The organism is Brenneria sp. L4-2C, from assembly GCF_040240335.1.
Classification (GTDB): Bacteria; Pseudomonadota; Gammaproteobacteria; order Enterobacterales; family Enterobacteriaceae; genus Brenneria.
The window spans coordinates 1-48,329 of sequence record NZ_JBEIAC010000025.1 but is presented as its reverse complement, the minus strand read 5'-3'; the positions used below and the strand labels follow the sequence as shown (position 1 = coordinate 48,329).

General features: G+C 56.0%; 34 protein-coding genes and 5 pseudogenes. 23 read left to right on the top strand and 16 right to left on the bottom strand.

Features of this window, described 5'->3' with window-relative positions; genetic code table 11:
• Nucleotides 1-721: 721 nt before the first annotated feature.
• The 10 genes from ABRZ26_RS22615 to ABRZ26_RS22570 all read left to right on the top strand — a co-directional run bounded on the left by ABRZ26_RS22615 (nt 722) and on the right by ABRZ26_RS22570 (nt 12,305).
• Nucleotides 722-1,309 carry a TetR/AcrR family transcriptional regulator gene (locus tag ABRZ26_RS22615; RefSeq protein ID WP_319606349.1) on the top strand — a complete coding sequence of 196 codons (588 nt, stop codon included), beginning with the start codon at nt 722-724 and terminating at the stop codon, nt 1,307-1,309.
• Between the two features lie 585 nt (nt 1,310-1,894).
• On the top strand, nt 1,895-3,361 hold the full coding sequence (locus ABRZ26_RS22610) for an efflux transporter outer membrane subunit (RefSeq protein ID WP_319606348.1): 1,467 nt from the start codon (nt 1,895-1,897) through the stop codon (nt 3,359-3,361).
• The gene (gene emrA / locus ABRZ26_RS22605) at nt 3,358-4,533 is read left to right on the top strand and encodes a multidrug efflux MFS transporter periplasmic adaptor subunit EmrA (RefSeq protein ID WP_319606347.1); all 1,176 of its coding nucleotides are present in this window, start codon (nt 3,358-3,360) and stop codon (nt 4,531-4,533) included. Before ABRZ26_RS22610 ends, emrA begins: the two co-directional genes overlap by 4 nt.
• 17 nt (nt 4,534-4,550) lie before the next feature.
• Nucleotides 4,551-6,080, top strand: coding sequence for a multidrug efflux MFS transporter permease subunit EmrB (emrB, locus tag ABRZ26_RS22600; protein ID WP_319606346.1), 1,530 nt, complete (start codon nt 4,551-4,553; stop codon nt 6,078-6,080).
• A gap of 392 nt (nt 6,081-6,472) precedes the next feature.
• Entirely contained in the window at nt 6,473-6,598 is a 126-nt protein-coding gene (locus ABRZ26_RS22595) for a hypothetical protein (RefSeq protein ID WP_319606345.1), read from the top strand.
• A gap of 175 nt (nt 6,599-6,773) precedes the next feature.
• On the top strand, nt 6,774-7,799 hold the full coding sequence (locus ABRZ26_RS22590; RefSeq protein WP_319606344.1) for a BMP family ABC transporter substrate-binding protein: 1,026 nt from the start codon (nt 6,774-6,776) through the stop codon (nt 7,797-7,799).
• Between the two features lie 57 nt (nt 7,800-7,856).
• Nucleotides 7,857-9,374, top strand: a complete 1,518-nt coding sequence (locus ABRZ26_RS22585; protein ID WP_319606343.1) for an ABC transporter ATP-binding protein — start codon at nt 7,857-7,859, stop codon at nt 9,372-9,374.
• Nucleotides 9,371-10,399 (top strand): ABC transporter permease, encoded by a 1,029-nt coding sequence (locus ABRZ26_RS22580; protein WP_319606342.1) that lies wholly within the window; start codon nt 9,371-9,373, stop codon nt 10,397-10,399. Before ABRZ26_RS22585 ends, ABRZ26_RS22580 begins: the two co-directional genes overlap by 4 nt.
• A complete protein-coding gene (locus tag ABRZ26_RS22575; RefSeq protein WP_319606341.1) occupies nt 10,396-11,316 on the top strand; it encodes an ABC transporter permease in 921 nt (306 codons plus the stop codon). Before ABRZ26_RS22580 ends, ABRZ26_RS22575 begins: the two co-directional genes overlap by 4 nt.
• Nucleotides 11,317-11,345: 29 nt before the next feature.
• The gene (locus ABRZ26_RS22570) at nt 11,346-12,305 is read left to right on the top strand and encodes a nucleoside hydrolase (RefSeq protein ID WP_319606340.1); all 960 of its coding nucleotides are present in this window, start codon (nt 11,346-11,348) and stop codon (nt 12,303-12,305) included.
• A 3-nt stretch (nt 12,306-12,308) separates the two neighbouring features.
• Here the strand turns inward: ABRZ26_RS22570 and ABRZ26_RS22565 are convergent, their stop codons facing one another.
• Nucleotides 12,309-12,941, bottom strand: a complete 633-nt coding sequence (locus ABRZ26_RS22565; RefSeq protein WP_319606339.1) for an NAD(P)H-dependent oxidoreductase — start codon at nt 12,939-12,941, stop codon at nt 12,309-12,311.
• A 115-nt stretch (nt 12,942-13,056) separates the two neighbouring features.
• Between ABRZ26_RS22565 and ABRZ26_RS22560 the strand changes: the two genes are divergently transcribed.
• The gene (locus ABRZ26_RS22560; protein ID WP_319606338.1) at nt 13,057-13,638 is read left to right on the top strand and encodes a TetR/AcrR family transcriptional regulator; all 582 of its coding nucleotides are present in this window, start codon (nt 13,057-13,059) and stop codon (nt 13,636-13,638) included.
• Between the two features lie 19 nt (nt 13,639-13,657).
• Here the strand turns inward: ABRZ26_RS22560 and pbpC are convergent, their stop codons facing one another.
• Nucleotides 13,658-16,024: a penicillin-binding protein 1C gene (pbpC, locus tag ABRZ26_RS22555; RefSeq protein WP_319606350.1), complete on the bottom strand. Its 2,367-nt coding sequence runs from the start codon at nt 16,022-16,024 to the stop codon at nt 13,658-13,660.
• Between the two features lie 59 nt (nt 16,025-16,083).
• On the bottom strand, nt 16,084-22,086 hold the full coding sequence (locus tag ABRZ26_RS22550) for an alpha-2-macroglobulin family protein (protein ID WP_319606337.1): 6,003 nt from the start codon (nt 22,084-22,086) through the stop codon (nt 16,084-16,086).
• Nucleotides 22,087-22,786: 700 nt separating this feature from the next.
• On the opposite strand from ABRZ26_RS22550, the gene ABRZ26_RS22545 reads away from it, so the two are divergent.
• Nucleotides 22,787-24,163 carry a PTS transporter subunit EIIC gene (locus ABRZ26_RS22545; RefSeq protein WP_319606336.1) on the top strand — a complete coding sequence of 459 codons (1,377 nt, stop codon included), beginning with the start codon at nt 22,787-22,789 and terminating at the stop codon, nt 24,161-24,163.
• Nucleotides 24,160-25,578, top strand: a complete 1,419-nt coding sequence (locus tag ABRZ26_RS22540; protein WP_319606335.1) for a glycoside hydrolase family 32 protein — start codon at nt 24,160-24,162, stop codon at nt 25,576-25,578. The genes ABRZ26_RS22545 and ABRZ26_RS22540 overlap by 4 nt, the downstream gene beginning before the upstream one ends.
• 83 nt (nt 25,579-25,661) lie before the next feature.
• On the opposite strand, the gene gss is transcribed toward ABRZ26_RS22540, so the two are convergent.
• On the bottom strand, nt 25,662-27,533 hold the full coding sequence (gss, locus tag ABRZ26_RS22535) for a bifunctional glutathionylspermidine amidase/synthase (protein WP_319606334.1): 1,872 nt from the start codon (nt 27,531-27,533) through the stop codon (nt 25,662-25,664).
• 241 nt (nt 27,534-27,774) lie between these two features.
• On the opposite strand from gss, the gene yghU reads away from it, so the two are divergent.
• The gene (gene yghU, locus ABRZ26_RS22530) at nt 27,775-28,641 is read left to right on the top strand and encodes a glutathione-dependent disulfide-bond oxidoreductase (protein ID WP_319606333.1); all 867 of its coding nucleotides are present in this window, start codon (nt 27,775-27,777) and stop codon (nt 28,639-28,641) included.
• A gap of 113 nt (nt 28,642-28,754) precedes the next feature.
• On the opposite strand, the gene ABRZ26_RS22525 is transcribed toward yghU, so the two are convergent.
• From ABRZ26_RS22525 to ABRZ26_RS22485, 9 genes are all read right to left on the bottom strand, one after another.
• Nucleotides 28,755-29,660: an alpha/beta hydrolase gene (locus tag ABRZ26_RS22525; RefSeq protein WP_319606332.1), complete on the bottom strand. Its 906-nt coding sequence runs from the start codon at nt 29,658-29,660 to the stop codon at nt 28,755-28,757.
• A gap of 688 nt (nt 29,661-30,348) precedes the next feature.
• A complete protein-coding gene (locus ABRZ26_RS22520; RefSeq protein WP_319606331.1) occupies nt 30,349-31,755 on the bottom strand; it encodes an efflux transporter outer membrane subunit in 1,407 nt (468 codons plus the stop codon).
• A gap of 6 nt (nt 31,756-31,761) precedes the next feature.
• Entirely contained in the window at nt 31,762-34,860 is a 3,099-nt protein-coding gene (locus ABRZ26_RS22515; RefSeq protein WP_319606330.1) for a multidrug efflux RND transporter permease subunit, read from the bottom strand.
• Nucleotides 34,857-37,997, bottom strand: a complete 3,141-nt coding sequence (locus ABRZ26_RS22510) for a multidrug efflux RND transporter permease subunit (protein WP_319606329.1) — start codon at nt 37,995-37,997, stop codon at nt 34,857-34,859. Before ABRZ26_RS22510 ends, ABRZ26_RS22515 begins: the two co-directional genes overlap by 4 nt.
• The gene (locus tag ABRZ26_RS22505) at nt 37,994-39,190 is read right to left on the bottom strand and encodes an MdtA/MuxA family multidrug efflux RND transporter periplasmic adaptor subunit (protein ID WP_319606328.1); all 1,197 of its coding nucleotides are present in this window, start codon (nt 39,188-39,190) and stop codon (nt 37,994-37,996) included. Before ABRZ26_RS22505 ends, ABRZ26_RS22510 begins: the two co-directional genes overlap by 4 nt.
• A gap of 205 nt (nt 39,191-39,395) precedes the next feature.
• Entirely contained in the window at nt 39,396-39,929 is a 534-nt protein-coding gene (locus tag ABRZ26_RS22500) for an SEN1982 family lipoprotein (RefSeq protein WP_502881498.1), read from the bottom strand.
• A gap of 20 nt (nt 39,930-39,949) precedes the next feature.
• On the bottom strand, nt 39,950-40,498 hold the full coding sequence (locus tag ABRZ26_RS22495) for a carbapenem self-resistance protein CarG family protein (RefSeq protein ID WP_319606326.1): 549 nt from the start codon (nt 40,496-40,498) through the stop codon (nt 39,950-39,952).
• A complete protein-coding gene (locus tag ABRZ26_RS22490) occupies nt 40,488-41,333 on the bottom strand; it encodes an SUMF1/EgtB/PvdO family nonheme iron enzyme (protein WP_319606325.1) in 846 nt (281 codons plus the stop codon). Before ABRZ26_RS22490 ends, ABRZ26_RS22495 begins: the two co-directional genes overlap by 11 nt.
• 32 nt (nt 41,334-41,365) lie before the next feature.
• Complete coding sequence (locus ABRZ26_RS22485; RefSeq protein WP_319606324.1) at nt 41,366-41,587, bottom strand: hypothetical protein; 222 nt, start codon at nt 41,585-41,587, stop codon at nt 41,366-41,368.
• Nucleotides 41,588-41,845: 258 nt separating this feature from the next.
• Here ABRZ26_RS22485 and ABRZ26_RS22480 point away from each other — a divergent pair.
• The 4 genes and pseudogenes from ABRZ26_RS22480 to ABRZ26_RS22465 form a co-directional block, all read left to right on the top strand.
• A pseudogene (locus ABRZ26_RS22480) lies at nt 41,846-42,044 on the top strand (IS4 family transposase); the annotation flags it as partial.
• A gap of 2 nt (nt 42,045-42,046) precedes the next feature.
• A pseudogene (locus ABRZ26_RS22475) lies at nt 42,047-42,220 on the top strand (IS4 family transposase); the annotation flags it as partial.
• Nucleotides 42,215-42,844 carry an RHS repeat-associated core domain-containing protein gene (locus ABRZ26_RS22470; RefSeq protein ID WP_502881497.1) on the top strand — a complete coding sequence of 210 codons (630 nt, stop codon included), beginning with the start codon at nt 42,215-42,217 and terminating at the stop codon, nt 42,842-42,844. The pseudogene ABRZ26_RS22475 and the gene ABRZ26_RS22470, both read left to right, overlap by 6 nt.
• Nucleotides 42,845-43,141: 297 nt before the next feature.
• Nucleotides 43,142-43,426, top strand: a complete 285-nt coding sequence (locus tag ABRZ26_RS22465) for a DUF7710 domain-containing protein (RefSeq protein WP_319606323.1) — start codon at nt 43,142-43,144, stop codon at nt 43,424-43,426.
• Between the two features lie 57 nt (nt 43,427-43,483).
• Here ABRZ26_RS22465 and ABRZ26_RS22460 read toward each other — a convergent pair whose 3' ends face one another.
• A complete protein-coding gene (locus ABRZ26_RS22460) occupies nt 43,484-43,897 on the bottom strand; it encodes a SymE family type I addiction module toxin (protein WP_319606322.1) in 414 nt (137 codons plus the stop codon).
• Between ABRZ26_RS22460 and ABRZ26_RS22455 the strand changes: the two are divergent.
• Nucleotides 43,885-44,353, top strand: a pseudogene (locus tag ABRZ26_RS22455) (RHS repeat-associated core domain-containing protein); the annotation flags it as partial. The gene ABRZ26_RS22460 and the pseudogene ABRZ26_RS22455 overlap by 13 nt on opposite strands.
• A 786-nt stretch (nt 44,354-45,139) precedes the next feature.
• Here ABRZ26_RS22455 and ABRZ26_RS25125 read toward each other — a convergent pair.
• On the bottom strand, nt 45,140-45,313 hold the full coding sequence (locus tag ABRZ26_RS25125) for a SymE family type I addiction module toxin (RefSeq protein WP_502881496.1): 174 nt from the start codon (nt 45,311-45,313) through the stop codon (nt 45,140-45,142).
• A 475-nt stretch (nt 45,314-45,788) separates the two neighbouring features.
• Between ABRZ26_RS25125 and ABRZ26_RS22450 the strand changes: the two genes are divergently transcribed.
• Complete coding sequence (locus tag ABRZ26_RS22450) at nt 45,789-46,247, top strand: hypothetical protein (RefSeq protein ID WP_319606321.1); 459 nt, start codon at nt 45,789-45,791, stop codon at nt 46,245-46,247.
• An 84-nt stretch (nt 46,248-46,331) separates the two neighbouring features.
• On the opposite strand, the gene ABRZ26_RS22445 is transcribed toward ABRZ26_RS22450, so the two are convergent.
• A complete protein-coding gene (locus ABRZ26_RS22445) occupies nt 46,332-46,538 on the bottom strand; it encodes a SymE family type I addiction module toxin (RefSeq protein ID WP_413556395.1) in 207 nt (68 codons plus the stop codon).
• A gap of 122 nt (nt 46,539-46,660) precedes the next feature.
• Here ABRZ26_RS22445 and ABRZ26_RS22440 point away from each other — a divergent pair.
• The 3 genes and pseudogenes from ABRZ26_RS22440 to ABRZ26_RS25120 all read left to right on the top strand — a co-directional run.
• Nucleotides 46,661-47,167, top strand: a pseudogene (locus ABRZ26_RS22440) (DNA/RNA non-specific endonuclease); the annotation flags it as partial.
• A 2-nt stretch (nt 47,168-47,169) separates the two neighbouring features.
• Entirely contained in the window at nt 47,170-47,700 is a 531-nt protein-coding gene (locus tag ABRZ26_RS22435; RefSeq protein WP_319606320.1) for an SMI1/KNR4 family protein, read from the top strand.
• Nucleotides 47,701-47,998: 298 nt separating this feature from the next.
• Nucleotides 47,999-48,103, top strand: a pseudogene (locus ABRZ26_RS25120) (RHS repeat-associated core domain-containing protein); the annotation flags it as partial.
• Between the last annotated feature and the right edge of the window lie 226 nt (nt 48,104-48,329).

Below are 48,329 nucleotides of genomic sequence, written 5' to 3'. Positions count from 1 at the left end.
TGTTGTAAGGCGGCAGTAATTTAGCCAGTGCTGCTGATTTTCGTTCGGGTGAAATGCGTTTCATGGTGTTTCCCCACCGCCCCATTAGCGTTTTTGATGGGGGTGACATCTATCCTGACAGAGGGGGTAAGTAATGTCATTACAATTTAAATTTACAGGCATCATAGGGAATCGAACCGAAGGAACAAACCGGGATTTTTTTATCATATACATCCCATCATTCTGATCTATCTATGAAAATACGGGTCAACCTACGGGTCTTGACAACAGCTACGGTTAAAATTTATGCTGTATTTCAACTTAATAGAAAGCTGAATGATTCCGAGTCCGGCACCATAATTTAGTTTCAGGATGTCCTTATGCGTCCGAGAACATTGAAAAAATCAGTAAGTTGATAAGAATCTGGAGTACCAATGGGTACTACCAGATTTTTTTATATCCGTAGTTTTTGGGGCTTAATTAGGGGCCGTCGGTTCGATCAACGATGGAGCGCCCTCAATGCCACCGATACAACCATCCGCAGCGCCAAGCCACTCGATAAACCTTACAAACTCAGCGACGCGCAAGGTTTATACCTGCTGATTAAACCTAACGACCCCAGGCTCTGCCTCCTTATACTAATATTCATTTTGATGATAAAGTTTCAACTACAACGTTGCTGTTTAATTCAGCATGCTTTCAATATTTCTGCCATGCAGCAGATTAAAAAGAGGGGTAACCAATGGCCTGGGATACCGAGGGTACGAAACGAAAAATTTTGAACGCGGCAGTCGTTCAGTTTGCGGAGCTGGGGCCTGATGGAACAACCGTTGAGTTGATTGCGAAAACCGCAGGCGTTAACAAAGAAAGAATTTATAAATATTTTGGCGACAAACAATCCTTGTTCATGACCGTCCTGAGCGAAGAGCTGGCAAAAGTCGCGCAGGCGGTGGCGATTAAGTCATTGACTGTTGAAGATATCGGTGAATATGCCGGCCGGGCTTATGATTATCATCTTGAACATCCGGAGCTCAACAGGCTTCTGCGCTGGGAAGGGTTGGTGCTGGATGGAAAAGTACCCGATGAAGATGTGCGGCGTCAATTTTATACAGTCAAAACGCAGGCCATCAAGGATGCCCAGGAAGCCGGGATACTTACCCGTGATGTTGATGCCGATCACCTGGCTTTCCTGATTATGGGGCTGGCCGGCTGGTGGGCGGCGTTACCACAAGTGGCGCGTATGTTTGCGGGAGCGGATGATGCTCGCGAACATGTCCGACGCAGAGCGTCTGTCGTGCTGGCGGCGCGTCGTCTGGCGCTGGCGCCCTAGATTAACCTTGGGCAGGTTCCTCAAGGCGTGAAGATCGCGCCAAAGAGAGCCAGACCTGCCTCCCCCAACGCCCAGAAGCGTGCGGCTTTTTCGCCGACGCCGATGTTGTAACTCATAACAAGAATGCGGGCGCCGTGACCCTGACGCGATCGCCCCGCCGTTCACATCCCCGCTTAACCTCTTTATTTTCAGCCGAAATCTGTGCCGCAAAGCACTTATTAGCCTCTATCAGATCAAGGTTCTCCCTGCCCCAGCCTGCACGCGCCAGTGCCAATCAAGTCATAGGGACCGGGCCTATGCCGCCGGCAATAACAAGATCCGCATTCCCGTTTTCGATGGGCTGCATCGGCTTAATGGATAGTCTTCAGGCCTGAGCCGCACACTTTTCTGTTCAAAGGGAGTTGTCATTTATTGAAAATAGCACTAAATTAAACTCCAACGTTGTAGTTGTTTTTTAATAAAGGAATTGAAACATGAAGATCAGCATTGTCATTTGCGGCTACCGGATGGTCATTTCAAGGCGGTGACGCCCTAGAAACCTGCGCGGCATCGCGTAAATTTTTTAATCTTCTTTCAGGTAACCCTATGCCACTCCAAATTTGCCGGAGGCTTACGCCGCTGTTTGCCGTTTTAATTTTGGCCGGCTGCGCCTCCGATAATCATATTGCTCCCCAGTCGTCGCTGCTCGATACGCGACAGCTTCATCTGCATCAGGAGAAAGTCAGTTCTCTGTCCATCAGCCCGCAGTGGTGGCGCGGTCTAAATGACCCGCAGCTCGATGAGTTGATGACCACGGCGTTGCAAAACTCGCCATCATTACGTCAGGCGGCCGCCCGGGTGCGTGAAGCGCAGAGCGTGATGGAAAAGGCCGATGCGGCCAACGGCCCTTATCTGGATTTGAACGGGTCAATGCGGCGTGAACGCGTGGCGAAAAACACCATTCCGCCGTTCCTGAGCCGCTATCCTGACGCGCCGATTTACGACAACAGCAACAGCCTCGGGCTGAATCTGAGCTATGAATTTGACTGGTGGGGTAAATACCGCAATCAGGCGAATGCCGCGCAAGCACAGGTGGATTCCTCCCGCGCTGAACAGGCGGAAGCCGCGCTGACGCTGACCTGTTCGGTGGCGTCGGCCTATTATCAATTGCAGGCCAATCTGGCGTTGCAGGATGTCCTGCGAAACCAGGTGGATAACCATCGGCGTCTGGCGGATTTGCGTCAGGCGCAATATCAGGCCGGCGTGTACGGAATTGAAATCCCCCAACAAACCCGGGCTCAGGCCGACGGCGCCAAACAGCAGCTCATCGTGCTGTCGTCACAGAGCGAACAACTGAGACATCAGCTTTCCGCACTGGCCGGACGCGGCCCGGATGCGATGAACGGGCTGCGCGCCGTTACGCCGCCATCGGCTGACGCGCTGGCGCCGAAAGGCGAATTGACGCTGGATTTACTGGGCCAACGTCCTGACATTACCGCGCAGCGCGATCTGGTGGAATCCTATTCCCAACGCGTCAGCGCCGCGAAAAAAGCGTTTTATCCCAGCCTGGCTATCAGCGCCTTTGGCGGTCTGACGACCACCAACAGCCCGAATCTTCTGGAAGCCGCCAGTAAAGCCTGGAACATCGCGCCGGCCATTTCGCTGCCGATTTTCCACGCGGGGGCCTTGCGCGCCCAACTGGGCGCAGAGTCCGCGTTATTCGACCAGTCCGTCGAGTCGTATAACCAGACCATCCTGAACGCCATCCAGCAAACGGCGGATGCCATAACCCTTTCGAAAAGCAGTGCCGAACAATTGCAGCAGGCCTCTTTCGCCGCGAAATCGCTCGAAGAGGCGTATCGCGTTTCGGAAGCAAGATACCGCGTCGGCATCATCGGAAGGGATGAACGCTTAAGCAGCCAGTTAGCGTTTCAACAGCAGCAGCAGGCGCAACTTCGCGCCGGCAGTCAGTTGATGCAGGCGAAAATCCGTCTCATCCAAGCGCTTGGGGGCGGCTATCAGGCCCCTGCCGCGGACAAAAATCATAATAGACACATGTGGAGAAGATCATGAGCGCCAATGCCGAAACTCAGGCGACACCGCAAACGCCGAAGAGTAAAAAGAAAACGCGGAAAGTCGCGATGCTGTCGTTAACCGGGATTTTCATCATTATCGCCATCGCCTGCCTGTTTTACTGGCTGCTGGTTTTACGTCATTTCGAGTCTACTGATGATGCCTATGTCGCCGGTAATCAGATTCAGATTATGGCCCAGGTGTCGGGCAGCGTGACCAACGTTAATTTCGACAGCACCGACCTGGTGAAAGCAGGCGACGTGCTGGTGTCGGTCGATGCGACCGATGCACAACAGGCTTTAGAACGCGCTAAAACGGCGCTGGCAAACAGCGTGCGTCAAACACATCAGTTGATCATTAACGGCAAACAGTATCAGGCGAATATCGCGCTGCGTCAGACGCAATGGCAACAGGCGCAAACCGACCTGAAACGCCGCCTTGTGCTGGGGAATGTTGATGCGATTGGTCGTGAAGAGCTGCAACACGCCCGCGATGCCGTGGAAACGGCCAAAGCGCAATACGATGTCGCCGTTCAGCAATACAACGCCAATCAGGCGATGGTGCTGAATACGCCGGTTGCTCAGCAGCCGCTGGTTTTACAGGCCGCCGCTCAGGTTCGTGATGCCTGGCTCGCTCTGCAACGCACCAAAGTCCGCAGTCCGATTGATGGCTATGTGTCGCGCCGCGCCGTACAGATTGGGCAGCGGATCACGCCGTCCACGACGTTGATAGCCGTGGTCCCCGCCCGCCACATTTGGATTGACGCCAACTTTAAAGAAACGCAGTTGGAAAATATACGCATCGGTCAGACGGCCACCGTCGTCAGCGATATGTATGGCGAAAACGTAAAATATTCCGGCAAAGTGGTCGGTATGGACATGGGTACCGGCGGCGCGTTCTCACTGTTGCCTGCTCAGAACGCCACCGGTAACTGGATCAAAGTGGTTCAGCGTCTGCCGGTACGTATTGAGCTCAACGATCGGGAAGTGGCGGAACATCCGCTGCGCATCGGTTTGTCCGCGCGAGTCACGGTCGATACCCAAAACCGGGATGGTCTGGTGCTGGCGAATACCGTCCGTACGGAACCGCTGTATCGGACATCCGCTCTGACGCTGGATCTGGCGCCGGTCAATGCCATCATTGCAGACGTTATTCATGCCAATGCAGGCTAAAATCTTTGGAGGCCGCTGTGGCAAATAAACCGCTGGTAGGCGCCCCGCTGGCCTGGATGACGGTGGCGTTGTCTATGGCCACCTTTATGCAGGTTCTGGACTCGACGATCGCCAACGTGGCGATCCCGACCATTGCCGGGAATCTTGGCGCCTCGAACTCTCAGGGTACCTGGGTCATCACGTCGTTCGGGGTGGCAAACGCCATCTCAATCCCGATCACCGGCTGGCTGGCGAAACGCATCGGCGAGGTGAAACTATTCCTGTGGTCGACCGGGCTGTTTGCCCTCGCCTCCTGGCTGTGTGGTATCTCCAACAGCCTGGGAATGCTGATTTTCTTTCGTGTGGTACAGGGTGTGGTGGCCGGTCCGCTGATCCCGCTTTCGCAAAGTCTGTTGCTGAATAACTATCCGCCGGCCAGGCGAAGTACCGCGCTTGCGCTCTGGTCGATGACGGTGATCGTCGCCCCGATTTGCGGGCCGATCCTCGGCGGATACATCAGTGATAACTATCATTGGGGCTGGATCTTCTTTATCAACGTGCCGATCGGCATGGCGGTGGTATTCCTGACGCTGAAAACGCTGAAGGGCCGCGAAACCGCGACGCAGATCCGTCCGATCGACCGTGTCGGCTTAATGCTCCTCGTTCTGGGCATCGGCGCATTGCAGGTGATGCTCGATCAGGGTAAGGAGCTCGACTGGTTTAACTCGAGCGAAATTATCGTGTTGGCCATCGTGGCGGCGGTCGCGCTTTGCTTCCTGGTGGTCTGGGAACTGACGGACGACCACCCGATAGTCGATCTATCGTTGTTTAAATCGCGAAATTTTACCATCGGCGTGCTATGTATCAGCCTGGCCTTCATGCTCTATGTCAGCTCGCTGGTGTTGCTGCCGCAGCTATTGCAGGTGGCCTATGGTTATACCGCCACCTGGGCGGGTCTGGCCTCGGCGCCGGTCGGGATATTGCCGATTCTGATATCGCCGATTATCGGCCGCTTTGCGCACCGTCTGGATATGCGCAGGCTGGTGACGTTCAGCTTTATTATGTACGCCTACTGCTTCTTCTGGCGTGCGTATACGTTCGAACCGGCGATGGATTTCGGCGCGTCTGCGTGGCCGCAGTTTATTCAGGGTTTCGCCGTGGGCTGCTTCTTCATGCCGCTGACCACCATTATTTTTTCCGGCTTAGCGCCGGAACGAATGGCGGGAGCATCCAGTCTGTCGAACTTCATCCGTATTCTGATGGGGTCGATTGGCACGTCGATCACCACGACGATGTGGTCAAACCGTGAGTCGCTGCATCATACGCAGCTCACGGAAAACATCATGCCGTTTAATCCGGCGGCGACGCAGATCTACCAGCAACTCGAAGGCAAGGGCATGAGTCACCAGCAGGCATCCGGCTGGATAGCGCGAGAAATCACCAATCAGGGGCTGATTATTTCGGCCAACGAGATCTTCTGGTTATCCGGCGGGGCGTTCCTGGTACTGCTGATATTAATCTGGTTCGCTCGTCCGCCGTTCAGCAGCGGCGGAGGCGGCGCTCGCTGATGCCGGCTGTCTGAAAGCAAAAGGGGCGGCTTTGACGCTGCCCCAAGCTTACAATTCCATATGCTTTTCAGGTCATACGACTTCTTCGAGCATATTGCGCAATTCCGTCATAGCATCAAGAATTTTTGCCATCTGTCTTTTTCCTATTCGCTCTTCAAGTTTCCTTGCAAACGCGGCGTGTTGCGGATTGATTTTACTAACGGCCTCGTACCCCTTCTCTGTCGGATGGAGCATTAAGCGCTCTGAAACGTTCCTCGTCTTCGATTTATATATACAAAAATGGCATTAGCTTTTGAGTAGTATTTTCTTTACATTACGTTAACTCATGACATGATTATGTTTTTCATAATTCTTTACTTTTTCAGGTTTCTTAATGAACGGCAGGACCATGAATGTTGTTATCTATTGACGCCCAATCCACGTTACAACCGTTCATTGCTTATCGCCCCGCGACAACCTGGCGCGGCGCGGAACGGGTGCGTATCCCTGCCCCGGTGAAAAATCCTGCCTGCCGCTAATGTTCATCGCTGCGGCCGTTAAAATGGAATTGATCGTGAAAAACCACATAAAAAATATGAGATGCCGTTATTAAAACCTCGTATGCCTTCTTGAAACGACAGACAAGCTTTTCGTTCTGATTATCGTCATTTATCCCAATTGAAAACAGAGCCTTAAAGGAAGGGAGTATTACTCGTGAATAACAAAAAAAGAAGCCTCGGGATTAGCGCGGCGCTTGCTTTCATCACTTGTTTTTTCAACGGGCCAAGTCTGGCCTCGCCGGCGGAACCCGTCATCATTTACGTCTCCCCTCAGGCTCTGGGCGTTAATGATTTTCTGAAGCTTGGCGGCGTTGGCGTGCAACGTGTGGCAAAAGAGTCCGGCGGCGTTGCCAAAATATTTGAAAGCACCGATCCGACAACCCGACGTCAAAACCTGGAAGCGGCGGCCAAAGAGGCCGACATCGTGGTTTCCGTCAGTTTTGAATTCAACGACATTATCCCCGACGTGGCCGCCCGGCATCCGAATGTGAAATTCCTGCATATCGACAGTTGCCCGTCCAAAGCATTGCCGAATGTTTATTGTGCGGTCTTCCGTGAGCATGAGGCTAATTTCCTTGCGGGCGCGGTGGCCGCATGGACCAGCGAAACCGGCAAAGTCGGCGCTATCGGCGCCCTCGATATCCCTTTCGTTCATCGCTATAACGATGCGTTCCTGGCCGGGGCGAAGCATGCCAAACCGGAGATCAAAACCGCCGCGAATATGTGGATCGGCGGGGACAATCCCTTCTCCGATCCGGCGCGCGGGCTACAGCGCGCCAATGCCATGCTTGCCGATAACGTGGATAGAGTGCTTGCGGCATCATCGGGTTCAAACGGCGGTATCTTCAAAGCGATACATGACTTTCCGGGCGCCGCTGCGTTCGGCGTCGACACCAACCAGTGCAAACAGGCGCCTGGGGCGGTGATGGATAACGTTGAAAAATTTACCGATGTCGCTATTGAGCAGGGCGTGAAAGATATCCTGTCCGGCAAACGGGAGCCGTTCGTTACGCTCGGCCTGGCGGAAGGCGGCATGACGCTAACCGGCCTGCGGCCGGACGTCGACAAGTCGCAATGCCTGATCGCCAACTATCCGGACGTCATCGAAAAGGTTCGCGCGCTGCAAAATGACATTATCGCCGGAAAAGTCGTCGTTTCCGATCCGATGCAACAGCAATGAGTGAAGGGTGCTTAACGTTAAGCCGAGAGCATAACCATTTTTCCAGGGCTAAAACGCATGCAAACTATTGAGCTCGAAGCGCGCGGTATCGTCAAACGCTTCGGCAGCCAGTTGGCCAATGACCATATCGACCTGAGCGTGTTGCGCGGAGAGGTTCATGCCGTGATGGGCGAAAACGGCGCCGGCAAATCGACATTGATGTCGATCCTTTATGGCATGCTGCCGCCCGATGAAGGCAGCATTATCCTGCGCGGCGAAAAGGTGAAATACCGCTCGGCCCTGGATGCCATCGATCGGGGGATGGGCATGGTGCATCAGGCATTCAAACTGTTCGATTCCCTCTCCGTCTGGGAAAACGTGGTTTACGGCTGCGAGCCGCGGCGTTCGGGCTTTATCAGCCGTAAAACGGCGGTGGAGCAAGTGTCGGCGCTGGCCGCGCGCTATCGCTTGCAGATTGATCCGCTGGCGCGCGTCGGCGCCTTATCCATCGGCGTGCGCCAGCGGGTGGAAATCCTCAAGGCGCTTTATCGCAATGCGCAGATCCTCATTCTGGACGAACCGACGGCGGTGCTGACGCCTCAGGAGCGGGACGGCTTATTCGACGTTATCCGTCATCTCACCGCGGATGACAGGACGGTCTTATTCGTCACCCACAAGCTGTATGAAGTAATGGAAATCACCGATCGCGTCACGGTGCTGCGCAATGGCAGCGTGGCCGATCGTATGCTGACCAGTCAAACCAGCGCGGACGAAATTATCCGCGCGATGACCGGTCGCGCCGTCGCCGCCTCCGTGGTAAAGACGCCCGCCGCGCCCGGCGAGGTAGTGCTGGATGTTAAAGATCTGGTGGTCGGCGCCGGAACCCGGCCGACGGTCGACCATCTGAGCCTGGAAGTCCGGGCGGGCGAAATCGTCGGTATCGCCGGCGTCGCCGGCAACGGACAGAATGAACTGATCGAAGCCTTGACCGGTCTTTCCCGACCGGCTGCGGGTAGCGTGAACATCGCCGGTACGGACGTGACGGCAAGCGATGTCGCCAGTCATCGTCGGGCGGGTCTTGCTTATGTCCCTGAGGATCGCGCCGTCACCGGTACGGCTAAATCCGCACCGGCCGCCGATAACCTGATTATGGGACATCAGCGGAAATCGCCTTTCTCATCCGGCTTTCTTATTAACCGCCAGGCGGTGGCCGAACATGCCCGCGCATTGATAGCCCGTTTCAGCGTCAAGATCGGCGGCGATACGGTTCCGGTCGGCACGCTTTCCGGCGGCAATCTGCAAAAACTGGTGATCGCCCGTGAACTCACGCATAAAGCGCCGCTTTTGATTGCTGAACAGCCGACGCGCGGCGTTGACGTCGGCGCGATTGAATTTATCCATGGCGAACTCATTGCCGAGCGCGATCGCGGCGCGGCGATCCTGCTGGTGTCGGCCGAGCTGAGTGAGATCCTGGCGCTCGCCGACCGTATTCTGGTCATGTATGAAGGGCGTATCCTTGCCAATCTCGCGCTTCAGGACGCCACGGAAGAGAGGCTTGGCCTGCTGATGGCCGGCCGGCAAACGGAGGCGGCATGAGCGCGATAATATCGACAATATCCCGCCTTCCCCGTCCGCCGGCCATTCTCCTGGCCATCCTTTTCGGCGTGGTCAGCGGCGGACTGCTGATTTTGCTGTCCGGCGGCGATCCGATCGCCGCCTATTGGCAAATCGTTGTCGGCGCCCTTGCGCCGGCGAACTGGCCCAACACCCTGAACTGGGCCGTACCGCTGGTCGGCATGACGCTGGCCGCCGCCATTCCACTACGCGGCGGCATGGTTAATCTTGGCGGAGACGGGCAGCTTGCCATCGGCGGTCTCGTCGCCGCCATCGTCCCGCTCTATCTGCCTGGCCCCGGCCTGCTGATTACGCTAATCGCCGTTCTGCTGGCGATGCTCGCCGCCGGTCTGTATGCCGCCGCGGCGGCCATCGGCGAAATTCGTTTCGGCATTCCGATGATTATCCTGAGCCTGCTTTTGTCCTATCCGGCCATCGGCATTACCTCCTATCTGGTGGGTTTTGTGCTGCGCGATACCACGACGGGTCTTGCCCAGACGGCGCTTGTTCCCGAAGCCGCCCGGCTGATAAGTCTCTATGGCCCGCTTAATATCGGCATCCTGCTGCTGGCGGCGGTCATTGCGCTGGTGCTGTTCTTCGATCGCCGGAGCATCGGCGGCTACGAATTACGCCTGCGCGGCCTTAATGCCCGCTTCACGGCGTACGGCGGCGTGAACAGCGCTCGTCAGATGCTGACCGCGATGTTCGCCAGCGGCGCCATTGCCGGTTTGGTCGGGGCGATCATTGTGCTCGGAACGCTTTTCCGCTTCCAGGAAGGGGCGCTGCTGTCGCCCGGTTATACCTGGTCGGGTCTGATGGCGGCGCTGCTCGTCGGCGGCGAACCGCTGGGCGCCATCGCGGCGGGTCTGTTTTTTGCGGCGCTTCAGACCGGTGGATTTGCCATGCAGCGAGAAACACAGATACCGCGCGTGTTAACCATGATTTTGCAGGCGGTCATCATCTTATTTCTGGCCATTCGCCACGGCGTAGGCAGGCGAAACTCATGATGGAATTATTCAGTCCCTTCTTAATTAATTCGACCGTACAGGCGATTACCCCCATCCTGTTTGCTTCTCTGGCGGGTACGCTTTGCGGCCGCGTCGGCGTGTTCAACATCGCGATGGAAGGCCAACTGCTGGTGGGCGCTTTCACGGCAATCGCCGGCAGCTATTACACCGGCTCCGCCTGGGGCGGGGTCATTATCGCCCTTGTCGGCACAATGACTTTCTCTTTGATCCTGGCTTATGGCGTCACGGTATTCCGCGGCGACCCGGTGGTCATCTGCATCGGTATGAACCTGCTGGCCTCGGGTATGACGGCGTATCTTCTGCGCCAGATGTTCGGGGTGAGCGGCGTATTAAGCGATCCGGGGATTGTCGCGCTCGACAAAATTCGCATCGCGGCATTCAATTCCATTCCCTGGCTCGGCGCGATTTTTTCCCGGCAGACGGCGCTCACCTACCTCGCCTGGATTGTGACCGCGCTGGTGGCGATCGTCCTGTACAAAACCGCCATCGGTTTGCGGCTGCGCGGCGTCGGCGAAGATGCCGGGGCGGCAGAAAGTATGGGCGTGAACGTCAGGCGCTATAAGATCGTTACCGTGCTGATCGCCGGCGCGCTGTCGGGACTCGGCGGCGCGCAGCTTTCTCTCGGCACCGTCGGTATTTTCTCTGAAGACATGAGCGCCGGCCGCGGCTGGATCGCGGTCGTCGCCTGCATGCTTGGCCGCGATAATCCGCTTTACGCCGCGCTCGCCTGTGTGCTGTTCGGCGTTGCGGATGCGCTGTCTATCAAATTGCAGAGTCAGGGTCTGCCCAATCAGCTTACCGACGTTCTGCCCTACGTGGTCACGCTGCTGGCGTTAATCCTTTCCTATCGCAAGAAAAGCGGCGGGCTGGCCGGAAAACTCAGCGCGCAGCCCTGAGCCGCCGACAATAAATATGGAGACCTGACATGGCACCCACTCGTGTGATCCTGGATGTTGATACCGGTATTGATGACGCCATGGCGATCTTTTACGCCGTGCGCCATCCCAACATTAAGCTTGAGGCGCTGACGACTATCTACGGCAACACCGAGGTCGACATCGCCACGGAAAACACGCTCAAAATACTTGAGCTGCTCGGACGTCCCGACATTCCCGTGGCGAAAGGCGCCGGCCGTTCGCTGTTAAAACCGTTCAGGCGCGAGGCTGATTATGTGCATGGCGCCAACGGCATTGGGGATGTGGCATTGCCGGCGCCGTCGATCGCGCCGGTGAATGAGCACGCGACGGATCTGATCATCCGTCTGGTCAAGGAAAACCCCGGCGAAATCACCCTGTGTCCGGTCGGGCCGATGACCAATGTCGCGCTTGCCCTCGCCAAAGCGCCGGAAATCGCCGGGCTTTGCAAACAGATCGTCATCATGGGCTCGACATTGTTCCATCCGGGCATTCATGGCGTCAAAAATCCGATGGTCGACGCCAACCTGCATAACGATCCGGAAGCCGCGCACATCGTGTTAAATTCAGGCGCCAAAATCGTGCTGATCGGGATGGACGTCACGATGAAGACCCTGCTCTCTTCAGCGATGATCGACGAGATCCGCGCCAGGGGCGACCATGCCGCCCGGACCATGATGCGGATCGTCGATTTTTACGTCAATTCCTACAACCAGATGCATCCCGACAATGACGGCTGCCCGCTTCACGATCCGCTTGCCGTTGCGGTCTGCGAGGATCCCGGCTACGTCTCTCTCGAACCGTTATACGCCCATATCGAACTGCACGGCGAATGGTCGAGGGGACAGGTCATTCCCGATCGTCGGCCGGTTTCCCGCCACCTGTTTAATGCCCATGTGGCAATGGATGTGGATGCGACGCGCTTCCAGACCAAGTTCCTGGAAGTGATGCTGAACGAAGCGACGCCTTAGCGACTAAATAATCGGCCGCGCACCACAAACACGGCCGGACGCGTGGTGCGTCTGAAAAAGACGCCCACCGATATGACGTGCGGTGTTTAGAAAGGCGTCCGGCGTTTTCAGCTCCGGCATCAGCAGGATTTCAGATGTCGCCACCGGCGCGCCGCAATAGTCGAAAATCCCGTGAACTATCTGTGCATTAAACGCGTCGAAATAGCCATGTTTTTCGAATGTCCTTTGGTTGGCGCCGCCCAGCGCAATAATATGTACCGGCAAATGTCCCAGCTTTTTTATCACGCTGCCGTCAGGCGTGTCTTCATAAGCCCAGCCGTTCGAAAAAACGCGATCGATCCAACCTTTCAGCAATCCCGGCATTGACCACCAGTAAATCGGGAAGACCAGCACCAACGCATCCGCATTATCAATACGCGACTGCTGCGCAACGACATCAGGCGGCGTCTTGCCGGTTTGCTGAAAAGCGTCCATATCAGGCGCAGAAAAAACCGGATCAAACCCCTCCTGCGCAATATCCGCGATTTCATACGTATTTTGCGGGCTTGATTTTGCGATCCCTTGCGCAATTTCGGCTGCGACACTGTGAGTCAGTGAGGTATTAACAGGGTGAGAAACAACGATTAATGCATGCATTGCGTATACTCCCATTGCCGTGAAACGGTGTCAGCGTTAGTCTTATATACTAACAGTAAGATACCAATAGTAAGTTACCTTTAGTATATAACCAGGTCAACAGGAAATGCCGGCCATGTCCAAACCACGCGCACGACAGCGTTTAGCCAGAGAAGAACGTTATGTACAACTGATGGAAGTCGCATGGCGGATCATTCGGGAAGAAGGAACGGACGCGCTTACGCTGGGGTATTTAGCGCAGCAGGCAGGCGTGACGAAACCGGTGGTTTATGATCATTTCACGAATCGTTCCGGACTTCTTGCCGCGCTTTATAAAGAATACGATCGGCGCCAGACGGCGCTGATGGATGAAATCATCCGTAATACAGAGCCAGAATTAGAGAAACTGGCATCGGTTATTGCCAACTCATACATTGAATGTGTACTGCTCCAGGGACATGAAATGCCTAATGTCATGGCGGCGCTCAACGGAACCCCTGAACTTGAGCAGATCAGACAAGAGTATGCCGCAACGTTTACAGAGAAATGTCGCGCGCTGTTTGCACCTTTCTGCGCCGGTCGAACACTACATGAAGCCGCGCTATGGGCCATGCTCGGTTCCGCCGAAGGGTTATCTTACGCCGCGGTTACAGGCGTCATTACCGAACAACAAGCCAAGGACGAACTGCTGCGAGTGATTATCTCGATGGTGCGATAATGCGGCCGCTGACCCGCCGCTAGTCGACGATTTCTATGCGAATCAACCGGCTGTCGGCGCGTCCGCGATCGTCCACGGCGCGGATCCGATACTGCCCGTTATCGATCGGCCGCCAGTCGATGGTCGATTTGCTGGCGGAACTGCCGAGATAAATATCATCCACAAACCAGTACACCGTTTTGCTGTCGGCATCCGTCACCGCGTTGAAGGAAATCCGCTCGCGTCCCTGCTGCGACTGCCGCAGCGTGTAAACGGTATTTTTTAGTGGCGACGTGATGCGCGGCGGATTGCCGCCGATCTCCACGCCGCCGTCTTTGCAGCGATTAACCGGCGGCTTACGTTTCGGCAGACCGGCCTGCGCAAACACGTTCGCCAGATCAGAGGGCCAGAATTCGAACACCTCGGTGCGGATCGCATCTTCATCGTAAGGCGGACAAGCCACTTCGCCGGTTTGTTTGTCCAGCCGCACCGGGCGATAAACCGTATCGACCTTGATCGGCGACTTGCCGGGAATAAACCAGGTTTTGCCCCGTTGCCGGCACCACGGCGTCGGCAAATCGCCGCTGGCAAGACAGATATCCACCCGCTTGAGCCGTTTCGGCAACGGATATTTCGGCGCCTGTAGCGTCGGATAACTGGCCTGTAGGCTGTCGATAAGATTGAAAAACAGCGGTGCGGCCGCATCGACGCCGACAAACGCGTTATTGCCGCTGCCGTCGAAATTCCCCACCCAAACCACCAGAGCATAAGGGCCGTAAATGCCGACGCTCCAGGCGTCGCGAAATCCCCACGACGTGCCGGTCTTCCAGTATACCGGCAGCGCGGAACGGGCCTGCGCCAGCGTATCCCCGGGACGACGATGCCGGCTCAGCATATCCAGCGTCATAAAGCTGGCTTCTTCACTGAGCAAACGCACCGGCTGCGGCGTCGGATCGTTTTTTTGCATGCGCAGCGGTTGCAGCACACCGCGGTTCGCCAGCAGCGCATACAGCCTGGCCAGTTCCTGCATCGTCACTTCGCCGCCGCCCAGCACCAGCGACAGGCCGTAGTGATTCTCACTGGACAGGTTGGCGACGCCGGACAGGCGCAGGAACTGATAGAAGGTCGGCTGACGCAGCTGCGCGGCGATAGAAACGGCGGGGATATTGCGGCTGAAGTTCAGCGCGTCCGTCGCGGTGACCGGCCCGAGAAAGCGGCGGTCGAAGTTCTCCGGCGCGTAGGCGCCGAACACCGAGGGTACGTCGCGCAGGATGGTCATCGGGTGCAGCACCCCCTGCTCCATGCCCAGCGCATAGATAAAGGGTTTCAGCGCCGAGCCCGGCGAGCGCTTGGCGTTGGTGCCGTTCACCTGTCCTGAAATCGCGCGGTTGTAATAATCGGCCGATCCCATCAATGCCCGCACGCCCATATCGCGGGTATCGACCAGCAATACCGCCGCATTGTGAATGCCGTGGCGGCGGTTGCGGGTGATAAAGGCGTTCACCTGACGCTCGACGAGCTGCTGCAAACCGGCGTCCAGCGTGGTGTCGATGCGGGTATCGATTCGCGCCAGCTGTTGATTTTGCAAACGCAGTTGCTCAATAAAATGCGGCGCGATATACGGCATGCCTTCCGGCTGACGCAGCGCCAGCGGCAGTTTGAACAAAGCAAGCTGGCCGCCGTCCGCCCCGTAGCGCGCCCGCCAGCGCAGGAACAGGCGATTACGCGCCTGCGTCAGCGCCGCGCTCAACACGCCGAGATTGCCGTCGATGCGATAACTCGGCGACTGCGGCAACACCGCCAGCGTCAGCGCTTCCGGCAGCGTCAGATCCTGCGGCGCTTTGTTGAAATAAATCAGGCTGGCCGCGCCGATGCTTTCAATATTACGGCCATAGGGCGCGTAGTTCAGATAGGCCTCAAGAATATCGCGTTTGGAGTAGCTCAGTTCCAGCTGTATCGCCCGCAGAACCTGCATCAGCTTGCCCGACGGCGTGCGGGTATTCAGGCGCCAATACATGCGCGCCAGCTGCATGGTGATGGTGGAGCCGCCCATCATTCGCCCGCCGGCGATATAGCTATGCCAGAAGCCGCGCAGCAGGCTGAACGGATTGAAACCGGGATGGTAATAAAACCAGCGGTCTTCATGCAAAATCAGGCCGTTGACCGCCAGCGGCGAAACCCTCTCCAGCGGCGTCCACAGGCGATAGCGGTCGTCGCTGGCCAGCGTGATGCGCATCAGCGCGCCGTGCCGATCGTAATAAACCGACGAAAAGGGTTGGCCTTGAGAAAGGGGCGGATGGGGCCACAGGCGACACGCCAGCGCCGCCAGCGCCAGTAACAAGACGGCCATGGCGATATTTTGCAGCAGGCGTTTCGCCGCGTTGAAAAATGCCGGCGCGCTACGCATCTTAAGACTCTGCACAGGTTACGCCCCGCCGTTTTCGGCGGAGCGCGGACGGCGGGTGATTATTTTTTCGCAACGGGCGCTTCATCGGCAGGCACGACCACCAGTTTTTGCTTGCTGACGGACAGCGCCTGAACCTCGCGATCGTACATGGCCTCGCCGTACGCCGGCGGGATCGCGAAGCTGCCGGTGTTGGTGGCCTTGATTTGATACACGAACGTCTGCACGTCGGTGCCGGCGCTGCCGTAAATGATCACCCGATCTTCGCGAATATCGCTGTAATCCGGCGCCCAGGTGGAACCGGCCGCCGCCAGCGGCGATAGCCACGCGCCAGACGCCTGCGCATCGCTCTCTTCATCGCCGTCGTCGGATTCCGGCGCCGGCGGCGTTTGCTGCACCACCTCGAATCCGCCCGGCAGCAGGTCGACGATCGCCAGATTGCTCAGCCCTTGCGTCGAATTCGCGCGCACTTTCAGATGTACGTTAATCTTCTGCCCCAACGTCGCCTGCGTAACCGGTTTGCCCTGCTCGTCGGTGTAATCGCGGGTGATCTCCAATCCGCGGGAGACGGCCTGCTCCGGCGGCGCCAGATCGTAACCGGCCTGCGTCACCACATACCAGGCCGGCGCGTCATTGCCGTTGTCGAAACGGATTGATTTGGCGTCCGCGGTGAAATCGCCTTTGGCGAACAGCCCCTGCAAGGTGGAAATCAGCTGCGGATCGACATTGGCGGTTTTAGCGACCTGGGTGATTTTCAGCCCGTCCGGCGCGGCGGATTGCGCCGCGATCTGCGTGGAATAACTCTCCAGCGCCAGAATGCTCATGGCCGAGGAATACGTGGTGTAGCGTTCCTCTTTCAGCGCCCTGAGCATATTTTCCAGCACCTGCGGCGGAATGGCGGACGTTTTTTCCGGGAAGTGACGCGTAATCAGATACAAACGCGTCGCGTCCTGCGCCAGCGGATCGAAGTAGTTTTGCGTCCACCAGGCTTTGTCATACGCCTGACTCATCTGTTTCCAGGTCGGCTGCAACAGCGCGTTGGCTTCATCGTCCATTTTCAGCAACCGGTACGACGACGCCAGATACAACGCGCCGAGATCGGTTGTCCAGCTATCCGGATACTGCCGCTGCAAGGCGTTTTGCACCGAGGCCAGCGCGCTGGTGGTGATTTCGCCCTGACGGGTCAGCAGATACACCGCCCATGCGCGCAGGCGCAGCGTATACAAATCATCGGACGGATTGGCCGCCAGCTCGCGCAGCGCCGCATTCGCCTCGTCCAGCATACCGACCGGCAATGTAAAGCCTGCGGCATTGGCTTCCAGCAGATATTGCACCGTGTAAGGGGTAACGAAAGGATCGGCTTCCGGCGACGAACGCCACAGGCCGATCGCGCCGCGATCGTTCTGGCGCGAACGCAGCACCGCCAGCATATCTTTCAGCTGTTTGGCGCTTTCCGTCGGGTTCAGATCGCCGCGCATTTCCGGGTGCGCGCCTGCCAGCATCAGCGGCACCGAGCGGCTGACGATCTGTTCGGAACAGTAGTAGGGATAATCCGCCAGATACTGCGACAGCCCGCCGGCCAGCACCAGCGGCGAGTTGGAAACGGCGGCCTTACGCACCGCATAGGCATCAAACATCCGACGCAGGTTATCGACGTTCTGGCTGCGGTTCATACGGCCCATAACCGACTGGGTACGGAACGGCATCGCCGGACGTACCGACGTGCTGATGGCGCGGCGGCTGGTTTTGTCGCCGTATTTGGCCTCGAACGCCAGCGGCGCATCGCCCAGAATGGATTTGGCGCGCAGGCGGAAATTAATCACCCCTTCGCGTTTTTCCGCCAGCGACAGGTTTTGCACCGCGTTGCCCACCACTTCCAACTGCGGCGGCACGTTCAGCCGTACCGCAATCGCGATGCTTTGACCGTGCAAATCGCTAAGGTTATTGCTGACGCCGACGCTGACGTCGAACTCATCCCCCGGCGCGACCATGGCCGGCACGTTGGGCGTCATGATGAAGTTATCGCGCACGGTCGCCGACGTTTGCGCTTTACCGATTTTGTCCGGGGTGACGGAAATCGCCATGACGCGGATTTTGCCGTTGAAATAATCCGGCACCGGATAATTGAACTGCCGCTCGCCGTTCACCTCAGTAATGCCGGACCAGTACGTCACCGGCTTATCCCGTTTACGTTTAAACGGATTCACGCTGAGATCCAGCCCCTCGCCGCCATCGCCGCCGGGCGCGGCCGTCAGTTGCATCAGCTTGCTGAATTCCGGCAGAATCAGATCGAGGATCTGCGCGCTTTCCACGCCCAGCGCGCGTTTGCGGAAGAAGTAGTCGAGCGGATCTTTCAGCCGATAGCGCGCGACCTGCAAAATGCCCTCGTCGACGGCAAACAGCGCCACCTGCTGCGGGCCGTCGGTCGTCACGGTAATCGGCAGATTTTCCCCCGGTTTAATCACCGGCGGCACGGCGACTCGCAGATCGTTTTGCCGCGCTTTGGTACTGATTTTAAACGGCATTACGCCGTAGCTCAGCGGGCTCATAAAGATTTCATCGGAGTTCACGTCGCGCACAAACTGCACGTTGATATAGCCGTTGCCTTCCATACCGGCCGGAATACGGATTTTCTGCACCGAACTGGTGGTATCGGTGTGGAACCACCGCCAGCCGTAAACCTTGTCTTTCTCAATGGTGACAAGCCCGCTGCCGGTATAAGGCGCGTTGATCGAAACTTCGATTTCATCGCCCGGCTGGTATTCGCCCTGATTGAGTTTCAGCTTGAGTTCGGCGTTGCGGTCCAGCGAACGACTGAGGTTGGCGTTGCCGGCGACGCTGTAAGCGATGCGGTTCAGCGCCTTGCCCTGCGCGTCTTCGATCACCAGCACGAAATCGCCCGGCTTATCCGTCGCCAGCGTCAGATCGCCGCCCTGCTCCGCCAGCGACAGCGGCTGTTCGGACAGCGGCACTTCCTTCATCTTCGACTGGTATTTGTAAACGCCGGAATCCTGTTTGGTCAGCACGGAAAAGTATTTCTGCTCGAACAGCGTCACTTTCAAATCCGACAGCGCAATTTGCTTGAGCGACGGATCGACGGCGATGATATTCACACGACGCGCGGCGTCGCGGTTGATGTAGCCGAGATCGCCGTCCGGCTTCACGCCGATCAGATAATCATTCGGCGACACCAGCGCGCGCGCGGTGGCGGCGACGGAACGTCCGCCGCCGGCGACAAAGGCTTCCGACAACAGTTGCAGCTGATAGGTCGCGTCGGCATAGGCGTTAAGATCCAGCGGAATAGCCGCCGCGCCCTGCGCATCGGTGACGCGATCTTCCAGTTCGGTTTCAAAACTGTCCCGGTTCTGCCGGTTCTCGTAAAAGGCGTAATCCGGAAACGCGTCGAATCGCGGGTATGTCGGATGCAACGTCAGTTTCGACGCCACGCGACGATCCTGCGCCGGCGTGCCGAACAGGTTCTGCACATCGATATTCGCCTGTAGCTCGGAAGGTTTCACCCAGCCCTGCTTGCGCTCCGGCGTCAGTTGCAGTTTCACTTTCAACTGATCCGGCTCGAACTCTTTGACGTTGACCGTGGTATAGCCCAACAGCGCGGATGCTTCATTGTCCTTACCGACCAGATAGAGATAAACGGACCACTCGCCGGTGGGTGAATTCTCGTCGGTGGCGTAACTCAGTTCGTTGAAACCCTCGGCATTCAGCGTCAGCGGAATGGTGCTCATCAGCCTGGCGCGCGGATCGTGAATTTCAGCGCGCACCGGCACGCCGGCCAGACCCGTACCCCAATCGGCGGCGCGGGTAATCAGGCCGATGTTAAAGGTATCGCCCGGACGATAAACGCCGCGGTCGGAGAACAGATAGCTGCCCAGCGTGCGCGCATCGTTCGGCGCTTCGTCGCCGCCGACGTCAAAGCGGGAGAAATCCAGACCGCGGTCGTTATAGCGATCGGTCGGCAGGAAGGACACGTCGCCCTCTTTTTCCACCAGGAACATCACCGGCTGGCGTTCATTGACGTAAACGTCCAGCGCCGGGAAACGCGCATGGCCGTCGGCATCGGTGAATTGCGTCAGCAGCGTGACGCCGTTTTTAGCGATAACCGAGACTTTGGCGTTGCCGACCGGCGCGCCGCTGTGGATGGACTGCACAAACAGGTCGCGGGTTTTATCCTGCGACCGCTTGGCGATAATCCCCAAATCCGTGACCACCACGAAGCGCGAATCGCCGATGGACGACGCCTCTTCGCTTTCATCTTCATCCTGATAGCCATCGTTATCGACGGCGGCTTCTTTTTTCTGCGGATCCCATTCCGACAGCGTCAGCAGGAAGATGCCGCGATGCGAACGCGGATCGGTGGATAAATAGCGCGAAAGATCCACGCCGCGATAATTCACTTCACCCGGCTTATCGTTATTCAGCGCCGTCTGATAGTGAAAGCGCTCGGTAAAATATTCGTCATTCAGCCGGTTAAACTGCGCCGATGAATACTCGCCGCGCTTGAACGACACGATATGTTGCAACTGGCTTGGGATCACGCGTTTAACGTCAACGCGCAGCCCCGGCACGTTGCGCGCGGCGACGCTGATTTGCTTATCGCCGTTAACCGATAATAGCGAGCCTTGCGACATAAATTGCAGCAGTTTCGGGTAGTCCGGCACCTGTACGATGCGGTAGAGGGGTTCCGGCATTTTATAGCCGCCGGACGACGTCAGCACATTGTCGATTTTCACCAGCAGCGATCGATGCGCCGGCGCATCAAAGCGGAAACTGAACTGCGGCTGATAGTCGTTTTCCGCCTCGTTCAAGCGGATATTCAGCGGCGTGGACTGCGCCAGCACGTTATTCTCCACGCTGTCCACATCCCAGGAATAAAACTCGTCCGGATCGCGACTGGCGTCCGGGTCGTTCGGATCGTGCTGCGGCAGCAGCCAGACTTTCACCGCCCGGCGGATATCCTGGTCTTTTACCGCGTCGCTGAAACCGATGATCAACGCGCGCTCGCCTTTCGACTCCCCGGCGTCGACCACCTGCGCGCTGGCCTCGCTCACCGTCAGGCTGTACAGCGTCGGCACGGCGACCCAGCCGTCGCGGGATTGCGCGGTCGCGTTGGACGGTACCGACGCTTTTACCCCCTCGCCGATGGCGAGATGCACCGAACCGCCGTGATCGAGGGATTTCAACGGCTCGGAATGCACCCAGGCGTTGAGCTTCTTCTGATCATAGACCACGGAATAGTTGAGTTTGGTCTCTGATTTGGCTTTCGCCACGTTCAGGCCGAGAGAAATCTGCTTTTCGAAACTGGCGGCGTCCACCGGGGCGTTGAATTTAACGTTAAACACCGCGTGGCGTTTTTGCGGATCCTGCGGGTCCTGATAATACTCGGATTCGCCGATCTGATAATCAAAAGCGGGAACGGTGAAGGAATAACGCGTGGTCGCCAGTTTGATTTGCGGCGCAAGCAGCGCTTCGGGCGTGAATGCCACTTCATATTTGGCGCCCATCGGCAGCGGATTTTTCGGCGTGAAGAGTAAGGTTGTATCGCTGGCCCATTTCCACTGGCCTTCGGCGGCCGGTTTCAGCGAGATCCCTTTCGCGACCGTTTTACCCACGTCCGTCAGCTGCGCGGCGGAACTGCTGAAATAAAAACGCACTTCCGGCGGCGTAATTCTCTGCGCCGCGTAATTCACCGCGTCCGGCGCGCCGACCGACACGCGGGTTTCCTGATACGCCATCGGCGCGGGTTCGATGGGCTGCGGCCGATTCAGCCACCAGTGCCAGCCATAAACCCCTGCGCCGGCGGCGCACAGCAACAGCAAAATCGCCGCGCTGACGGCGAGCGGGTATTTATCCACCCCGCTCTCCAGACGCTGAAAACCGCATTTCAGCCAGCCGCGCATCGCCGTCCACCAGCCCGGCGCGCGCCAGTCGATATTGCCGACGATCGGTTTAACAACGCGGCCAAGCAAACCGAGAACCAGGCCCAGCGCGTGAAACAGGCCTTTTATCAAAATAAAAGGCAGGCGAAGTATAAATTTAAGTAAGTCCATTTGTCGCTGTACACCCGGTCTCTGTGCTTGATAAGCAAAATGATATTGAGTTCGCTGACAAAGTCCGACGAGCGGTGATAGGTTTGTCAGCGGTCTGAGTTAGATTGTTATTAAATACAATATATTGTGCAGAATAGCGGCTGAAAAAAATGCAGAGTTCGCGCCAAAGTGTAGTGAGTCTACCGCTAAAAAGCCATCGCACGATATGCATAACAACCTGTTTTAAATCATGGAACGGCCATTTTTCTCAGCCTGGAAAATCAGCCGCGCCGTCATTTCACCTCGCCCGTCATCGGCCTCGAACCGCCCGCGCGGCCGGACTCGCACACGGTGGACTATCGCCGTTCTACCGGCATCGGCGTGGTCAATCCTCACGTTAACAAACTGTACCGCAAGGCGATTATGTGTTTACATACATCGGTTTAAGATGTTATTTGTGATCGATTTCACTATTTTACAAAAATTAAGTTCACTATTTTATACCCGAAATAATTCGAGTCGCAGAAAGGCGGCGACGCCACGACAAATTCGTGTGGAACGAATTTGACCAGCCAGCGGCTGGCCTGCGGTGAGAGACAGGAAGTCTCTCATAATCCCCGGGAGCTTACTCCAGTAAGTGACTGGGGTGAGTGAGGAAAGCCAACGCACCTGCGGCTCGAAGTATGACGGGTATATAAAGCTAAAGTTTTCGAGGAAGTTCATGGATTACAAGCAGGTAGCCCGGCAGCTCGTTCCGCTGATGGGCGGCAAGGATAATATTGCTTCGGCCATTCACTGCGCCACACGACTTAGGATAGTACTGGAAGACGAATCAAAGCTGGATCTGAATGCAATTGATGCGATCAAAGGGGTAAAAGCAAGTTTTCGCAAGGCAGGACAAGTACAGGTTGTCTTCGACAGCAGTGTGATTAACGACGTTTACGACGCGTTTGCCCACGTTGCGATGATCGATGACTCGACGCAAAAAGAAGAAGCCTCGCAAAACGCCGCCAAAAATCTCAGCTACTTCCAACGCATAGCCAGCACCCTGTCCAACGTTTTTATCCCCATTATCCCTGCGATTATCGCCTCCGGGTTGCTGATGGGACTGATGAGCCTGATCAAAACCTACGGCTGGCTGGATTCGCAAAACGCAGTCTACGTGTTGCTGGAAATGTTCAGTTCCTCCGCCTTTATCATCCTGCCGGTGCTGATTGGCTTTACCGCCGCCCGGGTCTTCGGCGGCAACCCGTTTCTCGGCGCCACCATCGGCGGCATCCTGACGCACCCGACGCTGGCGAATATCTGGGGCGGATTGGGAAGTTTTCATACGCTGGACTTCTACGGTCTGCAAATCGCCATGATCGGCTATCAGGGAACGGTGTTTCCGGTGCTGCTGACCGTCTGGTTTATGAGCTTTCTCGAAAAGCGCCTGCGCCGCATCGTTCCCGATATCGTCGAGATCATTTTCGTTCCCTTCCTGACCCTGATCATTTCCGGTTTTGTCGCACTGCTGGTGATCGGCCCGGCCGGCCGCATGCTCGGCGACGGCATCGCCTATGTGCTGACCACGCTGATTGCGCAGACCGGCTGGATTGCCGGGGTGATTTTCGGCGGCCTCTATTCGGTGGTGGCGATGACCGGCATCCAGAACAGTTTCCATGCCATCGAGGCCGGACTGCTGATTAATCCCAATATCGGCGTCAACTATCTGCTGCCGATTTGGTCGATGGCCAACGTCGCCCAGGGCGGCGCCTGTCTGGCCGTCTGGTTCCGCACCCGCGACAGTAAAATTCGCAAGATCGCCATTCCGGCGGCCTTCTCGGCGATCATCGGTTCGGTTGAGGCGGCGGTATTCGGCGTCAACCTGCGCTTTGTGAAGCCGTTTATCGCCGCCATGGCCGGCGGCGCGATCGGCGGCGCCTGGGTCGTCTACAGCAAGGTTTACGCCACCGGCGTGGGCCTGACCGGTTTGCCGGGGCTGGCCATTATTCAGGCCAGTTCGTTAGTCAATCATTTGATTGGTCTGGCCATGGCTTTCGGCCTGCCATTTTTTATTACTTTATTGTTCAGCTATAACGAAAAGGGCGACCAATGAGAGAAAAACACCTCCTGAAGCAAACGCTGCTCGCGGTGATGAAAGGTCATCAGCGTACCCCATCCGACCACCACCGACCGCTGTGGCATTTGTCCCCGGTGGTGGGATTAATGAACGACCCGAACGGATTTATTCAGTTTAAGCAACGTTACCATCTGTTTTATCAATGGAATCCGCTGGCCTGCAACCATGACGACAAATTCTGGGGCCACTGGAGCTCGGCCGATCTGGTGAACTGGCGGCATGAGCCGGTCGCCCTGCTGCCGAGTGAAAAATTCGATATCGACGGCTGCTTTTCCGGTTCCGCGGTGGACGACAACGGGCAGTTGGTGTTGATCTATACCGGCAACGTGATGCTGCCCGGCGATCGTACCGCCTGGCAGTGCATCGCCCGACAGAATGCGCAGGGCGAGTTCGAAAAACAACCGGTATACGCTCAACCCGAAGGCTACACCGGCCACATCCGCGACCCGAAAGTCTGGCGGCATGAAGATAGCTGGTACATGGTGCTGGCGGCGCAGGATCCGCAACTGCAAGGTAAAGTGCTGCTGCTGAAATCGCCCGACCTGACGAACTGGACGTTGATCGGCGAGATTGCCGGCAGCCAGGTACGGGGCAGCGCGGCATTCGGCTATATGTGGGAGTGTCCGGACCTGTTCCACCTCGACGGCCACGATGTGCTGATCAGTTGCCCGCAGGGCGTCGCCGCCGAAGCGCGCCGCTATCTGAACCAATACCAGTGCGGCTATCTGCTCGGTACGCTGGATTACGCCACCGGCGATTATCCGCACGGCGAGTTCCACGAGTTGGACTGCGGCCACGAATTTTATGCGCCGCAAACCACCCTTGCCGACGATGGCCGCCGCCTGCTGATAGGCTGGATGGGCGTACCCGATCAGGATGAGTTTGAGCAGCCCACCCTGCAACACGGCTGGGTGCATATGATGACCTGCCCGCGCGAACTGAGCGTGCGCGACGGCAAGCTCCGCCAGGTACCGGCGCGCGAACTGCAAACGCTGCGCGGAACCCGCCGGCAGGCCAGCGGAACCGCCGATGCGCTGCCGACGCTGGATGTCCGCAGCGCCGAGATCCAATTACAGGTGGCCGGAAACTTTCAGTCGGAGTTCGGCGAGACCATGCGGCTGACCTGCGATGAGCAGGGCATTACGTTAAGTCGTAAGGGGTTGCGCAACGGCGAGGAAGAGATTCGTTACTGGCAGGGCAAGGTTGAGAAGCTGCAAATCCTCTGCGACAGCTCCAGCCTGGAGATCTTTATTAATGACGGCGTGGGCGTGATGTCCTCCCGCTACTTCCCGGCGGAACAGCCGAAGGTGACGTTTAGCGGCGGCGCGCAAATCGCGCTCGACCACTGGCCGTTGAAGGCAAGCCAAACCGGCGCTGACATTGAGCAGTAAAGCCGCCTCCCCGCACGGGGAAAAAAGCTAGCGGCTTAATCGGCCCGGCAGATGGCGGGAATCGCCCGCCATCTGTCCCCAGACTACCGCTGGTTATCTTTCAGCACGATCAGCGGCTCGATATCACTCTCTTTTTTAATCACCAGCGAATCATCGCCGCGCAGGCAGGTGCCGCCATAATTGCCGCCGACGGTAAAGGTACAGACCTGAATGTACTTGCCGGCGACCTTAGGCAGACACCACAGCTGCTGGTAGATATTTTTCCGATCGACGAACTTGCCGGAAGTCTTATCCAGCACTTCATCATGGTGGCTGACCAGGTCGATGTTGCTGCCGCAGCGTCCGGAAATCGGCTTGATCGCATAACCGGTTTTCGCCAGCTCTTCGTTCACCGTAAAATCGGTATCCAGCAGATAGCGATGATGCGGGAACAACGACCAAAGCACCGGCAGAATCGCTTTATTGCCGGGGATCACCGTCCACAGCGGCTCGAAGACCATCACTTCGGGACGCATCAGCACGTCGATCAGGCGCACTTCATTATCCGGGTGGCCGGTACGGATCGGCACCGCCGCGAACTCGTCCGCGCTGACCTCGCGCACCTGTTCGATAACGGTCTCCCAGGCCCAGGTTTTCCAGACGCAGTTGACCAGCCGGCCATCGCCGTCGATAAGCCGCCCGGCCGCATCCCAGCGCAGCTCGTCCAGCCCGTAGAGGATTTTGCTCTCGAAACCGGCCTGCGTCAGCGCGCGTTGCATAAACCCGGCGTGGTAATTCTCCTCCAGATCCTTGTCCTGCATGATATGGACGAAAGGCCGCGCCAGGCTGTGCTTCCATGCGCCGGTCAGCTCGTCGAGCAACTCATCCGCCGGGTTATGCCCCTTGCCGGGATATCCCTGCCGGAGCCACTGTTCAAGGATCAGTCCGCCTTCGGTGTGGCAGGAGGCGGAGTCGGCATTATATTCATAGACTTTCAGACCGCGCTCGTCCATGCAGAAGTCCATACGCCCGGTGATCATATCGTGTCGGCGCTGCTGCCAGGAGAGCCGTAAACGCGGCCAGAGAATTTTGGGAATATCGAACAGCGCCAGCAACTCGTCATCTTTCATCACCTTGTCCGTGGCGTGCAGATACATCAGATGCAGCTCATTGGTCGCCTTGATCAGCTCCTGCTCGGCGTCTTCGGTGATGGTGAAATATTGATAGGGATCCTGATTGATAATATGGCCGCCGTTCGCCTGCACATAGGCCAATTGCAAGGGATCGCGCTCGTCCAGCCACTTGCCGTCGAACTGGCCCTGCTGGTCCAGCCGCGCGCCGCGAATAACCAACGCCTCGCCGGGGATAACCGGCTGCGGCAGGCTGTGCTCCGTCTCGTCGGTCTGTATCATCCAGCCGAGGATGGCGGTGTCGTCGAAGGTATCATGAATGGTGTAACGGCCGTCTTTCACTGCCAGCTTCAGCTCGCGCGTCCACTGCTGCCCCGGCGGCAACAGCTGATGAACCACATTCTGCTCGGCGACGCGAACTTTATTACCCACCAGTTGAGTAATCACCGCCACATGGCCGGTCTGGCAAAATTCGCCGCCTTTTTGCCAGATCAGCAGCGCGCCGGCTTCCGGCGGCCGCTGAGAGCCGTTGGCAAACGCCTGTAAAGGCAGGATATTGTCATTAACGACCTGGCGCAAAAAGCGCAGAGAGAAGATTTCATACGCCATACCGACATCGGTAAAGACGAAACCATGATTCAAAAACAGAAAACGCCGGGCGAACTCGACGCACTGCCACTTATGCCCCATATATTCGTTGTCGATATAGCTGCGAAACGAGGCGTCGCCCGGCATATTTTGCGGGTCCAAACTTTTGTAATTCGATGAATAAATCGCTACGCCGCCTGGCGCATACCCCAACAAGGTGCCGAATGGGGCGTCACTATCTGTTGTTCCTTTGCTCATTGCCTGACCTCAAATTAACGCTGCCCGGACGGTTGGCTGTAGAAAACCCCTCTATTATCCCGCCCAGGCAATACCCGACAGAGGTGGCTTCATGATAGCACTCATTGCGCAGGGCATTGATGCGAAGCCGAAAAATTCGCTGTCTCCACCGCCGTCAGGCTTCACCCGGCAGGCGCAATTAAACGTCTTCGCCGGCAACTGCTAAACTGCTTCAGTACATCCACCAACAAGGCAGGTCAATATGTCAGAGAACCGCTACCAACCGCCAAAAGTATGGGAGTGGAAGCAAAATGACGGCGGCGCTTTCGCCAACATCAACCGTCCGATCTCGGGAGCAACGCATGAGAAAGCGCTGCCGGTCGGCGCGCATCCGCTCCAGCTTTACTCGCTGGGTACGCCTAACGGCCAAAAGGTGACGATTATGCTGGAGGAGTTGCTGGCGCTCGGCGTCAGCGGCGCGGAGTACGACGCCTGGCTGATTAACATCAGCGAAGGCGATCAGTTCTCCAGCGGTTTTGTCGACGTTAACCCTAACTCCAAAATTCCCGCGCTGCGCGACCATAGCGTCACGCCGCCGATCCGCGTGTTTGAATCCGGCAATATCCTGCTTTATCTGGCGGAGAAGTTCGGCCATTTCCTGCCGCGGGATCCCGCCGGACGCGCCGAAACGCTGAACTGGCTGTTCTGGTTGCAGGGTTCCGCGCCTTTTCTTGGCGGCGGTTTCGGCCATTTTTACAGCTACGCGCCGGTAAAAATCGAATACGCCATCAACCGCTTCGCCATGGAGAGCAAACGCCTGTTGGATGTGCTGGATAAACAGCTGGCGCACGGCAGATATGTGGCGGGCGACGAGTACAGCATCGCAGACATGGCGATCTGGCCGTGGTACGGCAATCTGGTGCTGGGCAACGTCTACAATGCGGCGGAATTCCTTGATGCGGGCAGCTATGCCAACGTGCTGCGCTGGGCGAAGGATATCGGCGATCGTCCGGCGGTAAAACGCGGCCGCATCGTTAATCGCACCCATGGCCCGCTCAACGAGCAGTTGCATGAACGCCACGCCGCCGGCGACTTCGATACCAATACCGAAGATAAACGCCAGGCGTAAGCGCCGTCGGCCGGGTGTTTATCACCCGGTTGCTTTTATCGTGAGAACCTGAAAAGTCGCCGCCCCCTGACAGCGTCGCGCCATAAATTACCCGCGCCGATTCAGGCAGGCGTTCACGCAAACCGCTTGCTTAAAAAATCCATCACCGGGCCGCTGAGCGATGCATCATCAGTATTGACCGAGTACATCTGGCTGAGATGGTTATGCCCATACACCACATGCAGGTCAGGCGTAAAGCCATGCTGCGTGACCAGTCGGGCAAAGAGTTCTCCGGCTTCAACCTGCATCGGTATCGGATCCAGCTCGGTATAACTGATAAACAGCGGAAACGGCGCGGCATCGATCAGCTCGACGGTCGACATATCGGCCCGATCGTTGATGTCCGAACCGAAATAAGCGTCGCCGAAAGGATCGGGGGTGGGGATGCGCAGTTGTCGGCGAGCCAGATATTCCAGTCGCGCGTTATAAATCCCGGAGATCAGCACCGCGCCGGCAATGTTGAGCCCTTCAACGGGATGAAAACGACGAATCAGCGTGGCGGCGGCCACATGCGCGGCGCCGGCGGACTCCCCGGCCAATACGATTTGCTGCGGATCGCCGCCGAATCCGGCGATATGCGCTCGCGTCCATGCCAGCGCCGATGAGACGTCTTGCGCGCCTGTCGGCCATTGGTGCGCCGGCGCCAGACGATAATTGGGGATGACGACGACCATCCCCTGACGCGCATAAAAATAGCCCTGATTGCTGAGCGAAGATTTATCGCCGCGAATGAAACCGCCGCCGTGTACAAAAATCAGCACCGGGCTTTTTTTGTCCGCGCCAGTCGTTGGCAGGTAGATATCCACGTTCTGTCGTTCATCGTCGCCGTAGGCGATATCTTTGTGGACGCTCACGCCTTCCGTGGGTTGGTCTGCAAGCAGCGACATATAGAGCGCTTTCGTCGCCGGCACATCAATCACCGGCCCCAGTTGTTTTATCTGTCTTTCAATCTCTGCCGGAATGCTCGCTTTCGATGGCATGATCCACTCCCTTAATCTTTGGTATCGTTAATAACTTAATAATCATTACAGAAATCATTTTACGGCGATTAACGTTTAACGACAAAGTCTCTCCTGCAAATCCGCCATGCTGGCAGGCATCAGTCGATGACTATACCCCTCCGTCATGCCCGCGCAGGCGGGCATCAGTCAATGGCTATTCACGGTTCCAGAGACTGATTTCCGCCTACTGCCGCGGAAATGACGAGTGTGAAGCCGCGGAAATCACCCCGCCGTCATGCCCGCGCAGGCGGGCATCAATCAATGACTATTCACGGTTCCAGCGGCTGATTTCCGCCTACTGCCGCGGAAATGACGGATGTGGAAGCGCGGGAATTACCCCGCCGTCATGCCCGCGCAGGCGGGCATCAGTCAATGGCTATTCACGGTTCCAGCAGCTGATTTCCGCCTACTGCCGCGGAAATGACGGATATGGAGGTGCGGAAATGACGGGTGTGAAGGCACGGGAATTACCCCGCCGTCATGCCCGCGCAGGCGGGCATCAGTCAATGGCTATTCACGGTTCCAGCGGCTGATTTCCGCCTACTGCCGCGGAAATGACGGATATGGAGCCGCGGAAATGACGGATGTGGAGCCGCGGAAATGACGGGTGTGGAGCCGCGGGGATGGCGGAGTTGGAGTGCTGGGAATAACGGAGTTACGGTTGGCCTCACTGGGTCGATATTCCATCCCAGCCGCCGCCCAGCGCGGCAATCAGCTCAACGCTGGTTACCCACTGCGTGCTTTGCAGCGACAGCAAATTTTGCTGCTGGTTAAGGCTGGTGTTTTCGGTGGCGGCGACATCCAGGTAGTCGATCATCCCTGCTTCGTACTGGTTGCGCGTCACGCGCGCGGAATCTCTGGCGGCGTCGGCGGCGCGCTGCTGCGCGGCAAGCTCATCGCGTAACGTGTTCAATTCGACCAGATAATTCTCAACCTCGGTGAAGCCCTCCAGCACCGCCTGACGATAGCTGGCGACGCTGGCGTCATAGGCGGCGCGCGCCTGTTCGACCTGCGCCGACGTCGCGCCGAAATCCAACAGCGTGCCGCTCAGTTCCGGGCCGAGCGACCAGACGCGATTCGGCAGCGAGATCAGATTATGCAGCGCGGAACTGCTGAAACCGCCGCTGGCGCTTAACGTCAGGTCTGGATAGTAGCCGGCGATGGCCACGCCCACCGCCGCATTCGCCGCCGCCACATTACGTTCGGCGTAGGCGATATCCGGTCGGCGCTGTAGCAGTTCCGCCGGCAGGGCGTTGGGGATCGCCGGCATGGCGGCGGTCAACGGCGCCGCGGCCAGGCTGAATTCCGCCGGCGCTTTGCCGATCAGCAACGCAATCGCATGTTCCAGTTGCGCGCGCTGCCAGACGACGTCCAGCGCCGACGCTCTGGCGCTTTCCAGTTGCAGTTGCGCCTGTGCCAGCGTGCCGCGCGATTCCGCGCCCGCCCGGTACTTATTGTCGATGACCTGCAAATAACGCTCATAGGTCTGTACGCTCTGCTGATACAAGGCGATCTGCTGGTCCATGATGCGCAGTTGGAAATAATCCTGCGCCAGCGCCGACTGCGCGCTCAGCGTGATATTCGCCAGCTCCGCCAGACTGGCCTGCGCGCTGGCCTTGTTCTCTTCCAGCGTGCGCCGGTGTTTTCCCCACAGATCCAGTTCCCAACTGGCGCTGGCCTGCGCCGAGAAGCTGTTGTCGACGCTACGCTGGCCGGCGCTGGTTTTACTGCCGCTGCGAGCGCCGGAACCGGTCGCGCCGACGGTCGGGAGCAGATCGGCGCGCGCCTGCGTCGCCAGCGCTTTCGCCTGGCGATAGCGCGCCTCATATTGCGCGACGTTCTGGTTCGAGATGCTGACCTGACTGAGCAGCGACGAGAGCGTGGCGTCATGGTAAACCGACCACCATTCGCCTTTACCGACCTGATCCTGCGGCGTGGCCGGCCGCCAGCCTTGCGCTTCCTTATACTGCAACGGCACGCTGGTCGTCGGACGCTGATAGTCCGGCCCCACGGCGCAACCGCCGAGCGACAACGCGAGGAAAAGCGGGCTAAACGCGATAGTTTTCAGTTTCATAAGTCGTTATTCAGCATGGCGCAGACGCTGCCACTGACGACGAGTGGCGCGGCTGACGCGATCAAGATAAAGGTACACCACCGGCGTGGTGAACAGCGTAAGTAACTGGCTGAGCGCCAGACCGCCGGCGATCGCCAGACCGAGCGGACTGCGCAGGTCGGCGTCGCCGCCGCTGCCCAGCGCCAACGGCAGCGCGCCGAAAAAAGCCGCCAGCGTGGTCATCATAATCGGGCGAAAGCGCATCAGACACGCCTGAACGATCGCCTGCTGCGGCGACATCCCCTGCTCGCGCTCGGCCATCAGCGCGAAATCGATCATCATAATGGCGTTCTTTTTCACGATGCCGATCAGCAGCAAAATGCCGATCAGCGCGATCACCGTCAGTTCGGTATTGGTCAGCAGCAGCAGCAGCAGCGCGCCGACGCCGGCCGACGGCAATGTCGACAGAATGGTCAGCGGATGAATATAGCTTTCATACAGCATGCCCAGCACGATATAGACCGCCGCCAGCGCGGCCAGAATCAGCCACGGCATGGACGCGGTCAGTTCGCCGAACTCGCGCGCGGTGCCGCTGAATCCGGCCTGTACGTCGCCCGGCAGGCCGATCTTCGCCATGGCGTTTTTAATCAGCGCCTGCGCCTGCTCCAGCGAGACGCCGTCCTGAAGATTGAAGGCGACGGTGCTGGCGGCGGAATGCCCCTGATGCGCCACCGACAGCGGCGCGTTGTCGCTGCTGAAGCGGGTGAACGCGGAGAGCGGCACCCGATCGCCGTCGTCGTTGATCACGAACAGTTCTTTTAGTATATCCGGGTTGCCGGTGAAGCTGTCGTCCAGCGACATCACCACATGATACTGATTAAGCGTATGGTACAGGGTGGCGATCTGCCGCTGGCTAAAGGCGTTGTTCAGCAGGGTGTCGAGCATGCTGACGTTCACGCCCAAGCGCGTGGCTTTATCGCGGTCGATGTCGATCATCACTTCCTGTCCGCCGGTCTGGGAGTCGGAATCCACGCTGGTCAGCTGCGGGATCTGCGCCAGCGCCGCCTGCACCTTCGGCGTCCAGACGCGCAGGGTATCGAGATCGTCCGCCTGGAGCGTGTACTGGTAGCTGGCGTTGGCGCTGCGTCCGCCGATGCGCAAATCCTGCGCCGCCATCAGAAACAGCTGCATACCGGCCAGATGTTGCGCTTTGGCGCTCAGGCGGTTGGCGATTTCGCTCGCCGTCGCGCTGCGCTGGTCGAAATCTTTCAGATGGACGAAGAAATTGGCGCTGTTGCGTGAACCGAACGCGCCGCCGCCCATCGACGCCATCACCCCATCGACGTCCGGATCTTCGGCGATCAGTTTGGCGGCCTGTTCCATCTTGGGCTTCATCGCCTGAAACGAGATGTTCTGGTCGGCGCGCGCCATGCCCATCAGCAGCCCGGTGTCCTGCGTGGGGAAAAAGCCCTTCTGCACCACGGCGTACAGGAAGATGTTGAGCGCCACGGTGAGCAGCAGGCTGAACAGCGTCAGGCGCTGATGCTTCATTACCCATTCCAGCCCGCGGGCGTAGGCCGCCAGCAAGGCGTTGAGCTGATTTTCGATCCACTGGTACAGCGGATGCGGACGCCGCGTCACCGCCGGCTTGCGCTTCAGCAGCCGCGAGCACAGCATCGGCGTCAGGGTCAGCGACACCAGCATCGAGATCAGCAGCGACACCGTCAGCGTCACCGCGAATTCGCGGAACAGCCGTCCCACCACGCTGCCCATCAGCAGGATCGGGATAAACACCGCCACCAGCGACAAGGTCATGGACAGCACGGTGGAGCTGACCTCCCGCGCCCCTCTCAGCGACGCCCGCACCGGGCTGAGTCCCGCTTCGATATAGCGGGTAATGTTTTCCAGCACCACGATGGCGTCGTCCACCACGAAACCGGTGGCGATAATCAGCGCCATCAGCGACAAATTATCGAGACTGTAACCCAGCAGGTACATCACCGCGCAGGTGCCGATCAGCGAGACCGGCAACGCCAGCGCCGGGATAATCATCGCCTGAACATTGCGCAGGAACACGAATACCACGCCGATCACCAGCAGCACCGCGATCAGCAGCGTCTCTTCGGTTTCATACAGCGAAGCGCGCACGGTGGAGGAGCGATCGACCACCAGCTTCAACAGCGTATCCGCCGGCAGTTCCTCCTGAAGCGTCGGCAGCAGCGCCTTGACCGCATCGATGGTCTCCAGCATGTTGGCGCCCGCCTGCCGCGTCACGCCCAGCATCACCGCCGGCTTCCGGTTGTAGTAGCCGGCCTTGTATTTATCTTCTATCGCGTCGTACACCGTCGCCACATCGCTCAGGCGGATCGTGCGGCCATCCTGATAGCTGACCACCAGATTGCGGTACTGCGCCGCCTTGTTCAATTGGCCGTTGGCATCCACCACCCACGACTGGCTGGCGCCGTTCAGGATGCCTTTCGGCAGATTGGTGGTGCTGGCGGCGATGGCGGCGCGTACGGTATCGAGCGAGATGCCGAAGTGGGTCAGCTTCTGCGGTTGCAGATCGATACGCACCGCCGGCAACGCGCTGCCCATCAGCGACACTTCCCCAACCCCTTTCACCTGGGCGATTTTCTGGGCGATCTTGCTGTCCGCCAGATCGTACAGATCGCCGGGGGTACGGGTCTCCGAGGTCAGCGCCAGCATCACGATCGGCGCATCCGACGGGTTGGCTTTGCGGTAGGTGGGCAGCGAGGCCATGCTGCTCGGCAGCATGCTGCGGGAGGCGTTGATCGCCGCCTGCACGTCGCGCGCCGCGCCGTTGATATCGCGGTTCAGTTCAAACTGCAAAATGATATTGGTGCTGCCGGAGGAACTGCTGGACGTCATTTCGGTAATGCCGGCGATCTGCCCCAAAGCCCGCTCCAGCGGCGTCGCCACCGTGGCGGCCATGGTTTCCGGGCTGGCGCCCGCCAGGCTGGCGGATACCATAATGGTGGGGAAATCGACCTGCGGCAGCGGCGCCACCGGCAGCAGACGATACCCCAGCATGCCAAGCAACAGAATCGACAGCGTCAGCAATAGCGTGGCGACCGGACGGAAGATAAACAACCGCACCATATTCATTCCCCGCCCTGCGACGGCTGCCGCGCTTTACGCATGTAGCGTTTGCCGCGCTGCGCCAGACCGTCGAACCACAGATAAATCACCGGCGTGGAGAACAGCGTCAGCACCTGGCTGACGATCAAACCGCCGACGATCACCAGCCCCAGCGGCTGTCGCAGCTCCGCGCCGGAGCCGGACGCCAGCATCAGCGGCAGCGCGCCGAGCAGCGCCGCCATGGTGGTCATCAGGATCGGTCTGAAGCGCAGCAAACAGGCCTGATGGATCGCTTCGCGCGGGCTGAGGCGCTGATGATTCTCCGCCTCAAGCGCAAAGTCGATCATCATAATGGCGTTCTTCTTGACGATGCCGATCAGCAGAATCATGCCGATCAACGCAATCAGACTGAATTCGGTGTCCGCCAGCAGCAGGATCAGCAGCGCGCCCACCGCCGCCGACGGCAGCGTCGACAGAATGGTCACCGGATGAATAAAACTTTCATACAGAATGCCGAGCACCACATACATGGTCAGCAGCGCCGCCAGAATCAGCCACAGCGTGTTGCCGCTGGCGCTCTGGAACGCGGCGGCTTCCCCCTGATAACGCAGGGTAATGCTCGACGGCAGCGCCAGTTGCTTGCCGACGTCGGCGATCGCCTGCTGCGCCTCTTCCAGCGAGTAGCCGTCGTTCAGGTTGAACGATACCGTCACCGCCGGGAACTGGTTCAGCCGCATATGCATCAGCGAGCCGGTGCGCTGGTGAATATCGGCGATCGACGTCAGTTTCACCATGCCGGCGGTTGAAGATGAAGAAGATGAAGCGGAGGACGTGTCGCCGGCGGCCAGCCAGATATCATCGAACGACGCCGGGGACTGCTGATAGTCCGGCGCGACTTCCAGCACCACGCGATACTGATTCGACTGGGTGAAAATGGTCGAGACCAGCCGCTGCCCGAAGGCGTTGTACAGCGCGGTATCAATGTCCGAGGCGGTAATGCCGTAGCGCGCGGCCTTGTCGCGGTTCATCTCGACATAGGAGACCTGTCCCTGATCTTGCAGATTGCTGACCACATCGCTGAACTCCGGCCGGGCCGCCAGCGCCGAGACCAGCGCGGGCGACCATTTCACCAGATTTTCGCTGTCGGCGTCATCCAGCGTGAACTGATACTGGCTCGGCGTGACCTGGTCATTGACCGTCAGATCCTGCGCCGATTGCAGATAGAGCGCGATGCCGGGTACGCTGCGCACCGCCTGTTTCAGCTCGGCGATCACCGCATCGGCGCGATCGTCGCGTTCATCGAACGATTTGAGGTTAATTTGCAGACGGCCGCTGTTCAGGCTGGTGTTGTTGCCGTCGATCCCGACGGTGGAGGAGACGCTCTCTACCGCCGGATTCTGTAAAATCACCTCCGCCAGCGCCTGCTGCCGTTTGGTCATTTCACCAAAAGAGACATCCTGCGACGCCACGCTGATACCCTGAATCAATCCGGTATCCTGCGCGGGGAAAAAGCCTTTGGGGACAACCAGATAAAGCAGCGCCGTCAGCACGAAAGTCCCCAACGCCACCAGCAATGTCAGTTTCTGATGATTAAGCACCACCGTCAGCAGGCGATCGTAGCCATGAACCAGCTTGTCGAAAAACTCGCCGCCCTTGCGCGCAAAGCGCGACTGCTTTTCCGGCGGGATATGGCGCAGCAAATAGGCGCACAGCATCGGCGTCAGGGTCAGCGACACCAGCATCGACACCAATATCGCCACCGCCAGCGTAATGGCGAATTCACGGAACAGCCGCCCGACCACATCGCCCATAAACAGCAGCGGGATCAGCACCGCGATCAGCGAGAAGGTCAGCGAGATGATGGTAAAGCCAATCTGCTGCGAGCCTTTCAGCGCCGCCTGCATCGGCTTTTCGCCCTCTTCCAGCCGACGGGAAATATTCTCCACCACCACGATTGCGTCATCGATGACGAAGCCGGTGGCGATGGTCAGCGCCATCAGCGACAGATTGTTGAGGCTGAAATCGGCCAGATACATCACGCCGAAGGTACCCACCAGCGACAACGGCACGGCCACGCTGGGGATCAGCGTGGCGGCGATATTGCGCAGGAACAGGAAGGTGACCATGATGACCAGCGCGATCGACAGCATCAGCTCGAACTGCACATCGCTGATGGAGGCGCGGATGGTTTGCGTGCGATCCGACAAGATCTCCATTTTCACGCCTTCCGGCAGCGCCGCCTGCAAGGTCGGCAGTTGGGCTTTAATGTTATCCACCACCGAGATCACATTGGCGCCGGGCTGGCGCTGCACGCTGATGACGATAGCCGGACTGCGGTTGGCCCACGCCGACTGATAACTGTTTTCCGGCGCTTCTTCGATCCGGGCGATATCGCGCAGGCGCAGCGCGGCGCCGTTCTGATAGGCCAGGATCAGATTGGCGTACTCCTGCGCGGTACGCAATTGGTCGTTGGCATCAATGGTGACCGAATGATATTTGCCGTCGAACCCGCCCTTCGAACCATTCACGTTACTGTTGCCGATCAGCGTATTGACGTCTTCCAGCGTCAATCCCCGCGCCGCCAGCGCCTTGGGATCCACCTGCACGCGGATCGCCGGCTGATGACCTCCCGCCAGCGTCACCATGCCGACGCCGGAAATCTGCGACAGCTTGAGCGCGATACGCGTGTTCACCAGATCCTGCACTTTGATCAGCGGCAACGTATCCGAACTGGCGGCCAGCGTGATGACCGCGCTGTCCGCCGGATTGACCTTTTTATAGGTCGGCGGATTGGGTAAATCGGCGGGCAACAGACTGTCGGCGGCGTTAATCGCCGCCTGCACTTCCTGCTCCGCGACGTCCAGCGACAGATCGAGCGAAAATTTCAGCGTAATCAATGAGGAACCGCTGCTGCTGTTGGAGGTCATCTGACTCAGCCCGGCCATCTGTCCGAGCTGGCGCTCCAGCGGCCCGGTGACGGACGACGCCATCACATCCGGACTGGCGCCCGGGTAAAGGGTGGTCACCTGAATCGTCGGGTAGTCGACCTGCGGCAGCGCGGAGGTGGAGAGCGCGCGATAGGCGAAAATGCCGGAAATCAGCACCGCCATCATCAGCAAGATAGTGGCGACCGGGCGCTCAATAAAGATGCGTGACGGATTCATTGCGTCCCGGCGCTCCCGCCGGTCTGTTGCTGCTCCGCCGTCACCACGCTGACTTTACTGCCGTTGGCCAGACGTTCGATGCCTTCCGTCACTACCCTGTCCCCCGGCTCCACGCCGGCAATAATCGCCTGTAGATCTTCACCTAAACTCGGCCCGGTTTGCACCACCTTGCGCGTCACGGTATCGTCTTTGTTGATCACGAAGACAAAACTGCCGTCGCTGCTGAGCTGCAACGCCTGAGCCGGGATCACCGTCGCCTGGGACAACAGGCCGATTTGCAGGCGGACGTTGACGAACTGGTTGGCATACAGCGCCTCATCCTCATTATCGAACAGGGCTTTTAACTGCACGGTGCCGGTACTGATGTCGATGCTGTTGCTGATGAATTGCGCTTTCCCCTCCGCCAACGTCGTTTTGTTATCCTGATCAAAGGCGGTGACCGGCATACTCTGCCCGTTATGCAACGCTTTCAGCAACACCGGAATGTTGCTTTGCGGTACGCTGAAGGTGACCGCCGCGGGCTGGGTCTGCGTGATGGTGACGATGCCGGTGGTATCGCCGCTGGTCACCATGTTACCCGCATCCACCAGACGCAGGCCGACGCGTCCGCTAATCGGCGCGGTGATGCGCGCATATTCGATATTCAGCCGCGCGGCGGCGATCTGCGCTTCATCGGCTTTGATCGCCCCGCTATACTGCCCGACGGTGGCGATCTGCGTATCCAGTTCCTGGCGGGAAAGCGAATCCTGAGCATAGAGTTTTTTATAGCGGTTCAGCGTGAGCTGCGCGCTTTTCAACAACGCCTGATTTTCACTGAGTTCGGCCTGATATTGCGCCAGCGTCGCCTGATAGCCGCGCGGATCGATCTGCGCCAGCAGTTGTCCGGCTTCGACCTTTTCGCCTTCGGTAAAATAGACTTTCATTAACTGGCCGTCGACGCGGCTGGTGACCGTAACCGTGGCATTCGGCGTGACCGTACCCAGCGCATTGAGGTACACCGGCACATCGGCCTGGGTTGCGCTTCCGGCGTGAACCAGCGTACTGCCGCCGCCCATCATCATACCGGGGCCGCCCCGCCCGGCCATTTTGTTCTGCCCGCCCGGCCACAGGCGCCAGACGACGCCGCCAATAATCAAGACCAATACGACGAACAGCAGAAGTTTCAACAGTCGGGAACGCGATGGTTTTGTCATGAAAATCTTAATGGTAGTTGGAGTTAATTTCCCGCGCGGGAAAGAAAAGGTTTGGCGCTATTATCGTCAACTATGCTGATAACTTCCATGCCTGAACCGTAATGGTTTCGTTAAGATTGTTCAGGATGTTCGGCGGCGGGACAGCATGGCGGCGTGATATCGACTGATGTCCGACCTTTAATTAATATGACAGGGATACGGACGTCTAATAAAACAGGTCCAGTTGATTAGGCTCGCCGGTTATTTTTATCGTATCCGCACCGATGCGTTGATAATCCACCTGATATCTCGCTGAATTAATGCCCGTAACAAGATTATCCAAATCCGTATATGCGAAGCGAATTGATTTATTTTCCGCCCACTTCGGCAACGACTTTATATAATAATGAAAGATAATAACGCCGCCGCCGTTCTGTTCCTGCGTCATACTCTCGATATCTTTAACCCGCATGCGCCCATAGCAAAAATCGCCATGTTTTTTAAATTCCTTTAACCCTGTCGGCGTCAGCCGCCATATCTTTTGACGGCCCTCAATACGGGATGTCGCCAGCCCCGCATCCACTAATGACGCCATTTTCCCGGTAATCCAGCTCGTGTTTGCGCCTTCTTTACCGATGGCAACCGGCCAGCGGGTTTCGCCCAGGCACAGGGCGGGCTGCTTGTCGAGCGCCCTCTGGATTTGCTTGATATACTGATCGACAGGCGGCGGATGCGCGGCGCAAAAAAAAGGGATAATCATCGATAAAACCGCTACCGCTTTCATCTTTTACCTGCAACGTTCAACTCAGGGAAAGCGTCATCTACGCTGAGATATTTTTTCGCGGTCACAGACGCGCTGATATAGTCCCAGAAATAAGCAGGAACGCCGGGATCGTCATCATTCTCCTTAAGTTCATAGCGCACAAACCTTACCGGCAACGCATCCGATATATCTTCCCCGCTTCGCTTATCGGAAATTTTATTGGCGCTAACCATGTAATAGCGTCCCTTTTCTTTATATAACGCATAGTCCGTTACTTTTATCACCGATGCCGACAGGCTAAAGTCGACCCAGGTAAATCCTGCATCATCAGGAACAGGCACGATATTATCGTTTCCGCGTCTGTCTTTAATGAAAATCGTCAAGGTATTGACGGGATGAGAGGTATTATTATCAAAAACCGCGCGCAGCAACAGGTCATCCACTCCATCCCCGTTTAAATCAATCCGGTTTATCCCATCCCTGAGCAGAACATTAGAATGCTCTTCCGCCACTGCCCACGAAGAGAGCAACATCATCAAGACGATGATAATACGCTTACTGTGCATTCAAATTACTCCGCGCCAATCTAAACCCGATATCCGGCATAATGAACCCTGAGCTGTGGCTATCACAACCGGCCAACGTCGTGGCATGAGAAAGATAACTGCCGCCGCAAAAGTAATACATTTTAATGTTATCAATCTTGTCGCTATCATAAACCCACTCGGATACATTGCCGCTCATATCATAAAGCCCCAATGCATTCGGCGATAATTGCCCTACCATTTTCGTACCGAAATCATGGCTATTAAAATCCGGATACCAGGCGACCTTTTTTTCATTATTTCCGCCTGAGTAGCGATCGCCATAATGTCCTGAATTCAGCGCGGGCGCTCCCCCTCTGGCGGCGACATGCCATTCGCTTAACGTCGGTAGACGGTATCCATTGGCCTGCTCATTAACATGAATCTCGTTATTTTTAGCGTTCGTACGCATCGGCTGTCCTTTTTCCGACCAATAAACCGGCGTCAGGCCCGATGCTTCACTCAATGCATTGGCAAAAATAACCGCATCCAGCCATTCAATATTGGTCACCGGATGTTTACCGCCATCCTTTTCCGGCGCCAGACAATCTTCATACGTAGCGCCATTGCAACCGGCATTAAAGTCATAACCATGCAATACGGCCCATTGATGTATTTTCTGATAACGTTCATAAGTGACTTCGGTTCGCATAATGTAAAAAGACGCGAGTTTTACATTCGCATGAGAGAGATAATCCTGATTGCCAAAAACGTCGCCGACATAAAAATCACCGCCTTTGACCAGCGCTTCGCCCAAATCCGATGAGGCATGCGCGCCAAATACGGTAATAAAACTCAAAAGTAAAATTAAACGCACTCCATCTCCTAACATGATCACTGTGCCGGCATCTAAAAGGTGATTGGTCGTTCCGCCCGCCTGTGTCCCTTATCTTGCGTTTCATATTGAGCCAAGGCGGTATCATCTTTAAGGGCCTCATCAAACTGCATTTTCACGGCATTAAACAACGTAGGCTGATTTCCCTTGACCTGAACAAGATAGCCGCCTTTTCTTGCCGTAATGCTTTTGAGCGTTTCTCTTTGTGTATGCAGCGCATCCTTAATGTTGACCATGGCAACCAGCTCCCGGACTACTTTAAACTGGAGGACGGCGTGTTCGCGCGCATCACTGAACAGTGAGGACGCCCTCAAGTTACCCGCTGCGCCGACTCACTTGTCCCCGCAAACCGTACCGCCCGTTCAGGGCAAAGATTGAACAACTATCTGGTCCAACAAGCCCCCACATCGGGCTGAAGAATCCTCAGAAAACGAGACAGGCATAGAGTTTTGTGATCTACTGATTGCGCTAACAAATTCAATGGGATCACCTCTATGCCTGCTCGTAAAGTATGCCAGACTTTTTTACGTAACGCTTTAATCTCAACGCACCAATATCGCCAAAATGCGATTATCGATTCCACCGTGGCGCTAATGCAAGGCGCAACACTTTCTCTCACCACACTTGCCAGGAACAACCCGCGTCAAGGATAAAATAAAACGCATTGACCGCCTTCTGGGAAATACTTCGCTTGTGATGAAAAAAGCGAGCGATTTTGCTTTGGGCTGCGAGCCAGCGGGAGCAAAACCGGAGAACGGCTTTGGGTGCTAAGCCTGCTGGCGGCACTGAGGTCGATTGAGCTATGGCTATTGGGATATCACTTTGAGAAGAAAGGACTTCACCTTCACTATCAGGCAAACAGCATTAAAGATGGCAACCGGCTGATACGGGCGTGGGGAACGGGGCCGGAGGGCGCGTTCGACGCGTTCTACGCCTACGACGCGCTGGGACGCAGGACCGGCAAGCGGGTGAAGTACAAACGGGGACGCGAGGAAGAGACGCGCTTCGTGTGGCAGGGGTTCCGGCTGCTGCAAGCCTTGACGCCGCAGGACCAGCGCCGCAGCACGTATCTCTACGACCCTGCGGAGCCGTGGAGCCCGCTGGCGCGCATCGACCAGGCGGGGAAAGCCGGCGTCCCCGGCGAGAGGTACTGGCTCCATACCGACCTGAACAGCGCGCCGCTGGAGATGACCGATGACAAAGGCGCCGTGCGCTGGAGCGGACATTACGGCGGATGGGGCGAGGTCGGGCGCCAGACGGTGGATAGCGTCGAGCTGCGGCAGGGACAACCCGTGATAGACCAGCCGCTGCGCTATGCCGGTCAGTATGCTGACAGCGAAACGGGACTACACTATAATCTGTTTAGATATTTTGATCCGGTGGTTGGCAGATTTACGACGCAGGACCCGATAGGGCTGGCGGGTAGACTGAACCTTTATCAGTATGCGCCGAATGCGTTGGGGTGGATCGATCCGCTGGGATTGTCTAGATAATGTGGTACTACCAAAGGAAATGGTAAATATACTGAACCCGATTTACCCCCTAAGGTGGTCGCTAAGCAGGGAGACGTTGAAATAGTCCATTACACCAGAAGTGGGGATCATGGCCCTGCACATCTTCATGTTAAAGGTGGCGGACCTGAAACAAAAATAGGGCAAGCTGGGAGACCTATCAAAGGTTCACCATCATTAACATCTAAGCAGCAAGTTGTAGTTGATGCCAATCGATCCGTAATTCGTAAAACTGTCGATAAAATACAAAGATGGTTTAGATACCAAAATTTAGAGTGAATGGCTAAAATGCATATAAAAGAGATATGGGTATTTAATGGTGCGATGGCTCGTTTCCCTTCGGGGATATTCCTTTATTTGAAGGACGCTAAAGACTGGATAAAGGAAAATAGATTGACAGGGGTTTTAACAAAATATCCTGTTAATAAAGGGGTTTATGATTGGGCAATCGAAAATGATTTGTTTTATCCACATGAGGATAAACATAAATCACCATCATTTATCGGTAGCTTCACCTGTGCATCAATGGAACATTTTCATTTTGAAGATGGTGCCGAAGATTAGCATTATTTAATAATTGGTTAAAGCCGGAAGCGATCTTTCCGGCTTTTTAATTATCGGTCAGTTATTATCCGTCATCCCCGCCATATCCAGCCCACCGGGAAAGGTGTTCAGCCATTGTGTGGCGGCGCGTTCATCAAACGGTTCCCGGCTTAATTCTTCCAGACAGCGCCACCGCTCCCGAATATCCTGCACGGTAATGACATTGCAGCCCGGCAGCTTGAGCGGCTGCTCGGTGCTGAACCCGGCTTCCTGTAGCCTCTTGCCGCTGATATTGATAGCGGGCGTGGAGGTGTCGCCCCTGTTGGGCCGGTAGCCGACACGCTGATAGCGCTCCGGCTGAGAGATTTTAAAAACAGGGGTAAAGGGCGCAGAATATGCGTCAACCTCAGTCGCCTTTCTTGTCGGTGGGCGGTAGCGTGCGCGATTTCCTGCACGATGGCAGCGACGTCGTTCCCCATAACCGTCTGGCACACTGGCAACGGTTGTTCTGCCGTTACGATAGCTGGGCAATCTGGTCAGCCGACGTAATGGTGAGGAGGAGCAACATTATACGTACGATGCCGATAACCGGCTGATACGCGCCCGGATGGCGCCGGGTACCGGTTGACGTTCGATGCGCGCGGGTACCTGGCCGAACGTATCGACGCGGGCTGTGAGGACAAGGACGGCGGATGGGGCGAGGTCGGGCGCCAGACGGTGGATAGCGTCGAGCTACGGCAGGGACAACCCGTGATAGACCAGCCGCTGCGCTATGCCGGTCAGTATGCTGACAGCGAAACGGGACTACACTATAATCTGTTTAGATATTTTGATCCGGTGGTTGGCAGATTTACGACGCAGGACCCGATAGGGCTGGCGGGTGGACTGAACCTTTATGTTTATGCGCCAAATCCGCTGACGTGGATAGATCCGTTGGGGTTGGCTAAAATATTAACCGATGGTGTTGTTTATCGTATGGGAAGTGGTACCGATTCAAATTTGGCCCCTCGACCAGGGAAAGATACAACGACAGGATTATCTACAACAATTGAGAAACCTTCTAATGGTAAATATCAAACACTTGATGTGAAAACGTTAAATGATGGCGGATTAGATGTAGTTCAAGATGGTAAAAATCATGCTTCTGTCAGACCAAGTAATGATCCAGATATGTCTAAATAGAGAGAATAGGCTGATACTAGAGGAACTGAAAAACCATCTAATTATACAAAGACTGTAAAAAAATCATGTGGATAATAAAATGGATAACTTAATCTTCAGTAAAATTAATTCATTAAGAGATCGATGTGATTTTAATGCTATTCAATCTTCGTCTATTGAAGTGAAAATTGTTGGTTCACACTCTGTCTTCTATTTTAGTATTTTAATTAATAAAGAGTACGTTTTAGATAAAGATTGTGATGAGATTGTTATTGAGGTACGTTCCAAAGATAGGATCTCTTATGATATCGATATCTCCGATTCTCAGGGGAATATATATTATAAAAATCAGGATATTAATAATTATTTTGAAATTAATAACTCCATCGAAGAATCATATCTCATAATAATAAAAACACTGAGAAAGATCTCGAATATTAGTTAAGTTTTTATAGAGAAAATGCTCTTAAAAATAGCCGGATAAGACCCCAAAGATCTTTCCGGCTTTTTAATTATCGGCCAATTATTATCTGTTATCCCCGCCAGATCCAGTCCGCCGGGAAAGCGATTAGGTCAGTCAGCGGCGGCGCGTTCATCGAACGGCTCCCGGCGTAATCCTTCCAGACAGTGCCACAACTCACGAATATCCTGCGCGGTGATGACGATGCAGCCCGGCATCACGCGCAGCTTGAGCGGCTGCCTGGTGCTGAACCCGGCTTCCTGTAGCCACTTGCCGCTGATATTGATGGCGGGCGTAGAGACGTTGCCCCTGTTGGGCCGGTAGCCGACACGCTGATAGCGCTCCGGCTGAGAGATTTTAAAAACAGGGGTAAAGGGCGCAGAATATGCGTCAACCTCAGTCGCCTTTCTTGTCGGTGAAAGGTAGCGAGTGTGATTGCCCGCACTCTCGCAACGGTTGTTCTGCCGTTACGATAGCTGAGCAATCTGGTCAGCCGACGTAATGGTGAGGAGGAGCAACATTAATACGTACGATGCCGATAACCGGCTGTTAGAATAAATAAAACTGGAGCCACAGATATTAGAGATATTCCTTATGAATTACATCATACTAATATACCTCAGCGCGTTGGCGGCCCTAGTGTTCATAATAAGAGTAACTTGTCTGAGGTTGACCCTTGGCAACACGCAGATATGGACCCCTATAGGCATCCGGGGATGGAACTATTAGAAGTAATTAAAGGTGTAAACTCATGGTAATTTTATGAATCAAGAATATATTGTTTTCAGTTCTGCACTATCTGATGTGGCAGAAAAGAACTATGCTGCTGGCGTAGCTCATGAAGAGGCTGAGCAATTTGTAAAAAAAATATTTAATCTTTACAAAGAGTCAGGATTACCTATGCCCAATATTGATTGGATAGATAAAATACCTGCAAATGTAAAGAAGTGGATGAAAACTGCTCTTGCCAATGAGTTTCATTATATGAAAGAACCACCCATTTGGTTGTATGAAGCTAGTTGGAGGTTTATCAATGAAGAGCCAATGATATTTATCTCTCAAGTTGAATTTATTGATAATGAAACTATGAAAATTAATTTATCCACTGATGATGTTTTATATACCTTTGCAGGAAGAAAGAAAACAAATGATGGCTGGGAGTTAATTATAAAAATGGTCAAACAGAATAAAAAATCTGTTGGTACTACTTATATTTACTAAATAGAAAACCGGAAGCGATCTTAACGATCCTTCCGGCTATTTTTTACCTGCTGTTTAGTACATGATCAGAGATTAATCTCCGTCTCAATCACTATCCTGCCCTGTTAGGGCGGTAATGGTTATCGGCATGCCAGTCATAAACCCCGATTCTTCAAGCCTGCGCCCCTTAAGGTTGATGGCGGACGACGGGTTGGCTCCGCCGTTTTGCGGGGTGTATTCCACCGTGTAGTAACGTTCTGTTTTAGCTGCTTTATTTACCGCACCGTCTGACTTAGAATGCTTCCCAGCCATAGTCAACTTTCTCGTCGGCGGGCGGTAGCGTGAGCAATTTCCGTCACTATGACGACTGAATGAAGGTAATTTACGGCCGAAGCAAGTAGTACGATCCGAAAATCGGGTAGATTATTGCGCCTGACCCGATTGGGTTGGCGGGTGGGTTGAACCTTTATCAGTATGCGCCGAATGCGCTGATGTGGGTTGATCCGCTGGGGCTAAGTAAGTGTAATATTCATTATGGTGAATTGGATCAATTAGGCCGTCCTTCAGGCGTCAGAGCACGCTTAGATGCAAATGACGTAAATACCGGTACACATGCGAATCCTACAATCCAACCACCAGGATTTATTACTGGTGCAGGCTCTAATCGTGCTCGTGGGCATTTACTTGGGCGGCAATTAGGAGGTTCTGGCGATGACCCACGAAATCTGGTTACTATCCAGCATCGTCCGGTAAATACACCGGATATGAGTAGCGTTGAAGGACGTATAAGAAAGGCCTTGGAACGTGGAGAGGTTGTTGATGTTTCAGTGACTCCAATTTATAAAGGGCCTTCAAGGATCCCCGCAGGGATAACTATTAATGCTGAAGGTAGCGGTGGCTTCTTTGAAAGCCTCACTCTTCTTAATCCTCCAGGAATGTAAATATGTCTCTATCTCATTTGAAAACTATCTTAGTCCCACCTCATTTACCAAGTGAAAATGGGGATAAAGAGGTCTGGCCTCCCATTGATGTAAACGTTTCATTCCCAGATGATTATGTGGATTTTACAAAATCCTATGGAACAGGACGAATTGCTGATTTTATCGCGTTGTTCAATCCATTTACTAAAAATGATGATCTCAACTTTTTTGAACAAAAAAAATTAATCCTCGAAGATTTCAATTACTTAATTAACGAAGATTCTGACTATTATAATTACACCTTATATCCTAATAAAGGAGGGCTATTGCCAGTAGGTGTCACTGATAATGGTGACTATTTTTTTTGGGTTGTTTCCAATGTCGAGAATAGCAACTTATGGGGAACAGCTATAATTGCATCCAGATCTCCAGATGTTGAATATTTTGATGAGAATATTACATCACTACTCGCGGGGATTTTATCAAAAAAAATAAAACCAGATTCACTACCTGGTAATTTTCCTTATAAACAGGTCACTTTCGACCAGATTTAGGTGATTGATAAAAGCCGGAGGTGACCCCAGCGTTCTTTCTGGCTTTATTGTTTTAGTCACTGATCTGAGCGAGCAACGCCAGCGTCTGCTGCAGGATCTGCTCAATCTCTAGCCTGTTCTGTCAAAGATGCGTCTGTTTGCAGCGTGGTTGTCGGTGAAGCCGTGCCAGATAGTCGTCCAGCACCTTCAAACTTAAGTTATCTCTGTGTAACCATCTCACATAAAGATTCTATCTATGAATTACGATTTAAAAAGAAGAGGTAACTACAACCTGAACGGATAGTACGGTCCTGACGACAGACAGTTTACCCAATCTGACCCGATAGGGCTGGCGGGGGGTATTAACCTCTATGCTTACGGTCCGAACCCCCTCAGTTGGATCGACCCTCTCGGTCTGAAATGCATCCAGAACAAAGTAGACGGAACAGCACGAGAGAAAAGAGCTCAGGGAATACTGGAACGCCGTTATGGCAAAGAAAATGTGCTCAGCGAGCGTTACTTACGGTAGCTGTCAACGAAGTTGTCACCCTTAATGCGTTTTCAGGCTGCTTTTTCTGATGCGTTTTGTGGCTTATCCGGATTTAACATCACCACGCCTTCACGCTGCCATTGACGACATTGCCTTGACC

Excerpts from the sequence above, each read along its gene's own strand:
- ABRZ26_RS22550 (WP_319606337.1), bottom strand. The coding sequence starts at position 22,086 with ATGGACTTACTTAAATTTATACTTCGCCTGCCTTTTATTTTGATAAAA.
- ABRZ26_RS22500 (WP_502881498.1), bottom strand. The coding sequence starts at position 39,929 with ATGATTATCCCTTTTTTTTGCGCCGCGCATCCGCCGCCTGTCGATCAG.
- ABRZ26_RS22570 (WP_319606340.1), top strand. The coding sequence starts at position 11,346 with ATGGCACCCACTCGTGTGATCCTGGATGTTGATACCGGTATTGATGAC.
- ABRZ26_RS22495 (WP_319606326.1), bottom strand. The coding sequence starts at position 40,498 with ATGCACAGTAAGCGTATTATCATCGTCTTGATGATGTTGCTCTCTTCG.
- ABRZ26_RS22585 (WP_319606343.1), top strand. The coding sequence starts at position 7,857 with ATGCAAACTATTGAGCTCGAAGCGCGCGGTATCGTCAAACGCTTCGGC.
- gss (WP_319606334.1), bottom strand. The coding sequence starts at position 27,533 with ATGAGCAAAGGAACAACAGATAGTGACGCCCCATTCGGCACCTTGTTG.
- ABRZ26_RS22560 (WP_319606338.1), top strand. The coding sequence starts at position 13,057 with ATGTCCAAACCACGCGCACGACAGCGTTTAGCCAGAGAAGAACGTTAT.
- ABRZ26_RS22580 (WP_319606342.1), top strand. The coding sequence starts at position 9,371 with ATGAGCGCGATAATATCGACAATATCCCGCCTTCCCCGTCCGCCGGCC.
- ABRZ26_RS22525 (WP_319606332.1), bottom strand. The coding sequence starts at position 29,660 with ATGCCATCGAAAGCGAGCATTCCGGCAGAGATTGAAAGACAGATAAAA.
- ABRZ26_RS22505 (WP_319606328.1), bottom strand. The coding sequence starts at position 39,190 with ATGACAAAACCATCGCGTTCCCGACTGTTGAAACTTCTGCTGTTCGTC.
- yghU (WP_319606333.1), top strand. The coding sequence starts at position 27,775 with ATGTCAGAGAACCGCTACCAACCGCCAAAAGTATGGGAGTGGAAGCAA.
- ABRZ26_RS22465 (WP_319606323.1), top strand. The coding sequence starts at position 43,142 with ATGGCTAAAATGCATATAAAAGAGATATGGGTATTTAATGGTGCGATG.
- pbpC (WP_319606350.1), bottom strand. The coding sequence starts at position 16,024 with ATGCGTAGCGCGCCGGCATTTTTCAACGCGGCGAAACGCCTGCTGCAA.
- ABRZ26_RS22435 (WP_319606320.1), top strand. The coding sequence starts at position 47,170 with ATGTCTCTATCTCATTTGAAAACTATCTTAGTCCCACCTCATTTACCA.
- ABRZ26_RS22575 (WP_319606341.1), top strand. The coding sequence starts at position 10,396 with ATGATGGAATTATTCAGTCCCTTCTTAATTAATTCGACCGTACAGGCG.
- ABRZ26_RS22510 (WP_319606329.1), bottom strand. The coding sequence starts at position 37,997 with ATGAATCCGTCACGCATCTTTATTGAGCGCCCGGTCGCCACTATCTTG.
- ABRZ26_RS22565 (WP_319606339.1), bottom strand. The coding sequence starts at position 12,941 with ATGCATGCATTAATCGTTGTTTCTCACCCTGTTAATACCTCACTGACT.
- ABRZ26_RS22540 (WP_319606335.1), top strand. The coding sequence starts at position 24,160 with ATGAGAGAAAAACACCTCCTGAAGCAAACGCTGCTCGCGGTGATGAAA.
- ABRZ26_RS22610 (WP_319606348.1), top strand. The coding sequence starts at position 1,895 with ATGCCACTCCAAATTTGCCGGAGGCTTACGCCGCTGTTTGCCGTTTTA.
- emrA (WP_319606347.1), top strand. The coding sequence starts at position 3,358 with ATGAGCGCCAATGCCGAAACTCAGGCGACACCGCAAACGCCGAAGAGT.
- ABRZ26_RS22450 (WP_319606321.1), top strand. The coding sequence starts at position 45,789 with ATGAATCAAGAATATATTGTTTTCAGTTCTGCACTATCTGATGTGGCA.
- ABRZ26_RS22445 (WP_413556395.1), bottom strand. The coding sequence starts at position 46,538 with ATGGCTGGGAAGCATTCTAAGTCAGACGGTGCGGTAAATAAAGCAGCT.
- ABRZ26_RS22485 (WP_319606324.1), bottom strand. The coding sequence starts at position 41,587 with ATGGTCAACATTAAGGATGCGCTGCATACACAAAGAGAAACGCTCAAA.
- ABRZ26_RS22595 (WP_319606345.1), top strand. The coding sequence starts at position 6,473 with ATGTTGTTATCTATTGACGCCCAATCCACGTTACAACCGTTCATTGCT.
- ABRZ26_RS22520 (WP_319606331.1), bottom strand. The coding sequence starts at position 31,755 with ATGAAACTGAAAACTATCGCGTTTAGCCCGCTTTTCCTCGCGTTGTCG.
- ABRZ26_RS22515 (WP_319606330.1), bottom strand. The coding sequence starts at position 34,860 with ATGAATATGGTGCGGTTGTTTATCTTCCGTCCGGTCGCCACGCTATTG.
- ABRZ26_RS22545 (WP_319606336.1), top strand. The coding sequence starts at position 22,787 with ATGGATTACAAGCAGGTAGCCCGGCAGCTCGTTCCGCTGATGGGCGGC.
- ABRZ26_RS22615 (WP_319606349.1), top strand. The coding sequence starts at position 722 with ATGGCCTGGGATACCGAGGGTACGAAACGAAAAATTTTGAACGCGGCA.